This window comes from Amycolatopsis sp. cmx-4-83 (genome assembly GCF_046548815.1).
GTDB classification, from domain to species: domain Bacteria; phylum Actinomycetota; class Actinomycetes; order Mycobacteriales; family Pseudonocardiaceae; genus Amycolatopsis; species Amycolatopsis pretoriensis_A.
Genome location: NZ_JAEBEF010000007.1, coordinates 393853 through 449340, shown reverse-complemented (window position 1 = coordinate 449340; position 55488 = coordinate 393853). Strand labels below are relative to the sequence as shown.

Genomic DNA, 55488 nt, shown 5'->3' with positions numbered 1-55488 from the left:
GTGGTCTGCAGGAAGGTCCACGTCAGCCCGGCCTTCTCGATCTGCTGCTCGAGGTAGGCGTGGCAGTTGTTGTCCACCGGCTCCAGTCCGATGTGGACACCGATCGAGGAGACGAAGACGACCCGCCCGGTGTACCGGCTGATCACCTCCAGCACGGCGGGCGCGGTGCTGACGTCGAGGGTGAAGAACGGCCACATGAGGAACACGCCGGTGACGCCGTCGAGCGCGGGCACCAGGCTTTCGGGGTCCGCCAGGTCGCCTTCGAAGACCTCGGTGCCGGTGGGGATCCGGGCCACGGCCGGGTCACCGGGCGGCACCAGCGCGCGGGCCGCCACCCCGGCTTCGAGGAGCTGGGCCAGCGCGTGCGGCCCGACGTTGCCGGTGGGCCCGACGACCAGGACGGTCTGGGGTTTCACGGACACGGCTTTTCCTTTCCCTGAAGGGGTTTCCGGGGGCTTCACCGCGGCACCGCCCGCGCGCGCAGCACCGCGAGCCACCGCACCAGCACCCGCCGGGTCTGGGCGGGCTGGATCACTTCGTCGGCCGCCGGGCGCGGTCCGTCGTGCCGCCAGGCCAGGCAGACGTCGGCGCCGAGCGGGCGGGAGTCCAGCGTCAGGCCGGTGCCTGCTTCCGCCGGTCGCAGCAGCAGCGAGATGCGGGGCGTGGTCGCCGCGCAGTACGCCGCCAGCAGCGCCGGGTGCGGCCGGACCGGCGGCACGTCCGCGACCGTGACGAGGGGGATGCCGAAGGTGTCGCAGAACCCGACGAACCGCGCGGCGTCGCCGGCGCCCGCCGCGCGGTCGCACGCCGCCACCAGGCCGACCGCGTGGCCGCCGATCCGGGCCAGCGCGCACCGGGTGCCCGGCCCGGTCCCGATGGTCACGCAGTCGCCGTCGTCCACGACCTCCGCGATGAGGTCGCCGACGTCGAGGGCGGACCAGTGGCGCACCAGGCGTTCCGGCGGGTCTTCGGACGGCTCGGTGCGGGGCGGTTCGTTCCGGTTGGGCGGCAGCAGGGTCAGCAGCCGCCGGACGTCCTCCAGGCACGTCGGCTCGTCGTCGTGCACGAACTGCGCCGTGGCCGGGGCCGCGGCGCCGCGGACGGCGAAGACGAAGTCGGCCAGTGCCGCGCCGTAGGACGTGCCGCCCGGGCAGGGCCCGAGCAGGACGGTGATCTGCGGGACGGTGCCCGCCAGGGCGGCCGCCCGGCGCAGCGTGCCGCCGTAGCCGTCCGGCGCGGCGACGTCCTCCCGCACCCCGGCGCAGTCGTCGAGCGCCACGACGGGGGTGCCTTCGGCCAGCGCGGTGTCCAGCAGCCGCTGGATCCCCGCGGCGGACGCCTCCCCCAGCGCGCCACCGGCGAAGCGCAGGTCGTGCGCCCACAGGTGCACCGGGCGGCCCTCGACCTCGCCGCGCCCGGTGAGCACGCCGTCGCCGCGGTCGAGCTCGGTGAACGAGCCAGGGTCCAGCAGCAGGGAGATCCGTTCCCGGGCCGTGAGCAGGCACCGGTCGTGCCGGCGCGCCGGTGCGCCGGGGTGGTCGAGCGTGTTCAGGCTCATCTGCTTCCTCCTCGAGACTCCGCGGACGCGCGCCGCCACCCGGCGAGCGCGACGGCCGCGCCCGCGCCCCCCACCGCCGTGACGACCGTCCACACCGGACCGTCCAGGCCGGCCACCGCCACGCCCGCGAGCACCACGGCCACCGCGCCGAACTGCACGCAGCTCTGGTAGACCGGGACCGCCCTGGCCCGGGCCGCGGCCGGCAGCGCGGCCACCGCCTGGACGTTGAGCGCGCCGAAGGCGAAGACGAACCCGAGACCGGCCAGCACCAGCGTCGGTGCCAGCCGCGGGTAGCCGTCCCCCGGCAGCGGCAGCAGCTGCCAGGCGTAGCCCGCCGCGGCCGCCACCGCGCCGGCGGCGATCAGCCGGGCGGTGCCGATCGCCGCGACCAGCCGCGCGGTGACCGGCGAGGTCAGCGCGACCGGCAGGCACGCGGGCAGGCAGCCGGCGGCGACGGCGAGCGGGCTCCAGCCGCGTTCGTGCAGCGCGTAGGTCGTGACCAGCAGGGTCGTCAGGTACGTGCCGTTGAGCGCCGCCGCGCCGAACGCCGACCGCGCGAACGGGCCGTTGCGCGCCAGTCCCCGCGGGAACGCCGCGACCGGCGCCCGCGGCGCGTCCGGGGGCACCACCGCGGCGGCGAGCCCGGCGAGGACCAGCGCGACCGGCGCCGGGAACAGCAGCACCCACCGCAGTCCGGCGCCGGCGAGCGCACCCGACACCAGCAGGCCCGTGGTGAAGCCCGCCGCGCCGAACGCCGCGTACAGCGCCACCGCCCGCCGCTGCCGGTCGCCCTCGGGGACCGCGGCGGTGAGCACGGCCAGCCCGCCGGGCGCGGTGAGCGCGGCGCACGCGCCCTTGACCAGCCGGGCCGCCACGAGCACCGCGAAGTCCCCGGTCACGCCGGCGAGCACGGACGCGGCCGCGAAGGCGAGCAACGCCGCCAGGTAGACCCGCCGCGTGCCGAACCGGGCCGCGAGCCACGGGCCCGCGGGCAGCACCGCACCGAACCCGGCGGCGAACGCGGTCAGCAGCCACTGCGCCTGCCCCGGCCCGGCGCCGAACGCCCCGGCCAGCGCCGGGAGCACGGGCACGAGCACCGACACCTCGAGCGCGTCGAGCAGCATCGTCCCGGCGAGCACGAAGACCAGCGGCCGCGGGGCCGCGCGGACCGGACCTGCCGTCTGCGCCACGGTCCTCAGCCGCCCAGCAGGGTACCGCCGCTGGCGTCCACGTAGGACCCGGTGATCCAGCGGGCGCCGGGGCCGGCGAGGAACTCGACGACCGCGGCGACGTCGTCGGTCTCCCCGACCCGGCCGAACGCCGAGAGCGACGCCATCTGCGCGACGACTTCGGCGTTGCGGAAGACCGGCGAGCCGTTGTCGGTGATGCCCGGCCCGACGCTGTTCACGGTGATCCCGCGCGGGCCGAGGTGCTTGGCGAAGTGCAGGGTGAGCTGGTCGACCGCGCCCTTGGTCATCGCGTACGCGACCTCCTGCGGGTTCGCGAACCGGGTCAGGCCCGAGGAGATGTTCACGATCCGGCCGCCGTCGGGCAGGTTCGGCAGGGCGCGCTGGACGAGGAAGAACGGCGCCTTGGCGTTGACCGCGTAGAGCCGGTCGAACTGCTCGGGCGTGATGTCCTCCGGGGCCACCCCGCCCATCACGCCGGCGTTGTTGACCAGGATGTCGAGGTCGGTGCTCCCGGTGCGCTCCTTGAGCCCGAGTTCGAGGGCGAGGAACAGCTCGTGGACGCCGCCGGGTGCGGCCAGGTCGGCGCGCACCGCGAACGCCCGTCCGCCGTCGCCCTCGATGGTGGCCACGACCTCGGCGGCCGCGTCCTCGTTTTCCGCGTAGTGCACGGCGACGAGCGCGCCGGCGCGGGCGAGCCGCTCGGCGGTCGCGCGGCCGATGCCGCGGCTCGACCCGGTGACCAGCGCGGTCTTTCCGCTCAGCTGAGCCATTTCCGTCCTCCTGGGGGTGGTGGGGCCGGCGCCGGGGCGCGCGGCCGGGCGTGGGGTGTCGAGCGAGCTGATCGCCGCGGCGAGGTGCCGGCGCACCGGCCCGAGCTCGAGCAGCTCCCCGACCACTTCGCGCAGCGCCTCGACCTCCGGGCCGCCGAGCAGCAGGTTCGCCTGGGCTTCGATGCCGGCGAGCGCGCGCCGCCCGACCGCGTGCCGGACGTCGTGGTAACCCGCCAGCAGCGCCTCGTCGGGCCCGCCGGTGAACTGGGCCGCCAGCCGCGGGGCGAGCTCCGCGGCGTCCTGGAGGCCGAGGTTGATCGCCTGGCCGCCGACCGGGAGCTGCGCGTGGGCCGCGTCGCCGGCCAGCACGATCCGGCCCGCGCGGTACCGCTCCGCCTGCCGCCGGACGTCCCCGAAGGCGTTGACCCACAAGGCTTCGCCGTGCGAGACGTCCTCGCCGGTGACGCGGCGCCACACCTCGGCGAACTCGGCGAACCCGGGCTCCCCCGGCGAAGTGCGCGGGGCGCGGCCGTATTCGTGGACCATGAGCCGGGTCGTCCCGTCCGGCCCGCGTGAGGCGATCGCGAGTCCGGCGGGCCGCCGTTCGAACCGCCGGTCCGGCACGTCGATCCCGCGGACGTCGGCCCGCAGCAGCTCCCGATTCGCGTCGTGGCCCGGGAAGCCGATGCCGGCCAGCCGGCGCACGGTGCTGTCCTCGCCGTCGCAGCCGGCGACGAAGGCGGCCCGCCACCGGGCCGGGCCGGCCGGTCCGGTCGCGGTCACCTCGACGTGGGGCCCGTGCTCGGTCAGCGCGGTGACCCGGTGCCCGCGGCGCAGGTCCGCGCCGCGCGCCACCGCCCGCCGGGCGAGCACGGCTTCGACCTCCGTCTGCGGCGCTTTCCACTGCCCCGCATAGGGGTGTTCCGGATCGGCCTCGGTCAGGTCGAGCCCGAGCCCGCCGAAGTGGCCCGCCCCGCCGCGTGGCGGGGGTCCCAGCTCGTCGAGCAGCCCGCGTTCGGCGAACAGCTCCATCGTGCGGGCGTGCAGCGTCGACGCGCGGGACTCGGTGTGCGGCGCGGTCCGCTGCTCCAGCACGGTCACGGCGACGCCGGCGGCGCTCAGGTCGTGCGCCAGCAGCAAACCGGCCGGGCCGGCGCCGACGACGAGCACGTCGGCGGCCTCGGGGCGGGTCACGGCCGCGCTTCCGCGTGGTCCTTCGCGAAACCGAGCGTGGCCCGGCTGTTGGTGCTCAGCGCGGTCCGGACGAACTCGCGGGCCTCGGCGACCCCGGCGTCGGCCCCGAGCACCTTCGCGATGTTCGCGGTGTTGAGCACGACGGTGTGCTCCGACGACGCCGTCGTGCCGCCGCCGGGCTCCTCGGCGAAGTCCCAGCGGCCGGTGTGCAGCGTCATCAGCGCGGGCAGCGTGGTCTGCTTGTAGACGATCCGGTGGTGCGGGAAGCACACCCGGACCGACTCGGTGGTGTGCACCGAACCGTCCTTCGCGCGGGTGTCCATCCGCAGCACCTGCAATCCGGGGCTCGGCTCGCGCAGGTCGACCGAGGAGACGTGCGGCAGCCGCTCGGCCCACAGCCCGGCCTGGTCGACGAAGTCGTACACGTCCTTGGCCGGGGCGTCGATCCGGACGGTGTCGGTGAACGAGAACGTCAGCTCGGGGTTGGTCACCAGCTCGACGTTGTGCTTGAGCGCGGCCAGTTCCGACCGGCTGTTCGTGTCGACCGCCCGGTCGATCCACGCCAGGCCGCCCGGGTCGTCGCCGACCGCGCGGTAGGCGTGCAGGAGCCGCACCTTCGCCGTGGCCGCCGACACCGGTTCGACGATCCAGGTGCCGCTCATCTCGGCGACGGGCGGCGTGGAAACCTCCTGGTGGAAGGAAATCCGCCGGGCCGCGGGGTCGAGTTCGCGGCGCGAGGTCCAGTTCTTGGGCTCGCCGTTGGCGGTCGCCCAGATCCGGATCCGCTCGGTGCTCTCGCCCCGCTCGACGTGGTCGACGAAGACCGTCGGCGGGAAGATCCGCGGCCAGTTCGCCACTTCCGCGACGAGCCGGTAGACCTCGTCCGCCGGCGCGTCGACGAGGATGTCGTGTTCCGCTTCGCGCATGGTCGTCCTCCAGTCCTGCTCGCCGGATCAGAAGTTGCCGAGCCCGCCGCAGACGTTGAGCGCCTGCGCGGTGATCGAGCCCGCGGTGTCGGTCACCAGGTAGCCGACGAGGCCCGCGACCTCGTCCGGCGTCGAGTAGCGGCCGAGCGGGATCTTGGCCTGGAACTTCTTCAGCACCTCGTCCTCGGACGTCCCGTACGCGGCCGCGTAACCCTGCCGGACCCGTTCGGCCATCGGGGTTTCCACGTAGCCGGGGCAGACCGCGTTGACGGTGATGCCGGCCGGGGCCAGCTCGTTGCCGAGCGCCTTGGTGAACCCGACGACCCCGTGCTTGGACGCCGAGTACGGCGCGCCCAGCACGACGCCTTGTTTTCCCGCGGTGGAGGCGATGTTGACGATCCGGCCGTGGCCGGCCGCCACCATGCCGCCGGTGGTGAGGACCTCGCGGGTCACCCGGAACACGCTGGTGAGGTTGGTTTCGATGACGTCGAGCCACAGCTCGTCGGCGATCTCCGCCGTGACACCGCCACCGGGGCGGCCGGCGTTGTTGACGAGCACGCCGACCGGGCCGTACCGGTCGACGGCGGCGCGCACGAACGCGGTCACGTCCTCGCCGGACCGCACGTCGCACGCGGCCCCGTCGGCTTCGAAGCCGGCGTCGCGCAGCTCCTTCACGGTGGTGGCGACGTTCTCGGCGGTGCGTGCGCCGAGGAAAACGCGCAGGCCCCGGCGGGCCAGCAGCTTGCTCACGGCGAGCCCGATCCCGCTCGTGGCGCCGGTGACGACCGCGGTGCGGCCTTCCTGGTCGGTCATTCCTGCTCCCGTCGTCGTGGGGGTGGCCGGGTCAGGCGCGGACCCGCGCCAGGTGCTCGTTCACCAGCTCGACCAGCGCCCGCGGCGTCGTGGCCTCCGCCAGTGCGGATTCGTCGAGGGTCAGGCCGTACTCGCGCTCGATCCGGCCGGCGGTTTCCAGCAGCGCCAGCGAGTCGTAGCCCAGGTCGGCGAACTCGACGCCGGCGGGATCGCCGGCCGGTTCTTCGGTCTCCCCCGAGCCCTCGCGCAGGATCCGCATCAGGTCGTCGAGGGTGAATGCCGTGTCGGACATGCCTAGCCTTTCTTTCCACTGTGGACGGTGCGGACGAGCATCGCCGAGTTGAACCCGTTGCCCCGGGCGAGGACCAGCGCCGACCGCAGCGGGCGCGGGCGGGCCTCGGTGACCAGGTCGAGTTCGAGCCCGGCGGCCGGGCGGACCCCGGTGGCCGGCGGGAGGACGCCGTGGCGCAGGGAAAGCAGCGCCGTGGCGAGGTCGAGCGCGGCCGCCCCGGAGCAGAGCCGCCCGGTCAGCGTCTTCGGCGCGGTCACCGGGACGCCGTGCGGGCCGAACACCGCGCGGATCGCCGCCGCCTCGGCGCGGTCGAGCGCGGGAACGGCGGCCGCGTCGGCAAACACGACGTCGACCTCGGCCGCGGTGGTGCCGGCGTCGGCCAGCGCGAGCTCGATCGCCCGCCTCAGCCCGGGTTCCCCGCCGCTGCCGGGCGGCGGGTCGAAGGTCGCCGCGTGCCCGGCGATCTCGCCGTAGACCTCGGCTCCGCGGGCCTCGGCGGCCGCGAGCGGCTCCAGGACCAGCAGCGCCCCGCCCTCGCCGGGCACGTGCCCGGCCGCCGCGGTGTCGAAGGGCAGGTAGGCCCGCCGCGGGTCGTCGCTCGTGCTCAGCGTCCCCGCGGCCAGCTGCGCCGCCCAGCCCCACGGGCAGATCGACGCGTCCATCCCGCCGGAGACCACCAGGCCGGTGCCCTTGCGGATCTGGCGGCGGGCCTGCGCGACGGCGTCGAGGCCGCCCGCCTGGTCGCTCACCACCACGCCGCTGGGCCCGCGCATCCCGTGCCGGATGGAGATCTGCCCGCTGTTGACGGCGTAGAACCACGCGAACGACTGGTAGGCGCTGACGTACTTGCCACCGCGGGACCACAGGTTGCGCAGCTCGTTCTGCCCGAACTCGAAGCCGCCGGACGAGCTCGCGGTGACCACGCCCATGCTGAACGACGGCAGCTCGTCCGGGTTCACGCCGGCGTCGGCCAGCGCCTCGTCGGCGGCCACCAGCGCGAGCTGGGTCATCAGGTCGGTCTGCGGCAGCAGCCGGCCCGGCAGGTGCGCGGCCGGGTCGAACCCGGTGACCTGACCGGCCAGCCGCGCCGGGTAGCGGGCGGGGTCGAAGCGGGTGATCCGGCGGATCGCGGACTCGCCGGCGCGGGTGGCGCTCCAGTGCCGTCCCGCGCCCAGCCCGGTCGGGGCCGTGACGCCGATCCCGGTCACCACGACCGGCCCGGTGCCCGCGTGCTCCGCCGCGCCGGGCGCCGGCCGCGCCTCGACCGCGGTCACGCCGCCGCCCCGGGCCGGGTCAGCACGATCGCGCTCTGGAAGCCGCCGAAGCCGCTGCCGACGGAGAGCACGGTGTCGGTCCGGTGCTCACGCGCGGTCACCGGGACGTAGTCGAGGTCGCACTCGGGGTCGGCGGTGTGCAGGTTCGCCGTCGGCGGCACGACGTTCTCGCGCATCGCCAGCACCGAGGCGGCGACCTCGATCGAGCCGATCGCGCCGAGCGAGTGGCCGACCATCGACTTCACGGAGCTGATCGGGACCCGGTGCGCGTGCTCCCCCAGGCTCAGCTTGAACGCGGCCGTTTCGTGCCGGTCGTTCTGGCGGGTGCCCGAGCCGTGCGCGTTGACGTAGTCGACCGCGTCGGGGGCCAGCCGGGCTTCGCCGAGCGCCACCCGGATCGCTTCGGCCATTTCGCGGCCGTCCGGGCGCAGGCCGGTCATGTGGTAGGCGTTGCACCGCGAAGCGAACCCGGCCACCTCGGCGTACACCTGGGCGCCGCGGCGGCGAGCGCTTTCCAGCTCCTCCAGCACGAACATCGCGGAGCCCTCACCGAGCACGAACCCGTTGCGGGTGCCGTCGAACGGCCGTGAGGCGTGCTCCGGGTCGTCGTTGCGCGGGGTGGTCGCCTTGATCGCGTCGAAGCAGGCGACCGTGATCGGGCTGATCGGCGCGTCGGTGGCGCCGGCCAGCACGACGTCGGCGCTGCCTTCGCGGATCAGCTCGGTGGCGTGGCCGACGGCGTCGAGCCCGGACGTGCAGCCGGTGGACACCACCGAGACCGGGCCGCCCGCCCCGACCGTCCAAGCCACTTCCGCGGCGAAGGAGCTGGGAACGAAGTAGTTGTACAGGTGCGGCACGGCGTACTCGTGGTCGACGAGCTCCAGCCGGCCGCCGTCGGACACGGTCCGGTACTCCTGGTCCAGCCCGGTGGTCGCGCCGACCGCGCTGCCGACCGTCACGCCGACCCGGTGCGGGGGCAGGCCGGCGAACTCCAGCCCGCTGTCGGCCGCCGCTTCCCGCGCGGTGACCACCGCGAGCTGCGCCGCGCGGTCCATCCGCCGGATTTCCTGCGGGCCCAGCCCGAGCAGCTCCGCGTCGAAGTCGATCTCCGCGGCCACCTGGGACCGGAACGGCGACGGGTCGAAGAAGCTGATCCGCCGCGTCGCGGTCCGCCCTTCGGAGAGCAGGCTCCAGAAGTCCTTGGCGCCGACGCCGCCGGGTGCGGTGACCCCGACGCCGGTGACGACCACCCGCCGGGCCGTCACTCGGCGCTCCAGCGGTAGAAGCACTCCGCCATGGCGTCCTTGGGCGAGCGCCAGGTGTCCGGGTCGTAGGCGGCGATGTGCGGCTTGAGGTCCTCGCTGATCCGGACGAACCGGGGATCGCCCTTCGCTGTCTCGATCCGTTCGCCGCCGTCCTCGGCGTCGAAGTCCTGCAGGTGGAAGTAGAGCCCCCGGTAGCTGAACAGCTGGCGTCGCCGGGTCCCCATCCGGTGGGGCATCTCGCCGGCGTCGAACTCGCCGAACAGCTCGGCGACCGCCTGGTCCGCGTCCGGGCGCATGCGGGCCACGATCAGGGTGCTGTGCATCGTGCGTCTCCTTCTCCGGTTCTCTAGCGGGGCGCCGGCCCGAACCAGCGCTCGAGCGCCATCGGCAGGTCGGCGTGCGTGCCCGGGGCCGCCCAGGCCACGTGGCCGTCCGGGCGGACCAGGACCGCGGTGGTGGCGCCGGGGACCCGCCCGGCGGCCGGACGGGCGGTGACGACGTCGATCCGGCCGGCCCAGGGCGCGGCGCGGTCGCGCAACGCCGCGTTGCCGGCGAAGTCGAGCAGCAGGCCGCGCGCGGGGCGCAGCAGCTCCGCCGTGGACGAGGGGCGGCCGCCGCGGTCGAGCTCCAGCCGCGGCAGCCGGCGCCCGAGCCACGGGTGGCTCCCCCCGCCGACGTCGTAGGCGATCTCCAGGCCGCTGACCATCGCGGCGAGGTGCCGGGCGACGTCGGGGTAGCCGGTCAGCTCGGCGAGGACGTCGCGCAGCGGCTGCATTTCCGCGCCGTTGAGGAACAGCAGGCCCTGGGCCCGGGTGTTCATCAGCAGCCGGACGCCGACCGGGTGCCGTTCGCCGTGGTAGGTGTCCAGCAGGTCCGCTCGCGCGGTGCCGCGCACGACCGCGGCCAGTTTCCAGCCGAGGTTCACCGCGTCCTGGATGCCGGCGTTCATGCCCTGCCCGCCCGCGGGGAGGTGGACGTGCGCGGCGTCGCCGGCGAGCAGGACGCGGCCGCGCCGGTATTCGGTGACCTGCCGGGTCGCGTCGCCGAAGGCGCTGAGCCAGACCGGTTCGGCGGCCGAGATGTCGATGCCGGTGATGCGCTTCCACGCGTCGGCGACCTCGTGGAACGGCGGCGGCCCGGTGCGCCGCCGCGGTGGCGCGTCCCGTTCGCAGACGATGATCCGGGTGACGCCGCCGGGCAGCGGCCCGACCATCACCATCCCGCCCGGCAGGCTTTCCCCGATCATGCGGGGTTCCAGCTCGACGCCGCGCAGGTCGGCGAGGAACATCTCGCGCGTCGCGGCGGTGCCGGGGAAGTCGAAGCCGACGGCCTTCCGCACGGCGCTGCGGCCGCCGTCGCAGCCCACGAGCCAGCCGGCCCGCAGGACGTGCTCGCCGGCCGGGCCGCGCACGGTGACCGCCACGCCGTCGCCGTCGTCGCGGACCCCGGTCAGCTCGTGCCCGCGCCGGATGTCGGCACCGAGCTCGCCGGCCCACGCCTCCAGGACCGCTTCGGTCGCCGACTGCGGGATGGTCTTCGCCGCCTGGTGCGCGCCGTCCAGCAGGCCGAAGTCGACCGGGATGCCGCCGAAGTGCCCCTGGTCACTGGTCTGGACCTCACCGAAGCGGCGGAGCAGGCCTCGCTGGTCGAAGACCTCCATGGTCCGCGCGGTGAAGCCGAGCCCGCGTGATTCCCCGGTGCGCGCGGGCAGCCGTTCGAGCACGACCACGCCGATCCCGGCCAGGCGCAGCTCGCCGGCCAGCATGAGACCGGCGGGGCCGGCCCCGGCGATGACGACAGGCGCGTCCATGTCTCCTCCTCGGGTCGAGCGCGGGAAAATCGAATGTGCGAAAAGGACACCGGAAAGATTTCCATTTCGCGGATCCGGCCATTGGCGGCTGCATTCGAAGTATCGGCGCGCACGACCCGGACAGTCAAGAACGCGACTGACAGGAGAACTACAAGAAAAAGTCAACTCGGACAGCGGGACGGCAATTCACCGGCAACACGGGAGAAATCGGTGCGTAACGCAGGAAAAGGCCATCGCGGACGAGCCGCGACGGCCTTCGGGCGGGAATGCGCTTTCAGTTCCCGGTGAAGCAGAATCCCACGCCGTGAACGGTGCGGATCCACTGGTTCGAGCCCAGCTTCCGGCGCAGCACGCTGATGTGCGTGTCGATCGTGCGGCTGACCTTCGTGTCGGCCGTGTGCGTCATCGGGTCACCCCAGATCTCGGCCATCAGCCGTCGCCGGGAGAACACCACGCCCGGCTCGCTGGCCAGGCGGTACAGCAGGTCGAACTCCTTGCGCGTCATTTCGATGGACGCGCCGCCGAGGCGCACCCGCCGCGTGGTCGCGTCGATCCGCAGCGGGCCGCGCACGACCAGCGACCCGTCCGAACCGGCCCGGCCGCGCACTCTTCTGGTGACCGCTTCGATGCGTGCCATCAGTTCCCAGAAACCGCACGGTTTGTCCAGGCAATCGTCGGCACCGGCCCGGAGCCCGAGCACCCGGTCGGCTTCGGTCCCGCGTTCGGTGAACGCGATGATCGGCGCGTCCCTGGCATTTCTGATCCGGCGGCACACCTCGAATCCGTCGATGTCCGCAATGCCCAGATCGAGCAGGATCAGATCGGCATCCCAATGTTTTTCGAGCGCTTCGGCCCCGCTCGAGACCCCGGTGGCCTCGTGCCCGGAGCGGCGCAGTCCGTCGACCAGGACGGCCGCACCTTTTTCGTCGTCTTCCACCACCAGCACGTGCATGACCAACCCCCCGCAGAAAGGCCGTGGAACCACTCGACCCGGCCGGCATCCGCCGTCCCCAGTCCGCCGGTCGTGGCACCCCGATGTGCACACCCGGCGCCCGAACGTGCACGCACCGCACGCGCAACGCTCGTTGTACCTACTCAGCCTAACAGGCGGACATCTGCTGTCAAGTCGAAGGAAATCCCATCGAACTGACAGTGAAATCCTTTGCGCGCCAAGGATTTCGTCAGTCCGGAGCGCAAATCATGCGCGATCCGAATTTCGATCACCCGACCCCGCGTGACCCGGCCCGGCCGGTCGAAGCAATCGTTTTCCAGCACTGCCACCCCAAGATCGCCGACGATCCCGACCCTACCGAGACCTTCGACGCGTCAAACCGCCGATCAGGTGACGTCGGCACCATCACATTCCACTGAGGACAGTGGAGTAGATTGTCCACAATGGACGCAGAGGTTCCCGCGGTACGGCGCCGATTCCCAGCCTGCGCGGCCCAGCCGCGGTTGTCGCCACCGCGATGCGGCCCGGCCGCGATCGTCGCCATCCACACGCGGCCTCGGCCGCGCGGCACCGATTCCGCGCGGCAGCCGCGGGCCGGCCCGCGCCGGCGCACATTCGTGGCCCGCGCGGGATCCGCCGCGGTCGTGTCCGTCAGATGAGATCGAGGGGGTCCAGCTGGATGCGGATCGGTTCCGTCGCCTTCCGGGCGTCGCGCCGGGCCGCCGCGGCGTGGATCGAGGCCGCGAGCGCCTTTCCCTCGCTGCGGGACACCCGGACCAGCGCCCGTTCCCGCTCCACGTTGCCCTCTTCGTCCACCTCGCCCAGCGGGACCGGGCCCAGCACCTCGCCCGACTCCGGCAGCGGCAGGTCGGCCAGCAGACCGGCCACCGCGTCCGGGGTCCCCTCCACGCTCGCCATCCGCATCGACGGCGGGAAGCCCAGCTCGCGGCGTTCGGCCAGCTCCTGGCCCGCGTGCCAGGCCGGGTCCCAGCGGACCAGCGCCTGGACCACCGGCAAGCCCGCCTCGGCGCCCACGACCACGCGGCCGCCCTCGGCCGACGGGCGGACCAGTGCGGCCGCGGCCATCCAGCGGCGCAGGGTTTCCTCCCCCGCGCGCAGGTCCTGGCGGCCGAGGAGGGCCCAGCCGTCGAGCAGCAGCGCCGCGCCGTAGCCGCCTTCGGCCACCGGTTCCGCTCCCGGCGTGCAGACCACCAAGGCCGGCTTGCCCGGGACCGAGGCCAGCACCTCCGCCGCGCCCGAGGTGCGGACCGGGATGCCCGGGAACGCGCGGCCGAGTTCCTCCGCCGTCCGCTTGGCGCCGACGATCACCGCCCGCAGCCGGACCGAGCCGCACGCCGGGCAGCGGAACGCCGTTTCCGGGACGCCGCACCAGCGGCACGCCGGCGGCTTCGGCTGCCCGTCGATCGAGCCGCCCGGCAGCGACAGGGGACCCGCGCAGCGGCGGCAGTGCGCGGGCGTGCGGCAGTTACCGCAGGCCAGGCCGGGGACGTACCCGCGGCGCGGTACCTGGACCAGCGTCGGGTGGCCCGCCGCGAACGCCTGGCGCGCGGCCTCGAACGCCACCGCCGGCAGGCGCGCGACCCGGGCGGCCTCGTCGCGGGCGACGTCGAAGTCCTCGCCGACCGGCGTGACGCGCGGGGCGGCCGACCGCAGGGTCGCGCGGTCGGCCAGGACCGGCTGCGCCCAGCCGGACTCGACCAGGAGCTGGGCCTCGGCCGTGCGGGCGAAGCCGCCGACCAGCAGGGACGACTTCGTCGTGTGCGCGCGGTCCATCAGCACGTCCCGCACGTGCGGGTACGGCGCGTGCTGGTCGAGGTGCAGGTCGTCGCCGTCGTCCCAGACGACGAACAGGCCGGGGTCGTGGACCGGCGCGAACATCGCCGCGCGCGTGCCGACCACCACCCGCACCGAGCCGCGCAGCACCGCCAGCCAGCGCCGGTAGCGCTCGGCGGGCCCGAGCCCGGCGATCAGCGCCACGACGGCGGCTTCGCCCAGCAGTGCGGCGCACGCGTCGTGCACGCGGGTCAGGTCGCGGTGGTCCGGCACCACCAGCACCGCGCCGCGGCCCCGCGCGGCCACGGAACCGGCGGCTTCGGCCAGCCGCCGCGGCCAGTCTTCGCCCGGCAGGGCCTGCCAGACGGCGTTCGCGGGCTTGCCCTCGGCGAGGGCCTCCAGGAACGCCGGGCCGCGCTGGTAGCGCGCCCAGGCTTCGGTGTCCGGCGCGTCCGGCGGCGCCGCGGGCGCGAGCGGCGGCTCGCCCTCGGCCTTCGCGTGGCGGGGCGGGATCGCGAGCCGCAGGACGTCCGACAGCGTGCCGCCGTAGCGGTCGGCCACCGCCCGGCACAGCGCGTGCAACGACGGCGGCAGCACCGGCTCGGGCGAGGTGACGCGGTCGAGGAAGGCCAGCTTCCGTTCGTACTCGCTGGACTCGCCGCGTTCGATCAGGTAGCCGTCGACCAGCTGGCCGGCGAACCGGACGCGCACCCGGCAGCCCGGCACGGCCGTCTCGTGCAGCTTTTCCGGCACGAGGTAGTCGAAGGTGCGGTCCAGGTGCGCCAGCGGGATGTCGACGACGATCCGCGCGACCGGCTTCTCCGGTGCGGGCTGCTGCGCGCCTTTGGCCTTCGCGCCCGGCTTCGGCGGTTTCCGGGCGCGCGAGGGCGCCGCCTTCGGCGAAGACGGCTTCTCCGGGAGCTCCCAGAGAGCGGCGGGCTCGGAACTACTCACCCCGAGATCTCTACCAGACCCCTCCGACAGCCCCGACCCCGAACGCCGTGAAGGGCACCCTCGTGGCCGTCAAGACCTCGAGGGTGCCCTTCACGGCAACGGGATCAGGCGCCCGCGGCGGCCTTCAGCGCCTCGGCGCGGGCCGTGCTCTCCCAGGGGAGGCCCAGCTCGGGACGGCCGAAGTGGCCGTACGCCGCGGTCGGGGCGTAGATCGGGCGCAGCAGGTCGAGGTCGCGGATGATCGCCGCCGGCCGGAGGTCGAAGACCTCGGTGATGGCCTGCTGGATCTTCGACGGGTCGACCGTCTCGGTCCCGAACGTCTCGACGAACAGGCCGACCGGGGCCGCCTTGCCGATCGCGTACGCGACCTGGACCTCGGTGCGCGACGCCAGCCCGGCGGCGACGACGTTCTTGGCCACCCAGCGCATCGCGTACGCGGCGGAGCGGTCGACCTTGGACGGGTCCTTGCCGGAGAACGCGCCACCACCGTGGCGGGCCATGCCGCCGTAGGTGTCGACGATGATCTTGCGGCCGGTCAGGCCGGCGTCGCCCATCGGGCCGCCGATGACGAACCGGCCGGTCGGGTTGACCAGCAGGCGCGCGCTCGCCGTGTCGATGCCCAGGCCTTCGAGCTCGGGACCGACCACGTGCTCCTTGACGTCGACGCTGAGCATCCGCTCGAGGTCGATGCCGTCGGCGTGCTGCGAGGACACGACGACCGTGTCGAGGCGGACCGGCTGGTCGCCGGCGTACTCGATGGTCACCTGGGTCTTGCCGTCCGGGCGCAGGTACGGCAGCACGCCGTCCTTGCGGACCGCGGTCAGGCGCTTGGAGAGCCGGTGGGCCAGCGCGATCGGCAGCGGCATCAGCTCGGGGGTGTCCGAGCAGGCGTAGCCGAACATCAGGCCCTGGTCGCCGGCGCCCTGGCGGTTGATCTCGTCCTCGTCGGACTCGACCCGCGACTCGTACGCGGTGTCGACGCCCTGGGCGATGTCGGGCGACTGCGAGCCGATCGCGACGTTGACGCCGCAGGAGTTGCCGTCGAACCCCTTGGCGGAGGAGTCGTAGCCGATCTTCAGGATGACGTCGCGGACGATCGTGGGGATGTCGGCGTAGGCCTCGGTCGTCACCTCGCCGGCCACGTGCACCTGGCCGGTGGTGATCAGGGTCTCGACCGCGACGCGGCTGCGCGGGTCCTTCGACAGGAGACCGTCGAGGATCGAGTCGCTGATGGCGTCGCAAATCTTGTCGGGGTGCCCTTCGGTCACCGACTCCGAGGTGAACAATCTGCTGCTAGACGCGGTCACGGTGGCCGTCACTTCCTCACCTAGACGTCGGATGCCCGGAAAGTTAGGCACCCCTTACCAGTGCAAGCGTACTGACTATCGCTCTAGGGACGGTCAACGCTTCATGAAGCTCACAACAGCGTCCCACACCATGGACGCCAGTTCCGCTTTCTGCACAAGAGGTAGGGGTTTTTCAGTGGAATCGGCCCCTAGGAGCCAGCCCGAGTTGTCCTCGGTGCCGAACGCCTTGCCGTCGCCGACCGCGTTGACGACCAGCAGGTCGGCACCCTTGCGCTTGAGCTTCGCACGGGCGTGGTCGAGGACGCTGCCGTGCTCGTCGCCGGTTTCCGCGGCGAACCCGACGACGACCTGGCCGGGACGCCGGTTCTGCACCAGTTCGGCCAGGATGTCCGCGTTGCGGTCCAGCGTGATGACCGGGTCCGGCTGGTCGTCGGACTTCTTGATCTTGACGTCGGCCCGGTTCGCGGGCCGGAAGTCGGCGACCGCGGCGGCCATCACGACGACGTCCGCGGAGTGGGACGCGGCGTGCACCGCCTGCCGCAGCTCCTCGGCGGTCGACACGTGCTGCACGGTCGCGCCCGCCGGGTCCGGCAGCGCGACGGTGTGCGCGGTGACCAGGGTGACGTCGGCGCCGCGCTGGGCGGCGACGCGGGCCAGCGCGTAGCCCTGCTTGCCCGACGAGCGGTTGCCCAGGTAGCGGACCGGGTCGAGCGGCTCGCGCGTGCCGCCCGCGGACACCACGACGCGGACCCCTTCGAGGTCGCGCGGGAGGGCGTCGGGGCGGGCCAGCAGCAGCTTGGCGAGGTCGACGATCTCGGCCGGGTTCGCCAGCCGGCCCTTGCCGGTGTCGACGCCGGTCAGCCGGCCCGCATCGGGCTCGGTGACGATCGTGCCGCGCGAGCGCAGCAGAGCGACGTTGGCGCGGGTCGCGGGGTGCTCCCACATCTCCGTGTGCATCGCCGGGAAGAAGGCGACCGGGCACCGGGCGGTGAGCAGGGTGTTCGTCAGCAGGTCGTCCGCGAGGCCGTGCGCGGCCTTGGCGAGCAGGTTCGCCGTGGCCGGGACGACCAGGACGAGGTCGGCTTCCTTGCCGACGCGGACGTGCTGCACCTCGGGGACCTCGGTGAACACGCCGGTGTGCACCGGGTGCCCCGAGAGGGCCTCGAAGGTCGCCGCGCCGACGAAGTTCAGCGCGGCTTCGGTGGGGACCACGCGGACGTCGTGACCGGATTCGGTCAGCCCGCGCAGCACCTCACAGGCCTTGTAGGCGGCGATGCCGCCGCCCACGCCCAGCACGACGCGGGGTTTACTCACCCTCGGTGTGCTCGAGCAGGCCGCCGTGGATCTCGCGCAGCGCGATCGAGAGCGGCTTCTCGCGCGGGCCCGGCTCGACGAGCGGGCCGACGTACTCGAGGAGACCCTCGCCCAGCTGGGCGTAGTAGTCGTTGATCTGGCGGGCGCGCTTGGCCGAGTAGATCACCAGCGCGTACTTCGAGCTGACCTTTTCGAGCAGGTCGTCGATCGGGGGGTTGGTGATGCCCTCGAGCTCTTCGGTCAAGGCTACCTGGCTGGTCACGCGTGGTGCTCCGCATCTTCGGAAGACTGATCGGTTATCAAGTTTAGCAAGTGCTCCGCGGCCTCCCGCACGTCGGCGTTGACAACGCGGTGGTCGAACTCCCCCGCGGCCGCCAGTTCGCGCTCCGCTTCGGCCAGCCGGGCCTGCACGGCGGCCTCGTTTTCGGTGCCGCGCCCGGTGAGCCTGCCGACCAGTTCTTCCCAGGACGGCGGCATCAGCATCACCAGCCGGGCCTCCGGCATCGCCGCGCGGACCTGCCGGGCGCCCTGAAGCTCGATCTCCAGGATCGCCGGGCGGCCCTCGGCGAGGGCCTTCTCGACCGGTTCGCGGGGGGTTCCGTAGCAGTTGCCGGTGAACTCGGCCCACTCCAGGAGCCTGCCTTCGGCGACCATCGCGTCGAACTCGGCGCGGTCGACGAAGTGGTAGTGCGCGCCCTCGACTTCGCCGGGGCGGGGCTTGCGCGTGGTCACCGAGACGCTGAAGTAGAGATCGGGCTCCAGCTTCCGCAGCTCGCCCACCACACTCGACTTCCCGACCCCCGAAGGCCCCGATACGACGGTGAGCCGGTGCCGGGGGAGGTCCCCCGTCACCGGCTCACTGCCGCGGTCGGCGCCCCGGTTCACCGGGTAGTCACGACCGGCGCCGTTCACTCGCCGCTGAACTCGGCCAGCAGCGCCTTGCGCTGCCGGTCGCCGAGGCCGCGGAGGCGACGGCTGGGGGCGATCTCCAGTCGTTCCATGGTCTGCTGCGCGCGGACCTTGCCGACGCCCGGGAGGGCCTCGAGCAGAGCCGAAACCTTCATCTTGCCGAGGACTTCGTTCTCCTCGGCCTGCTTCAGCACGTCGACCAGAGTGGTACCGCCCCGCTTCAGCCGCTCCTTCAGCTCAGCACGGATCTTGCGAGCAGCGGCGGCCTTCTCCAGCGCCGCAGCGCGCTGTTCCTCTGTCAGCTGGGGAAGTGCCACGTTTTCCTCCGGTAGTTCTCAAATCTGGGTGGGTGACGCGACGGTACCCACCCGTGAGCACCGGCCACAATGCGGGGGTGCCTGGTGGGACCCGGTTCCTGGCCCTGCTATTGGCCGTTTTCCTGCGGGTCGGCCAGCACTTCGGCGACCCGTTCGACCGCTTGGCGCAAAGCCTGTTGCTCCGGACCGTGCTTCAGGATGTCGCGGGACGACGCGGGCAGCACACCCGGCAGCGACGGGCCGAAAAGGGCCTTCAAATCGGCCGCAGTGGCTCCCTGGGCCCCGAAACCGGGTGCCAGCACCGGACCGTTCAGCCGCGAGAGATCGAGTTCCCCCGGCGAAACGGTGGCTCCGACGACCACGCCGACATCGCCGAGCGGTTCCGCTCCGTCGTTGAGCACCGCCACGGAGTCGACGATCGCCTGCGCCACCGTGCGCCCGTCCGGCAGCTTCGCGTTCTGCACCGAAGCCGCTTCGGGGTTCGAAGTTCGCGCAAGCACGAAGATGCCGCGCCCCGCCGAGACCGCCGTGGCGGCGCACTGCTCCAGCGAGCCGAACCCGAGGTACGGCGAAACGGTGATGGCGTCGGCCGCGATCGCGGCGCCGTCGGCCACGTATGCCGCGGTGTACGCCGCCATCGTGGAGCCGATGTCGCCGCGCTTGACGTCCAAGAGCACCAGCGCGCCCGCGTCCCGGGCGGTTTCCACCACCCGTTCCAGTACGCGGACACCCGCGGCCCCGAAACTTTCGAAGAACGCCGACTGCGGCTTCACGATCGCCGTGCGGGCCGCCAGCACCTCCGTGGCGGACAGCGCGAACCGTTCCAGGCCCGAAGCGTCCACCGGGAGCCCCCAGGCCTCGAGGAGGCCCGGGTGGGGGTCGATGCCGGCGCACAGCGGGCCGCGGGCCGCGACGGCCTTGGCCAGCCGCGCCCCGAACCGCTCCCCCGCCGTCACGACTTCGCCTTCAGCGCCGCCTGCAGCTCCTGCAGCGACTTGACCCCGATGTCGCCCCGGATGAGCGCCTCGATGCCGTGCACGGCCGCCGCGGCGCCCTGCACGGTCGTCACGCACGGGATGTCGCGCGACACCGCGGCGGTGCGGATTTCGTAGCCGTCGACGCGCGGACCGCTGTTGCCGTACGGGGTGTTGATCACCATGTCGACTTCGCCCGCGAGGATGACGTCCACGATGTTCGGCTCGGCTTCGGTCGAGCCCTCGTAGTGCTTGCGCACCACGGTGCACGCGACCCCGTTGCGCCGCAGCACTTCCGCGGTGCCGGACGTGGCGAGGATCTCGAACCCGAGGTCCGCCAGCCGCTTCACCGGGAACACCAGCGAGCGCTTGTCGCGGTTGGCGACCGAGACGAACACGCGCCCGGACGTCGGCAGCGAGCCGTACGCGCCGCTCTGCGACTTGGCGAACGCCTTGCCGAAGGAGACGTCGACGCCCATCACCTCGCCGGTGGACTTCATCTCCGGGCCCAGCAAGGAATCCACGCCGTGGCCCTCGGGGGTGCGGAAGCGGTGGAAGGGCAGGACCGCTTCCTTGACCGCGACCGGTGAGTCGGCGGGCATCTGCCCGCCGTCGCCCTCGGCCGGGAGGACCCCGCTGCGGCGCAGGTCCTTGATCGTCGAGCCGGTCATGACGAGCGCGGCCGCCTTCGCCAGCGGCACCGCCGTCGCCTTGGACACGAACGGCACGGTCCGCGACGCGCGCGGGTTGGCCTCCAGGACGTACAGAACGTCGTCCTTGAGCGCGTACTGGACGTTCAGGAGCCCGCGGACGCCGACGCCCCGGGCGATCGCCTCGGTGGAGCGGCGGACGGCCTGCAGGTCGGTGTGCCCGAGCGTGATCGGCGGCAGCGCGCACGAAGAGTCACCGGAGTGGATCCCGGCTTCCTCGATGTGCTCCATGACGCCGCCGAGGTAGAGCTCCTCGCCGTCGAACAGCGCGTCGACGTCGATTTCGATGGCGTCGTCGAGGAAGCGGTCGACGAGCACCGGGTGCTCGGGGGTGATCTCCGTGGCTCGGCCGATGTAGCCGGCCAGGGTCTCCTCGTCGTAGACGATCTCCATGCCGCGCCCGCCGAGGACGTACGACGGCCGGACGAGCACCGGGTAGCCGATCTCGTCGGCGATCCGCTTGGCGCCCTCGAAGGACGTCGCCGTGCCGTAGCGCGGCGCGGGCAGGCCGGCGTCGGTGAGCACCTCGCCGAACGCGCCGCGGTCCTCGGCCAGGTGGATGGCCTCGGGCGGCGTCCCGACCACCGGGACACCGGCGTCGGCGAGCTTCTTCGCCAGCCCCAGCGGGGTCTGCCCGCCGAGCTGGACGATGACGCCGGCGACCGTGCCGGACGCCTGCTCGGCGTGCACGACCTCGAGGACGTCCTCGAAGGACAGCGGCTCGAAGTACAGCCGGTCCGAGGTGTCGTAGTCGGTGGACACGGTTTCCGGGTTGCAGTTGACCATGACGGCCTCGAACCCGGCCTCCCGCAACGCGATCGCCGCGTGCACGCAGGAGTAGTCGAACTCGATGCCCTGGCCGATCCGGTTCGGGCCCGAGCCGAGGATGAGCACCTTCGGCTTGTCGCTCTGCGCGGCCACTTCGGACGGTGCGTCGGGGTCGGACTCGTAGGCCGAGTAGTGGTACGGCGTCTTGGCGGCGAACTCGGCCGCGCAGGTGTCGACGGTCTTGAACACCGGCCGCACGCCGAGGCGGTGCCGCAGCGCGCGGACGCCGTCCTCGCCGGCCAGTTCCGGCCGCAGCGCGGCGATCTGGCGGTCCGACAGCCCGGTGCGCTTGGCGCGGCGCAGCAGGTCGCCGTCGAGGACGGGTGCGTCGCGCACCTCGGCGCCGACCTCGCCGATGAGGGCGATCTGGTCGACGAACCACGGGTCGATGCCGCTCGCTTCGTGCACCTGCTGGACGCTGGCACCCAGCCGCAGCGCGCGTTCCACTTCGTACAGCCGGCCTTCGTGCGGCGTGCGCAGCGAGTCCAAAGTGGACTCCACGGTGGCGCCTTCGGGGTCGGGCAGCGTCCAGAAGCCGGTCGCCTTGGTCTCGATCGACCGCATCGCCTTGCCGAGCGCCTCGGGGAAGCTGCGCCCGAACGACATCGCCTCGCCGACGCTCTTCATCGTGGTGGTCAGCGTCGGGTCCGCGCCCGGGAACTTCTCGAAGGCGAACCGCGGGATCTTCACGACGACGTAGTCCAAAGTGGGCTCGAACGCCGCCGGCGTCTCGCCGGTGATGTCGTTCTGGATCTCGTCGAGGGTGTAGCCGATGGCGAGCTTCGCGGCGATCTTGGCGATCGGGAAGCCGGTGGCCTTGGAGGCGAGGGCGCTGCTCCGCGACACCCGCGGGTTCATCTCGATGACGACCATCCGGCCGTCTTCGGGGTTGATCGCGAACTGGATGTTGCAGCCACCGGTGTCGACGCCGACCTCGCGCAGCACGGCGATGCCGACGTCGCGCATCACCTGGTACTCGCGGTCGGTGAGCGTCATGGTCGGCGCCACGGTGACCGAGTCGCCGGTGTGCACGCCCATCGCGTCGACGTTTTCGATTGAGCAGACGACCACGACGTTGTCGTGCTTGTCGCGCATCAGCTCGAGCTCGTACTCCTTCCAGCCGAGCACGCTCTCCTCGATGAGCACCTCGGTGACCGGGGATTCGGTGAGCCCGGTGGAGGCGAGCCGCTCGAGGTCTTCGGGCGTGTGCGCCATGCCGGACCCGAGCCCGCCCATGGTGAAGCTCGGCCGGATCACCACGGGGAGCCCCAGCTCCTTGACGGTGTCGCGGACCTCGTCCATGTCGTGGCAGACGCGGGAGCGCGGGACCTCGGCGCCGATGGTGCGCACGATGTCCTTGAACTTCTGCCGGTCCTCGCCGCGCTGGATGGCGTCGATGTCGGCGCCGATCAGCTCGACGCCGTACTTGTCGAGCACGCCGCGCTCGTGCAGGGCGACGGCGCAGTTGAGCGCGGTCTGCCCCCCGAGGGTGGCGAGGATCGCGTCGGGCCGTTCGGCGGCGATGACCTTCTCGACGAAGTCCGGCGTGACCGGCTCGATGTAGGTCGCGTCGGCGAACTCGGGGTCGGTCATGATGGTGGCCGGGTTCGAGTTCACCAGGGAAACGCGCAGGCCTTCGCTGCGCAGCACCCGGCAGGCCTGGGTCCCGGAGTAGTCGAACTCCGCGGCCTGCCCGATCACGATCGGCCCGGAGCCGATCACCAGCACGTGCTGGATGTCCGTCCTCTTCGGCATCAGTTTCCTTCTTTCACCAGGCGCCGCAAGCCGTCGCGGAAGACCTGGAAGCTTTTGGATCGGTTGTTCTCGATGTCCATGTGGGGCGCGATCGCTTCGGCCGCTGCCACCTTCGGCAGGCGATCCCGGAGGTATCCCTTGGATCGCAGAAGATCCTCCAGAGCGCGTGACGCCTTACCGGTGTCGTCGGGATCGCGGTAGCGTGCTTGTTTGCCCAGGTCCTTCGGCACTTTGTCGTATGCCGCGCACAGAGCAGGGACGTCGCCGAGGAACCAGGACTCCAGTTCGTCGATCACCACGCGGTGCAGAATGAACTCGGACGGAAGTCCCGCCTCCTCGCCGACCTCGACCAGGTGGCGCTTGAGCTCCCGGCAGTCTTCGGTGTCCCGGTCGACGAGCACGACGACCCGGAGCGCTTCCCAGGAAATCCGGGCCGCGAACCCTCGCAGAATTCCGGGCAACCGCTTGAGCAGGTCCTGCTTGCCCTGAAAGCGCCGGACGGCGAAGGACACGTCCTCACCGACGATCTTCGGAACCAACGTCTTCAACGCTGCTTCCGCCGATTGCTCTTCCACCAGGATCTCGACGTGGATCACCGGGGCCGCCCCGGCCCGTCGAGGGGATCACCGAGGCCGAAGAACCCCTCGGTCCAGAGACTTCCCAGCAGGCCTCCGCTGTCGACCATGGCCATCAGCTGAGGGATGTCCGCCGCTCGCCTGGCCCGGGCGAAGCCGGACTCGTCACGGAACAGCATCCAGACCTCGTCGGGATGCAGAGCATCGACGAACTCGGGGGCGTGCGTGGCGATCATGACCTGACCAGCCGCCTCCGCGCGCCGCGCATCTTCGGCGAGCCGGTAGTGCAGTTTCGGGTGGACCTGCTTCTCCGGCTCCTCGACCAGCAGCACCGAAGTGTCGGACCGGAGCGAGACCAAATAGCCGAGCAGTTGCAGCGTTCCGTCGGAGATGTTGTCCGGTGGGACGAGCTCCTCCGAACCCTGCTCGCGCAGGCGGATGATCCAGGCTCCGTCGCCCTGGCGCTGAGGCTCGATGTCATCGAAACCCGGCACATACCTCCGCAGCGAAGTCCGGGTGTCCGCCCACTTGCGGGGGGACCCGTCGCGGAGGTGGCGGACGACAGCGCCAAGGTTCTGACCATCCGGCTTGAGCCTGGGTGTCTTTTCGTCCTTCGCGCCGTTGCGCATCGCGTCGAGACTCAAATCCGAGAGGCCGATTCCGGTCGCAAATCGGTGGAATCTACGGATTTCGGCGTCACTGGCGAGCTGGCTGACCACACTCACGCCGAGGAGGTCGGAACCCGACAGCTCGATCAGTTCCCACGCGCTAGCACGAGCGACTCCGCCCGCTCCGCGCTGGAAGTGCAGGAGATCGTAAGGAGCCTCGGCGCCCTCTGGCTGCCAAGTCAGCTTCTCCTCCGCCACCACCGGCTCGTCATCATTGTGCTCGATGACAAGCCGGTACACACCAACTGCGTTCACGATGCGACAGGTCAGTTCGATCTCGACCGGCCCGGTCGCACCGTGGGTGACGATGTCAGCCGCTCCCCCGCGCCGGTCCCACGCCGGGCGCAGCCCGATGCGAAGCGACTCAGCGAGGAAGTCCAGCGCGTCGAAAACCGTCGACTTGCCACTCCCGTTCGGCCCGAGCAGCGCCGTCACCGGCGTCAGACCGTGCAGCTCGACGTCCCGGAGCACCCGGTAGTTCCGGATCCGGAGCCGCTCGATGCCGGTCGTGAGGGTCACGACCGCTTCTCCATGAGCGAAACGAAATCGTCGAACAGGGGGGCCGCGTCGTGCGGGCCGGCCGCGGCTTCGGGGTGGTACTGGACCGAGAACGCCGGGACGTCGAACGCCCGCAGGCCCTCGACCGCGCCGTCGTTCGCGCAGTAGTGGCTGACCTGGGCCGCGCCGAAGGGTGACTCGAAGCGCTGCCCCGGCTCGCCTTCGAGGGCGAAGCCGTGGTTCTGCGCCGTGATCGCCACGGACTTCGTGGCGACGTCGATCACCGGGATGTTGATGCCGCGGTGGCCGTAGCGCATCTTGTACGTCCCGAGGCCGAGGGCGCGGCCGAGGACCTGGTTGCCGAAGCAGATGCCGAACAGCGGGATCTCGCGGCCCAGGACCTGCTTGGTCAGCTCGGTGGCGTGCGTCGTCGTGGCCGGGTCGCCCGGGCCGTTGGACAGGAACACGCCGTCCGGCTCGATCGCCAGCAGCTCGTCCAAAGTCGACGTCGAAGGCAGCACGTGCACCTCGATGCCGCGCTTGACCATCTGCCGCGGGGTGTTGGACTTGATGCCCAGGTCCAGCGCGACCACGCGGAAGCGAACATCTCCGGACGGCGAGACCACGTACGGCTTCGGCGTGGTGACCTGGCCGGCCAGGTCGGCGCCCGCCATCTTCGGGCCGGCGAGCACCGAAGCGACCATCTCGTCGACCGTGCCCAGCGCGTCGCCGGAGAAGACCCCGGCGCGCATCGCGCCGGCCTCGCGCAGGTGGCGCGTCAGCGACCGCGTGTCGACCTCGGCGATGCCGACCACGCCCTGACGGACCAGTTCCTCGTCCAGCGTGCGCTTCGAGCGCCAGTTGGACGGCGTGCGGGCCGGGTCGCGCACGACGTAGCCGTTGACCCAGATCTTCGAGGACTCGTCGTCCTCGTCGTTCCAGCCGGTGTTGCCGATCTGCGGCGCGGTCTGCACCACGATCTGCCCGTGGTAGGAGGGGTCGGTCAGCGTCTCCTGGTAGCCGGTCATGCCGGTGCAGAACACCGCCTCGCCGAGGGTCCGCCCCCGCGCGCCGTAGGCAGCGCCGCGGAACACCCGGCCGTCTTCGAGCACCAGTGCGGCCTGAGCGCGCGCGTTCACTGGGCACCTCCCTTGATCTTGAGCTGTTCGATCCACTGTGGATAGTCGTCGAGGTCGTCGCCGCGGAAGCCGGTGTCGACCTCGGTTTCGCCGGCCCGCCAGGTGAGGACGAGCAGCGCGTCCGTGCCCATCACCTTCCCGGCGATCTTCGCGTCGCGCCGGACCCCGGTGACCGCGTCGCGCGGGATCCAGAAGTCGGGCGCGCCGCCGCGTTCGACCGCGACGCCGGCGTCGTGCAGCCGCAGGACCGCGCCGGTGCGCAGGCCCGCGCCGCGGGTGACGACCCGGTTCTGCCACTCCCCCGCGAACGTCGTGGCGACGTAGACGCCGGTGGACTCCAGCAGGACGTCACCCGGCTCGTCGGGAATGACGGGGAACGGCGGCACCTGCACGCTCTGCGCGCGCGCCTTGCGCCGCCAGCCCACGTACATGCCCCACAGGCAGAGCAGGAAGAAGACGGCGATCGCCAGCACCAGCCAAAGGCGTTCCATCAGCAGACCTTCCCGTCCCGCGCCGTCAGCCGCCCGCGCAGCAGCGTCGCGGTCACCACACCGGGGAGCCGCATTCCCTCGTACGGGGTGTTGGCGGCGATGCTGGCCAGCTCCGCGCCCCGGACCGTCCACTCGGCGTCCGGGTCGACCAGCGTCAGGTTCGCCGGCTCGCCGACCTCGATCGGGCGGCCCTGGCCGGCCAGGTTCCCGATCTCGGCGGGCCGCTCGCTCATGACGCGGGCGACGCCGCGCCAGTCGAGCAGCCCGGTGCGGACCATGGTCTCGGCCACGATGGACAGTGCGGTCTGCAGCCCGAGCATGCCCGGCCGGGCCGCGCTCCACTCGGTGTCCTTGTCCTGCACGGCGTGCGGCGCGTGGTCGGTGGCGACGCAGTCGATGGTCCCGTCGGCCAGCGCCGCCCGCAGCCGCGCGGTGTCTGATTGGGTGCGCAGCGGCGGGTTCACCTTGTTGACCGGGTCGTAGGTGGCCAGGCGCTCGTCGGTCAGCAGCAGGTGGTGCGGCGTGACCTCGGCCGACACCTTCGTGCCGCGGTCCTTCGCCCAGCGCAGCACGTCCGCGGTGCCCGAAGTGGACACGTGGCAGACGTGCAGCCGCGCGTTCGCGTGCCGCGCCAGGAGGCAGTCTCGGGCCACGATGGACTCTTCCGCCGCGGCGGGCCAGCCGGTGTAGCCGAGCCGGGCCGCGCGCTCGCCTTCGTGCGCCTGGGCGCCGACGGTCAGCCGCGGCTCTTCGGCGTGCTGCGCGATGACGACGTCGAGCGCGGTCGAGTACTCCAGCGCCCGGCGCATGAGCAGCGGGTCGGCGACGCAGAGGCCGTCGTCGGAGAAGACCTTCACCCGCGCCTGCGAGTTCGCCATCGTGCCCAGCTCGGCGAGCTTCTCGCCCTTGAGCCCGACGGTGACCGCGCCGACCGGGTGGACGTCGACCAGGCCGACCTCCTGCCCGCGCCGCCACACGTGGTCGACGATCACGGCGTTGTCGGCGACCGGGTCGGTGTTGGCCATGGCGAACACGGCGGTGTAGCCGCCGAGCGCCGCCGCGGCCGAGCCGGTCTCGATCGTCTCGGTGTCTTCGCGGCCCGGTTCGCGCAGGTGGGTGTGCAGGTCGACGAAGCCGGGCAGCAGCACCTGCCCGCCCGCTTCGACGATTTCGGCGTCTTCGGGGACGTCGACGACGCCGATCGCGGTGATCACGCCGTCCTCGATCAGGACGTCGACCGGGTCACCCTCCCCGTAGGGGCGGGCGCCCTTGATCAGGGTGCTCACGCGGCGGCTCCTTCACTGGCCAGCAGGTGGTAGAGGACCGCCATGCGCACGTGGACGCCGTTGCGGACCTGTTCGGTGATGGCCGAGGCCGGGGAGTCGGCGACCGCGCTCGCGATCTCCATCCCGCGCAGCATCGGGCCGGGGTGCAGGACGACCGCGTGCCCGGGCAGCAGCTTCTGCCGCTTTTCCGAGAGGCCGTAGGCGATCGAATACTCGCGCGCGCTCGGGAAGAACCCGCCGTGCATCCGTTCCGCCTGGACCCGCAGCATCATGACCGCGTCGACGGCGGGCAACTCGGCGTCCAGATCGTGCGAGACGGCCACCGGAAGGCTTTCCACCCCGTAAGGCAGCAACGTCGGCGGCGCGACGAGCACCACCTCGGCGCCGAGCGCGGAGAGCAGGTGGATGTTCGAGCGGGCGACGCGGCTGTGCAGGACGTCCCCGACGATCGCGATCCGGCGGTCCTTCAGCGAACCCAAGCGCTCCCGCAGGGTCGCCGCGTCGAGCAGCGCCTGCGTCGGGTGCTCGTGGGTGCCGTCACCGGCGTTGACCACCGACGTGCCGGGCTCGGCCAGCCACTCCGAGAGCCGCTGGGCGGCGCCGCTGGCGGGGTGCCGGACGATCACGCAGTCGGCGCCCGCGGCGGCCAGCGTCAACGCCGTGTCCCGCAGGGATTCGCCCTTGTTGACCGAGGAGCTGGACGCGGAGACGTTGATCACGTCGGCGCTCATCCACTTCCCGGCGATCTCGAACGAGACCCGCGTGCGCGTCGAGTTTTCGTAGAACAAGGTGATCACCGTGCGGCCGCGCAGCGTCGGCAGCTTCTTGACCTCGCGGCCGAGCAGCGTGTGCTTCAGCTCGTCGGCGGTGTCGAGCACGGCGGTGGCCAGCGCCGGGTCCAGCCCGTCGGTGGCGAGCAGGTGCTTCAAGACTCTTCTCCCGGTGCTTCCGCCGCGGCGCGGAGCAGCACCGCGTCGCGGCCGTCGATCTCGGCCAGCAGGACGGACACGCCCTCGGTGCGCGCGGTCGGCACGTTCTTGCCCACGTAGTCGGCGCGGATCGGCAGCTCGCGGTGACCGCGGTCGACCAGCACGGCCAGCTGCACCGCGCGGGGGCGGCCGTGATCACGGAGGGCATCGAGCGCGGCGCGGATGGTGCGGCCGGAGAAGAGGACGTCGTCGACCAGGATCACCACCCGGTCGTCGATGCCGTCGGCGGGCAGCTGCGTCTGTTCGAGCGCGCGCGGCGGGCGGCGGCGGAGGTCGTCCCGGTAGAGGGTGACGTCGAGGGCGCCGGTCGGCGGGCGGACCCCGGAGAACTCGCCGATCTTGTCGGCCAGCCGGACGGCGAGCGGGCTGCCGCGGGACGGGATCCCGAGCAACACGGGCGGGGTAGTGCTCTCCGCACCGTTCGCGGTCTTTTCGATGACCTGATGGGCCATTCGGGCGATCGTGCGCGCGACATCGCCGGCCGTCAGGAGCTCGCGCTCCCCGGCCGAACCAGCCGCGCCACGCGGACGTGACGACACTTCGGACTCCTTCCCCGCCTCACCGGACGGGTCCTTAAAGGACGTCTGTTCCCCTGCTGGTCGGGGCTTTCGCACCGACAGTAGCAGGCACTTTGCTCAGTCTTCCGGGTGGTGTGGCGTGATTCGCGGCAAGCTTCTGCTTGACCTGGTGACAACAATGCGTAACCATTACTCTGAGTATTCGACTCAGCGAGTCCCCTGGACCGGTCACCTCGACCGGTCGGGGGGTGAAGAACGGAGAACGACCAGATGGGCGATTACGCCAAGGCGCTCGGGGCCAAGCTCCGCGGGATCCGCCAGCAGCAGGGCCTGTCCCTGCACGGGGTCGAGCAGAAGTCCGGTGGGCGCTGGAAGGCCGTCGTCGTCGGCTCGTACGAGCGTGGCGACCGTGCCGTCACCGTGCAGAAGCTGGCCGAGCTGGCCGACTTCTACGGTGTGCCGGTGGTCGAGCTGCTGCCCGAGGGCCGGGTCCCCTCCGGTGCCGAGCCCGCCACCAAGATCGTGATCAACCTCGAACGCCTGCAGCAGCTGCCGGCCGAAAAGGTCGGCCCGCTGGCCCGCTACGCGGCGACGATCCAGAGCCAGCGCGGCGACTACAACGGCAAGGTGCTTTCGATCCGCACCGAGGACCTGCGGTCCCTGGCGATCATCTACGACATGACCCCGGGCGAGCTCACCGAGCAGCTCATCGACTGGGGCGTGCTCCCGCCGGAGGCGCGTCCCTCCAAGGAAGACTGATCGCAGGTGTCGCTGTGCCGTCAGGGCTCGTTCGGGGACGAGCCCTGCTCGCGGAGAGCGCGAGCCGCATCGCACTCGCCGTGTCTTGCGGGGGCGCGGCCCCCACACCCCGCCCGGGGGCACGCACCCGGACCCCCGGTCCGTGGTCACCTCTGACCGGAACCGCCTGACCGGGGGGCCAGGCGGGGTCTAGAGAACGGCGCGCAGGCGGTCGGCGATGGTGCCGATCCGGCCCAGCACGCCGTTGACGAACCGCGGCGAGTCGTCCGTGGAAAGTTCCTTCGCCAGGCCGACGGCCTCGTCGATCGCGACCGGGTCCGGCACGTCCTCGGCCCAGAGCAGCTCGTAGACACCGACCCGCAGCACCGCGAGGTCGACCTTCGGCATCCGCTCCAGAGTCCAGCCCTGCGCGTGCTCGGCCAGCAGCTCGTCGATCGCCGCCCGGCGGGCGGTGACCCCCTCGACCAGGTCGATCGTGTAGTCCCCGATCGGGTCGACCTCGGTCGCTCCGACGCGGTCGGCCAGCAGCGTCACCGCGTCGGCGTCCCGCTGTGAGGCCTCGTACAGCATTTCCACCGCGCGACGGCGCGCCTGCCTGCGGCTGATCGCGCCGCCGCGGTTCGGGTGGGGTTTCGAAGTCGGCATCAGCTGGAGACGCGGCCCAGGTAACGGCCGTCACGCGTGTCGACCTTGATCTTCTCGCCGGTCGACAGGAACAGCGGGACCTGGATCTCCGCGCCGGTCTCCAGCGTCGCCGGCTTGGTGCCGCCGGTCGAGCGGTCGCCCTGCAGGCCCGGGTCGGTGTGCTGGATGACGATCTCGACCGAGGTCGGGAGCTCGACGTAGAGCGCCTCGTTCTCGTGCACCGCGACCTGGACCTCGGTGTTCTCGAGCATGTAGTTGGCGTTGTCGCCGACGACCGCCGCGAGCACGGTGATCTGGTCGTAGGTGTCGCCGTCCATGAACACGAAGTCCTGGCCGTCCTTGTACAGGTAGGTCATGTTCCGGCGGTCCACCGTGGCCGTCTCGACCTTCGTGCCCGCGTTGAACGTCTTGTCGACCACCTTGCCGGTGAGCACGTGCTTGAGCGTCGTGCGCACGAAGGCGCCGCCCTTGCCCGGCTTGACGTGCTGGAACGCGGTGACGGTCCACAGCTGGCCCTCGAGGTTGAGGACGAGCCCGTTCTTCAGGTCGTTGGTCGTGGCCACGAGCTTGCAGTCTCCTGTGTCTTCGGGTTCGGGGCCGCTGTCAGACGACCACGAGGTTCTTGGTGCTCAGGGTGAGGAGTTCGGGCTCCCCAGCCCGCACGACGAGCGTGTCCTCGATGCGCACGCCACCGCGCCCCGCGAGGTAGACGCCGGGCTCGACGGTGACCGCCATACCGGCGGACAGTGTACCGACGCCCGTCGCGGCGAAGCTCGGTGCCTCGTGGATCTGCAGGCCGACGCCGTGCCCGAGGCCGTGCGCGAAGTGCTCGCCGTGCCCCGCGTCCGCGATCACCCGGCGCGCGGCGGCGTCCACTTCGGACACTTCGGCGCCCGGCACGACGGCGTCGACACCGGCCGCCTGCGCCGCGTGGACGAGGTCGTAGACCTCCCGCTGCCAGTCCGCGGGCTCGCCGAGGACGAACGTGCGGGTCATGTCGGAGTGGTAGCCGTCGACGGTGGCGCCGAAGTCCAGCTTGACGAAGTCACCGCGCTCGAGCTCGGCGTGCGTCGGCTGGTGGTGCGGGATGGCCGAGTGCGCGCCGGCGGCGACGATGGAGGCGAAGCTGAGCGCCTCCGAGCCGTGCTCCAGCATCCGGTTCTCCAGGTCACGGGCGATTTCCAGCTCGGTCCGCCCGGGCCGGAGGCCACCCGCGGCGACCAGGTCGGCCAGCGCCCGGTCGGCGGCGGCGCACGCCTGGCGCAGCGCCTCGATCTCGGCTTCGTCCTTGACCACGCGCAGCTGTTCGACCAGGCCGGGCGTCCGCTGGAGCTCGACGCGCTGCCGGAGCGCCTCGTACTGCTCGACACTGACGTGCTGGCTCTCGAACCCGACCCGCGAGTAGGTCTTGGGGTCCTTCGCCGCCTTCGCGACGAGGGCGGCGGCACTGGCCCGGTCGACGACGGTTTCGAGGTCGGGCACCTCCCCGGCGGCCTGCGTGGTGTAGCGGCCGTCGGTGCAGAAGAGGGTCCGCGCGTCCCCGCCCGCGTGCACCAGCACGGCGGCGTTCGACCCGGTGAACCCGGTCAGGTAGCGGATGTTCAGCAGATCGGTGACCAGCAGGGCGTCCACACCGGCTCCGGTCAGGAGCCCGCGCAGCGCCGCGCGACGTCGTTCATGGGTATCCGGCACGCGTCCCACCCTAGTTGCCCGGCCGTCAGGTGACTGGCCAGTAGGCCGCCTACACTCCGCAGGATGAGCGCCTGGGTGATTCGCGGACTCGGGATGGCGGTGCTGCACGGCGCGGCCATCACCCTCCTCGCCAAGTACGCCGTCTACCACCCGACGGACCAGACGCTGGTGGTCTCCCTCGCCCTGGCGGTCCTGGTCGGCGCGGCGGCGCTGTGGAGCGCGCTGGACGCATGGCGGGGCCTCCCCGACCGCGGCCGGGTGTGGTTCATCGCGGCGCTGGTCACGGGCCCGGTGGCGGGGATCCTGTACGTGATCGGCCGGGCGGTGTTCGTCGACCAGACGGGGGTGTCGGAACTCGGCGGCGCGTTGACCGGCGGGGCGGCGTTTTCGGCGTTGCTGGTGCTGATCCCGGCCGGCCTGGGGCTGTTCGTCGGCGGCCGGATCGGGCGTTCCCAGCCCCCGTCCGAGGACGGCGTGAGCTCCTAGCCCACCAGCGAGCGGCCCTTCGGGTAGCCGTCCCACTCGGCGGCGGTGATTGCGCGCGCGGCCGAGCCGTTGTTGCCGACGATGCCGCCGTCCGGGACCCGCCAGCGCTTCTTGTCGTCGAGCACGAACGCGAAGCCCTTGCCCGGCGCCTGCACGGCCTCCGCCCCCGAGCGCAGCCGCGCGGCGAGGGGAAGCGCCGTCACCGCCGCGGGCGCCTTGTCCAGGACCTCACCGGCCAGCGCCACCGCCACGGCGCGGCGGTCCACCCGGACCCGCACCCCCGCGCGGACCAGGTCCATCGTCCGCTCCGGCGACGGCATCGTGACGCCGTCGAAGGTCGCCGCCGTCCGGCCGGGGTCGCCGCACGCCTGGCTGCCCAGCAGGTCGAGCCCGAAGTGGCGCAGGTCGGTCGGGGCACCGCCGTTGGTGGTCGCGCGGACGACGTCGAACGGCACCCGCTCGCACGGGTCGGCCGACGACAGCGGCGCGTGCCCGTCGGCCCGGCGCACCAGCCCGGGCCCTTCCTTCCACGGCCCGGGGATCAGCACCGGCCGGAAGGGGTTCTCGGTGAAGTCCGGCGTCCAGAACGTGAGGGTCGTGCCGCCGTCGGTCTCGTGCGCGACGACGAACGCGTCCAGCGCGCCCACCCACATCAGGTCCGCGCTGAACCCGTCGACGATCGACCGCCCGCGCGGCGCCGCCGTCGACGTCACCGGCACGAACCCGCCGACGTCCAGCGCCTGCACCCCGGACCCGAACGCCGGATCGGCCGAGCGCAGCACGAACTGCCCGGCCCCGTTCCACCCCGCGGCGCGGCCGGTGGTGTCGGTGAACATCAGGTAGAACCAGCCGTCGAGGTAGACGACGGACGGCTGGCCGGCCCCGTAGACGTTCGCGCGGTGCACGTCGTGCGACGGCCCGAGGATCGGTTTCCCGCCCGCGGCGCGCGTCCAGTGCACGCCGTCGGGGCTGGTCGCGAGGCCGATGGCGTTGCCGAGCGCGTGCTCGCCCGCCGCACCGGTGTAGTAGAGGTAGTAGGTCGAGCCGACGCGCAGCACGGACGGGTCGCAGGTGTGCATGCCGTCGAACTGCCCGGGCGCCCCGGAGAAGACGGCCGCGGGGATCCCGCCACCCGGTCCGGTGAACGGCCCGTCCATGGATTGCGCCTGCGCGTAGAGGATGTCGTCGCCCGCGGGCCCGGCCCCGCCGTACTGGCTGCACCACCACATCCGCGTCTGCCCCCGATCGAGCATCACGGTGGGCCCGTAGTTGTAGACGGCATCCGCGCCCCCGGCGGCGATCACACCCCCGCTTTGCCGCGGTTCCCCGGAAGCGAGCGCGACATCGGCGGGCCGCGGCGCGCTCCGGCCACCCGCGATGGCGGGCTGCTCCCCGGCGGCCTGCGGCTGGGCGTAACCCTCGGTGCAGCCCGCGACCAGCAGCCCGGCCAGCACACTGGCGAGCAAGGCACGAGCGGGTCGCCGACCCCCACGACGAAACGGGCGCACGACATCGGAGTGTAGCGAGAGTGGCCCCGTACGAGTGAGGACGCTCCCGCTCGACGGTCCCCCGATCGCGAGGGGCTGGGGCCCGGAAGAGGCTGGGGTGATCGAGATCCGGCTACTGGGCGTCACCCTCGACGGTGGTCGGTGGCGCTGCCAGCCGCTTCGGGACCTGGGTCCCGCGAACGCGCAGCGAGGGGCCCGCCCCGCGGATAGCCGCCGCCCGGTTACTTCTCCGGTGGGGAGCCCTCCGACGCGACCAGCTCCACCTCGAAGCCGGACTCGTTCTCGAGGTAGGCCGCGTAGTGGGCGGGGCCGCCCGCGTGGGGGTAGCGGTCCGCGAACAGCGGGCGCCAGCCGTGGTCGGGTGCGCGGGTTGTCAGCGCGTCGACCTCGGTGCGGGTGGCCACGTGGAGCGCCAGGTGGTTCAGGCCCGGCCGGGTGCGTTCGTGGTTCGTCGCGCTCAGCGCCGGTGAGGCCTCCACCACCAGGTACGTCCCGCCGAGGCGCCAGCTGACGCCCGCGGGCCAGCGCTGGAACTCCCGCCAGCCCAGCTCGCCCAGCAGCCAGCCCCAGCTTCGCTCCGCTTCGGCGAGGTCCGGGACCCACAGCTCGATGTGGTGCGGCCGTCCGTGGGCGGTGGGCAGGGTGACCAGGACCCGGTGGAGGTCGCCGTAGTGGATGCCGGAGCCGACGTCCAGGAAGCCCAGGCGCGCGGCCACTTTGCGGCTCGCCGCGTTGTTTTCGTGCACCAGTGCCCAGATCGCCGGGAGGCCGAGCACGCCCAGGCCGTGGTCGAGCACCGCCTGGGCGGCCTCGGTCGCCAGGCCCTGGCCGGCGTGGGCGCTCGCCACGTAGTAGCCCAGTTCGGGCACGCCGCCGGGCAGCTCACTCGACGGGCGCAGGTGCGCGACACCGATCACCTCGCCGTCGCGCTCGATCGCCCAGTGGCCCTGGCCGGCCGGGCCGCGGTAGGTCAGGCGGCGGTCGACCATCGCGCTCGCCGACGCCGGGTCCGAGAAGTCCGCCGCGAAGAAGCGGCTCATCTCCGGGTCGGAGAAGACCTTCACGACGGCTTCGCGGTCGGCCTCGACCAGCTGCCGCAGCGTCAGCCGCGACGTGGTCAACGTCGGCAGCGTCATCCCGGGTGGGCGGCGAGCCAGCGCAGGGCGAGCGGGTAGCCGTCGACGCCGAGGCCCGCGATCACCGCGGTCGCGATGTCCGAAAGCACGCTGTGGTGCCGGAACGCCTCCCGCTTGTGCACGTTCGAGATGTGCAGCTCGATCAGCGGGGCGGACAGCTGCGCGGCGGCGTCGCGCACCGCGATCGAGTAGTGCGTCCACGCGCCCGCGTTGAGCACCACCGGATGACCGCCGTCCGCGGCTTCGTGCAGCCAGCCGACCATTTCGCCTTCGTGGTCGGTCTGGCGGACCTCGACCTCGATCCCCAGCTCCTCGCCGGTCGCGACGCACAGCGCGGCGAGGTCGTCGTGGGTGGTCGAGCCGTAGACCGACGGCTCGCGCTTGCCGAGCCGGCCCAGGTTGGGGCCGTTGAACACGAACGCCTTCACAGGAGGATGCTCCCGCCGCTCTTCGGTGCGTCCGCCGCGATCGCCGAGTACGCGGCCGCCAGCAGCGACGGGTCCGGGCCCTCGAGCCGGCCGGGCTTGGCGAGGTCGTCGAGGACGACGAACCGCAGCACCCCGGACCGGGTTTTCTTGTCGCCCTTCATGGTTTCCAGCAGCTGCGGCAGCGCGTCGGCGTCGTACGTCGTCGGCAGGCCGATCAGCTTCAGCACCGACGCGTGGCGCTCGGCCGTCGCGTCGTCGAGGCGCCCGGCCAGGCGCGCCAGCTCGGCGGCGAACACCAGCCCGACGCTCACCGCGGCGCCGTGGCGCCACCGGTACCGCTCGCGGCGCTCGATGGCGTGGCCGAGGGTGTGGCCGTAGTTGAGGATCTCCCGCAGGTCGGACTCGCGCAGGTCCGCCGCGACGACGTCGGCCTTCACCTGGATCGAGCGGCGGACCAGCTCGGCCAGCACGTCGCCGCTCGCGTCGAGCGCCGCGGCCGGGCCGGCCTCGATCAGCTCGAGGATCCGCGGGTCGGCGATGAAGCCGGTCTTCACGACCTCGGCCATGCCGGCGACGAGCTCGTTCGGCGGCAGCGTCTCCAGCGTCGCGAGGTCGACGAACACCGCGCTCGGCTCGTGGAACACCCCGACCAGGTTCTTGCCGGCCTCGGTGTTGATGCCGGTCTTGCCGCCGACCGCCGCGTCGACCATGCCCAGCAGCGTGGTCGGCACGTTGATCAGCCGGACGCCGCGCATCCACGTGCCCGCGACGAACCCGGCGAGGTCGGTGACGGCGCCGCCGCCGAGCCCGACCACGACCCCGCGGCGGTCCAGCCCGATCCGGCCGAGCACCTCCCAGCAGAAGCTCGCGACGGTCAGCGCCTTGCCGTCCTCGGCGTCCGGGATCTCGACGCGGTGCGCGTCCAGGCCCGCCGCGATCAGCTCCTCGCGGATCGCCTCGGCCGTGGTCGTCAGCGTGGGCGGGTGGATCAGCGCGATCTTCGAGGCGTCGGCCAGCTGCGCGGTCAGGTCGCCGAGCAGGCCGCGGCCGACCACGACGTCGTACGGGTGGGCGGTGGCGACGGGGATGCGCACCGGATCGGACACGGGGTGACTCACTCCTTGGCTTCGGCGGGGGCGAGCCGCGCGGCGAGGTCCGCGACGATCTCGGCCGGGGTCCGCTCGTCGGTGACGACCTCGACGGTGGCGACCTCGCGGTACACGGGCACGCGCTCGTCGAGCAGTTTTTTGAACGTGGCGCGGGGGTTCACCCCGGCCAGCAGCGGCCGCGCGTTCGAGAGGCCGGTGCGCTGCACACCCGCGGCGAGGCCGACGTTGAGGAACACGACGGTGTGCTCCGCCAGCCGGCCCCGGGTGCCGGGCGTCAGCGGCGCGCCGCCGCCGAGGGAGAGCACGCCTTCGTGCTCCGCCAGCGCCGTCGCGACTGCTTCTTCTTCCAGTGCGCGGAAAGCGGGTTCGCCGTCCTCCGCGAAGATGTCGGAGATGCTGCGCCCGGTGCGCGCGACGATGTCGTCGTCGCAGTCGCGGAACGGCACGCCGAGCGCGGCCGCCAGCAGCGGTCCGACAGTGCTCTTGCCCGAGCCGGGCGGCCCGACGATCACCGCGCGGGGGCTCACCAGCGCTCCTCGAGGGCCTTCAGGTACGCCTCGGCGTTGCGCTTGCCCTCGACCAGCGAGTCGCCGCCGAACTTCTCCAGCGCGGCGTCGGCGAGGACGAGCGCCACCACGGACTCCAGCACGACGCCGGCCCGTGGCACGGCGCAGACGTCGGACCGCTGGTGGATCGCGACCGCGGGCTCGCCCGTCTTGACGTCCACTGTGGACAGTGCTTTGGGGACGGTCGAGATCGGCTTCATCGCGACGCGCACCCGAAGCGGCTCGCCGTTGGTGATGCCGCCTTCGAGGCCGCCCGCGCGGTTGGACCGGCGGGTGACGCCGACCGGGCCGGTGCCGCGGTCGATCTCGTCGTGCGCCTGGCTGCCCCAGCGGCGCGCGGTGGTGAAGCCGTCGCCGACCTCGACGCCCTTCATCGCCTGGACGCCCATGAGCGCGCCGGCCAGCCGCGCGTCGAGCCGCCGGTCCCAGTGGACGTGGGAGCCGAGGCCCGGCGGGAGGCCGTAGGCGAGGACCTCGATCACGCCGCCAACGGTGTCGCCCGCCTTCCGGACGGCGTCGACCTCGGCGACCATCGCGTCGGTGCCCGCCTGGCTGAACGCGCGGACCGGGCTCTCGTCGATGGCGGCCAGGTCGGCCGCGACCGGCAGCGGGCCCTCGGGCGCGTCCGCGCCGCCGATCGAGACGACGTGGCTGAGGATCTCGACTCCGAGCAGCTGCTTCAGGTAGTTGCGCGCGACGGTGCCGAGCGCGGTCCGCGACGCCGTTTCGCGCGCGCTCGCCCGCTCCAGGACGGGACGGGCCTCGTCGAAGCCGTACTTCTGCATGCCGGGCAGGTCCGCGTGGCCCGGGCGGGGCCGGGTGAGCGGTTCGTTGCGCGCGAGGCCTTCGAGCACCTGCGGGTCGACCGGGTCGGCCGCCATGACCTGCTCCCACTTGGGCCACTCGGCGTTCTCGATCTGCACCGCGACCGGGCCGCCCTGGGTGAGGCCGTGGCGCACGCCGCCGAGGAACTCGATGTGGTCGGTCTCGAAGCCCATCCGCGGGCTGCGGCCGAAGCCGAGACGGCGCCGGGCGAGCTGCTCGGTGACGTCGGCGGTGGTGACGGCGACGCCGGCGGGCATCCCTTCGAGCACGGCGGCCAGCGCGGGTCCGTGCGATTCACCTGCGGTGATCCAGCGCAACATGGGCTCAATCCTGTCACGGGCGCGGGGCGGGCCGGGACGTGCCTCCGGTCATGGCGCCCCCGGGAAGACGGCGCACAGCCAGGTGGCCGCGAGCAGGGCGGGACCGTGCGGGACGCGGGCCCGTTTCCGCGCGGCGGCGACGGCCAGGCTGAGCAGTGCGGCCAGCACCGCGGCGACCGGGAGGGCGGCCCAGCCCACCGCGCCCAGGACCGCGCCGAGGCTGCCGGAGAGCTTGACGTCGCCGGCGCCGAGGGTGCTCGTCCGGTGGGCCAGCGCGTGGGCCGCGCCGAACAGGACGGCGCCGATGGCCGCGCGCAGGGCCAGGGACGGGCCACCGCCACCGAGGGCCGCGGCTCCGATGGCGGCGCCGACGAGGGGGTAGGCGGGGAGGGTCAGCGCGTCGGGCAGGCGGAGGTGACGCAGGTCGGCGAGGGCCAGCGGGACGGCGACGGCGGTGAGGACGAGAGGTACGGGCAGCCACCAGGCCGGCCAGGCACCGGTGAGGCAGCGGGCGGTGACCGCGGTGGTGGTGAGGGCGGTCAGGAGGGCGGCGAGGGCGAGCGGGATGGGGGCGTCGGCGCGGTCGAGGGCTCGTTTGGCGAGGGGCGCGGTGGCCGCTCCGGTGGCGGCCGCGCCGGTGAGGGTGAGGATCGTCGGGGGCATGGGTCCAGAGTGCTGCGGCGGGGTTGAGCTGGGCAAATGCCGAGCGTCGCGAAAGGACCGTTCGTGCCGCCGCGGGCCGGATATCACTCCTGTGGGCGACGGCGAAGGGGCCCGAAGTGCGGCCCGGGAACCCCTGCGAGCGGTGCGGCGACGCGGGCGAACCGCGGCCGGGCTTGAGGTGGGCGAGGCCGAAGGGGCGGGCTCGGACGGCTGGGCATGAAGCGGCAGGGCTCGGAGCGGGCGGGATCGAAGCCGGGCGGCGCTGAAACGGCGGGGCTGGAAGCGCGCGGCTCAGGCGGGCGGACTCGACGCGACGGGCACCGAAGCCGCTCAGGCGGAAGCGAGCGCTCGAAGCAGCCGGGACCGAAGTGGGCGGCACCGAAGCCGCTCAGGCGGAAGCGGGCGCTCGAAGCAGCCGGGACCGAAGTGGGCGGCACTGAAGCAGCCAGGGCGGAAGCAAGCGGGATCGAGGTAAGCGGCACCAGGTGGACGGGGCCGAAGCCGCCACGACTGAAGCCGGCGGGATCGCGGCAGGCGGGACCGAGGCTGGCGCGGGGCCGCAAGCGAGCGGGTGGTTCGTCCGGGTCCCCCTGCGACCCGGGCGAACCACCCCGTCACAACGTCAGCCGCAGCAGCGCACGCCCGCTCCCCCCGCGCACCTCCAACGCCGCCAAATCCGACCGCTGCAACGCCGTCCCGATCACGATGCGGGCGGTGTTGTCCGGGACCGCCTTCCACGTCGCCAGCTGACTCTCCGTGCCCGTCCGGGAGATCGCCACCAGCACGTAGTCGCCACCACTGCGGCCGCCCGTGTAGCTGCACGACATGTCGACCTGCGTGCCCCACTCGAAGGCGTCCAGGCGGGCGTCCGCGCGGACCGGGAACTGGCCCAGCGCCGTCATCGCGATCGACGGCGGGGGCGAAGCCGCCGGCCACGACGCCACCACCGCCAGTGCCACGCACGCCGCCACCGCCAGCGCGGCCGACACCGACGTCACCGCGATGCGGATGCGGCGGCCGCGGCGGACGCGGGCGAGGACCGCGGGCAGCAGGTCGGGCGGTGGCGGGCCGAGTTCGGGCAGGACCGCCGGGGTGTCGACGCGGGCCAGCAGGCCCGGGAGCCCCGCCATGTCGCGGACCGAAGCCGCGCAGTGGTCGCACGTGCGCAGGTGCTCCTCGAAGCGCTGGCGGTCCTCGGGGGACAGCGCCCCCAGCACGTAGGCGGCGTCGAACGCCGCGAACGGGTCTTCGCTCACTGGGTCACCCCCCTCTCCTCGAGCACCAGCCGCAACGCGCGCAACGCGTAGTGGGTGCGGGACTTCACCGTTCCCTCGGCGACGCCCAGCCGCAGCGCCGCGTCCGCTACGGAATAGCCCTGGAAGTAACACATGACCAGGACCTCGCGGTGCCGCTCGGACAGCTCGGCGAGCGCCTCCGCGACCAGCCAGCCCTGAACCGCGCGGTCCGTCCCGTCGGCGACGGCGAGTTCCGGTGGCTCGTCCGTCACCACCTCCGACCGGGACGACGCCGAGCGCCAGCCGTCGATCGCGATGCGCCGCGCCACCGTGAACAGCCACGCGCGGGCCGACCCCTGGGACTGGTCCAGCACCGCCGTCGAGCGCCAGGCGCGCAGCAGCGTCTCCTGGACGACGTCTTCGGCGCGGATCCGGTCGCCGGAGGTCAGGTGGAGCGCGTAGGACCACAACGCGGCCGCGTGTTCCTCGTGCAGCGCGCGCATCAGCGCCTCTTCGGCGACTTCCCCCACGGAACTCAGGCCGCGACTCGGCGCCGGTCCTTCACGAACAGCAGCGCCAGGCCGCCCAGGATGCAGACCGCCTCCGTGATGACGCCCCAGTACTCGGGCTGGCTGGTGAACTGGTCGTGGTTGCCGGCGAAGCCGACGGTCGCGGCCAGCACGTACGCGCCCAGCGTCAGCACGCCGAACCCGAGCGCGCCCAGGGCCGGCAGCCAGTGCCGCCAGGCCAGCACCGCGATTGCGAGGACCAGGCCGCCGATCGCGTCCAGCAGGAACAGCGGGCCGACGATGCCCGGGTAGTCCTCGGTCCACAAGAAGTAGTGCACGCCCGCCGAGCCCAGCAACGCGGCCGCCACGACGATGCGCAGAACCCATCCCACCATGATCGTTCCTCCACTCCACACCCACTCGGCTACATACACGGAACAGGGGCCGATCCGGTTCACCGCGGATTGAACCGATGCGGTGTCGATCTCGTTGGTAAGGGCATGACTGCCGAACTGCACTCCCGCCGCACCGTCCTGACCACCGGTGCCGCCGTCGCCGGTGCCGCCGTCGGCGCCGTCGCGCTCACCGCCTGCTCCTCGGACGACGCCAAGTCCGGCACCGCGCAGGCGCCGATCGCCGCCGGAACACCACTGGTCGCGCTCGCCGACGTCCCCGTCGGGGAGGCGAAGGCGGCCAAGGCCCCGGACGGCTCCGACGTCATCGTGGCCCGGCCGTCCGAGTCGGCCGCCGCCGCGTTCAGCGCGATCTGCACGCACCAGGGCTGCACCGTCGCCCCCAAGGGCGCCGACCTGATCTGCCCCTGCCACGGCTCCGTCTTCAACGCGCTGACCGGGGAAGTCAAGCAGGGACCGGCGAACAAGCCGCTGCCGAGCGTGCCGGTCAAGGTGGAGAACGGGAAGGTCGTCACCGGCTGACGAGCCGGGGACGCCGAAGGGCCCTTGCGGACGAGCACCGTCCACAAGGGCCCTTCGCGTGACAGAAAGTCCTCAGGCGTCCCAGGCGAACAGCTTTTCGCCCGCCGCGACGTCGCGCTCGGCGTCCAAAGCGGACAGCACGTCCGCCGACGCGTCCAGCGCGACCACCGGGACGATCGCCGAGTAGCCCGCCGCGGTCACCGCTTCCGGGTCCCAGCTGACGACCGGCTGGCCGGCCCGCACCTGCTCGCCCTTGACGACGTGCAGCGTGAAGCCCTCGCCCTTCTCCTTGACCGTGTCGATGCCCAGGTGCACCAGCACGGCCTTGCCGTCCTCGGTCGCGATGACGTAGGCGTGCGGGTGCAGCGTGGCGACCGTGCCGTCGACCGGCGCCACCGCGTCCGAACGCCCGCCCGTGGGCTGCACGGCGATGCCCGGGCCCACCATGGCCTGCGCGAACACCGGGTCCGGGACCTCGGTGATCGGCACCACGCGCCCGGCGACCGGGCTGAGGACCTCGAGGCTCACAGCAGGTCCTCGATGTCGCTGGCGATCGTGTCCGCCTCCGGCCCGACGATCACCTGCAGCGCCGAGGACCCCATCTTGACGACGCCCATCGCGCCGGCCTTCTTCAGCGCCGCTTCGTCGACGAGGCTCATGTCCTCGACCTCGCAGCGCAGCCGCGTGATGCACCCCTCGACCTCGGTGAGATTGCCCGCGCCGCCGAGTGCCGCGAGGATCTTTTCGGGCCTGTCATCCGCCATCGCGGTCTCCTTGATCACTGTTTGTTCCCAACCTGACGCGAACCGCGTGTCCACCTGTACTACGCCGTTCGTCGGCATGCACCCCGCCGCGGGCCACGAACGGATAACGGTGGGTTGACACCCGTCCGCGCGGCGGAGCATCCTGCCCCATCAGATCATTGGTCTAGACCGGAACGTACCAATGTTCCGGTCCGGACGCGAGCACCGGTCCCCCGGTGACACGAGAACGAGGAGGGTGACGCCGATGAGCGCGGCCGCGCACGTCCCGCCACCCGACCGGGTCGTCAACGGGCCCACGCCCAAGCACGCCCAGCTGCGGGAAATCCTCCGCCGCACGGTGGAGCGGGAGCTCCCGCCGGGTGCGCCGATCCCGTCGGAACGCGAGCTGGCCCAGCGCTACGGCGTGTCGCGGCTCACGGTCAGATCGGCGATCGGCAAGCTGGTCGAAGAGGGTCTGCTCGCCCGGGTCCGCGGCAAGGGCACCTTCACCGCGGCCCGGCGGATGGAACTGCAGCTCTACCTCATGTCGTTCACCGACGACATGAGGCGGCGGGGGCTGACCCCGACGACCGAGGTGGTCTCGGCCGCCACCGAGGTCCCGCCCACCGCCTCGGCCCACGCCCTCGGCCTGGCCGAGGGCACTCCCGCGCACCACCTGGTGCGTTTGCGCCACGCCGACGGCGTTCCCCTGGCCGTCGAGCGGGGCTGGTACCACGCGGGCCGGGCTCCCGGCCTGCTCGAGCTCGACCTGACCCAGTCGCTCTACGCGCAGCTGGCCGAGACGTACGACGTGCGTCCCGACCAGGCGTGGCAGACGGTCTGGGCCGAAGGAGCGGATCGCGAGACGGCCCGGCTGCTCGGCATGCGCGCCGGCAGCCCGCTGCTCGTGTTCCGCAGGGTCTCCAGCGCGAACGGCGACCCGATCGAAGACATCACTTCCTGGTACCGGGGAGATCACTACCAGGTGACCATGCAGTTGGACCGGAACACCCCGGAACCCGGTCAACCACCCCACTATGGAGGATCCAGATGAGCTCCACCACCGCGGAGGGGGCGAAGAAGAGCGGCAGCGGTCTCGCCGGTCTTCAGCGCTTCGGCCGTAGCCTCATGCTCCCCATCGCCGTGCTCCCGGCGGCGGGCATCCTGCTGCGGTTCGGGCAGGACGACATGCTCGGCAAGGACGGCCTCGGCTGGAACAAGGTCGCCTCGGTGCTGGGCGCCGCGGGCGGCACGCTGTTCAACTGGCTGCCGCTGCTGTTCGCGGTCGGCATCGCGGTCGGCTTCGCCAAGAAGGGCGACGGCTCGACCGCCGTCGCGGCCGTCGTCGGCTTCTTCGTCTTCAGCTCCGTCGTCCAGGTCTTCGCCCCGCTGAGCGACCTGCCCGGCTACAAGGCGGGCGCGACCGAGCTGGCGCCGATCAAGTGGCCGTACTCGGTGCTCGCGGGTGTCGTGGTCGGCATCGTCGCGGCGCTGCTGTGGCAGAAGTACCACCGCATCAAGCTGCCCGCCTACCTGGCGTTCTTCGGCGGCCGCCGGTTCGTCCCGATCATCACCGCGGTGGTCATGGTGATCCTCGGCGTGCTCTTCGGCCTCGTCTTCCACTGGGTCGACCAGGGCATCCAGGCCGCCGGTGACGCGGTCACCGCCTCCCCGATCGTCGGTGGCGGCATCTACGGCGCGCTGAACCGCCTGCTCATCCCGGTCGGTCTGCACCAGCTGCTGAACGTCCCCGTCTGGTTCATCTTCGACGGCGGTGACATCAACAACTTCGTCGCCGGCAAGATGTCGGCCGGTGCGTTCACCACGGGCTTCTTCCCGATCTTCATGTTCGCGCTGCCCGCGGCCGCGCTCGCCATCTGGCAGACGGCCCGCCCGGCGCAGAAGAAGGTCGTCGGCGGTGTGATGATCGCCGGCGCGCTGACCTCGTTCCTGACCGGTGTGACCGAGCCGATCGAGTTCTCGTTCATGTTCGTCGCGTGGCCGCTGTACCTGTTCCACGCGATCATGACCGGCACCTCGCTGGCGATCTGCAACGCGCTGGGCATCCACCAGAGCTTCAACTTCTCGGCCGGCGCGATCGACTACCTGCTCAACTTCGGCGCCCCGGCGGCGCAGAAGCCGTGGCTGCTCATCCCGATCGGCCTCGTCTACGCGGTGATCTACTACTTCGTGTTCCGGTTCGCGATCATCAAGTTCAACCTGCGCACCCCGGGCCGCGAAGACGACTCGATCGAGGCCGACCTCGACCGCACCGCCGCCGCGTAACATCCGTATCGACGTAGTACCCCGTTAGAGAGGACGAACATGCCGGAGAAACGCGTCGCCGTGGCGAGCAAGGTGGGTCTGCACGCCAGGCCGGCCGCGCTGGTGGCGAAGGCGGCCGCGGCGCAACCCGTCGCGGTGCACATCGCCAAGGCCGGCGGGAGCCCGGTGGCCGCCGGCAGCGTGCTCAACCTCATGACGCTCGCCGCCGGGTACGGCGACGAGGTCGTCATCAGCGCCGAGGGCGAAGGCGCCGAGGAGGCCGTCGAAGCGGTCGCCCAGCTCGTCGCCACCGACCTCGACGCCTGAGGCAGCGAAACCCGCGAAGGCCCTCGCACCGGTCCCCGACACCGGTGCGAGGGCCTTCGTTTCGTAGGGTGGGCGCATGGAGAGCCTGCGCCTGATCGACGAGTGGCCGGTGGACAACACCGCGACGGCCGTGGTGTCCGCCGACGGGGCCGTGCAGGGCCGCCACGGCGACACCGCGCGGAAGTTCCCGCTGGCCTCGGTCAGCAAGCCGCTGACCGCCTACGCCGCGCTGATCGCGATCGAAGAGGGCGTCGTCGAGCTCGACACCCCGGCCGGGCCGGAGGGCTCGACCGTGCGGCACCTGCTCGCCCACACCTCCGGGCTCGCGTTCGACACGCACAAGGCGATGGCCGAGCCGGGCACGCGGCGGCTCTACTCCAACGCCGGGTTCGAGCAGCTGGCCGACGCGCTCGCCGAGCACTCCGGCATCCCCTTCGCGCAGTACCAGGCCGAAGCGCTGTTCGCCCCGCTCGGGATGACTTCGACCACCTTGACGGGTTCGCCCGCGTCGGGTGCGGTGTCCACAGTGGACGACCTGGTCGCCTTCGCCGCCGAGTTGCAGGCGCCCGAGCTGCTCGACCCCGCGACCGTCGCCGAGGCCACGAACGTCGTCTTCCCCGGCCTGTCCGGCGTGCTGCCCGGCTTCGGGCACCAGAAGCCGAACGACTGGGGCCTCGGCTTCGAGATCCGTGACCACAAGAGCCCGCACTGGACCGGCGCGAACAGCTCGCCGCGCACCTTCGGGCACTTCGGCCAGTCGGGCACGTTCCTCTGGGTCGACCCGCCCGCGGGCGCGGCCTGCGTCGCCCTCACCGACCGCGCGTTCGGCCCGTGGGCGGCCGAGGTCTGGCCGCGCTACACCGACGCCGTGCTGGCGGAATTGGGCGCGTGAAGCGGGTCCTCCTCGCGGCCGTCCTGCTGGTGGCCGCCTGCAGCGCGCCCCAGGCCGCGCCGGTGCCCGCTCCCTCGCCTTCGCCGCAAACCGCTCCCCCGGCGCTGGGCACGAACGGCGCCGCCGTACCCGCGCTGCGCTGGACGCCGTGCCACGGGCAGTTCCAGTGCGCGGGCGCGGCCGTGCCGCTGAGCTACCGCGAGCCGAAGGGTGCCTCGATCACGCTCTCGGTGATCCGGCTGCCGGCGAGCGACCCCGGACGGCGGCTCGGCTCGCTGTTCTTCAACTTCGGCGGCCCGGGCGCGGACGGCGTCGGCGAGCTGACGCGCTTCGCCGCCCGCTACCCCGACGAGCTGCGCGCCCGCTTCGACCTGGTCAGCTTCGACCCGCGCGGGATCGGCGGCTCGTCACCGGTCAGCTGCCCCGGCGCCGACCACCTGCCGCCCGCCGGGTCGCCGCTGCGGCAGCCGGACGCGTTCTTCGCGGCGAGCGCGGCGACCGGCCGGGCCTGCGCCGCCTCGGGTGCCCTGCTGAGCCATTTGTCGACCGCGAACGTGGCGCGGGACCTGGAGCTGCTGCGCCAGGCCGTGGGCGACCCCGCGCTGAACTTCTACGGCTACTCCTACGGCACGTACCTGGGCGGGACGTACGCGAACCTGTTCCCGGACAAGGTGCGCGCGATGACCCTCGACGGCACGCTCGACCTCGTCGCGAACGCCACCGGGAAACCGGGCCAGGAGCAGCAGCCGGTGGACGTCCGAGCCGACGTCGCCGGGGCTCAGCAGCGGGAGCTGGACGAGTTCTTCGCGGTGTGCGCCGCCGCCGGGCCCCGGTGCGCGTTCTCCGCGGGCGACCCGAAGCAGCGGTTCGCCGGGATCTTCGCCCGCGCGTCCCGCGGCCAGGGCGTCGGCTCGCTGATGCGGACGGTCGACAGCGCGCTCTACCAGTCGGGCCGGTGGAAGCGGCTGGCCCAGACCCTTTCCGCGATGCCGTCGGACCCGGGGCCCGCCGCGCCGGTGCTGGACCCGTACGTGCCGACGCACTCCGCCGGGTTCCTGGCCGTCCAGTGCGTCGACAGCGACAACCCATCTTCGGTCGCCGGCTACACCGCGCTGGCCGCTCGCGAGAGTGCGCGTCAGCCGTACTTCGGGCTGGGGTCGGTGTTTTCGATGGCCCAGTGCGTCGGCTGGCCGGCCCACGACGCCGATCGGTACACCGGGCCGTGGAACCGGGCGCGGAAGAACCCCGTGCTGGTGCTGAACAACCGGTTCGACCCGGCGACGCCGCTGCACAACGCGGAAGCGACGGCGGCGGAGCTGGGTGACGGGCGGGTGCTCGTCGTCGAGGGTTACGGCCACACGTCCCTCGACGCGCCCAGCGCGTGCGCCTCGGCGGCGGTCGTGCGGTACCTGACGGAGCTGAGCGCGCCGGCCGCCGGGACCACCTGCGCTCCGGACGCGGTCCCGTTCTCGTGAGCCGCTGACCGGAGTCCGGTCGAACGCCCCGGGCCGAGGCCGGCCCCGGCCACCACCGTCACGGCGGCGGCCGAGGCACCGGCGACGAGCAGCGGCCCGCGACGACCTCGTGAGTGAGAAACAGTGTTCTAACCCTGTTTCTCACTCACGACCCGGGCGCACGCGTCGTTCAGCCGAACGGACCCGCCGACAGGGTCTTTGGACCCTGCCGGGCGCGCCGCGCGGGTGGTGTCATGGTTCTCGTGCGGGCCCGCCGCCGGGCCGGTGCGGGGACCTCGGGCCCCGGCGGGCCGCACGCCAAAGCTAGTCCATCAGCCGGATCGGTTCCCCCGCCTGGTAAGCCGCGATGTCCTCGACCGCGTCGCCGTAGAAGATCTCGTAGGTCTCGCGCGCGACGAAGCCTAGGTGCGGCGTCAGGACGGCATTGTCGAGTGTCCTCAGTGGATGGTCGGACGGGAACGGCTCGACGTCGTAGACGTCCAGCGCCGCGACCCGGATCTCGTTGCGCCGCAACGCGTCCACGAGCGCGTCCTCGTCGACGATCGGGCCGCGCGAGGTGTTCACCAGCATCGCGCTCGGCTTCATCGCGGCGAGTTCGGGCGCGCCGACGAGCCCGCGGGTGCGGTCGCTGAGCACCAGGTGGATCGACAGCACGTCCGACCGCGCGAACAGCTCCTCTTTCGACACCGCCGTGACGCCGTGCGGCTCCGCCTTCTCCGGCGTCAGGTTCTGGCTCCAGGCAATGGTCTCCATCCCGAACGCCTGCCCGATCTTCGCCGCACCGGCGCCGAGCCTGCCGAGGCCGAGCAGGCCGAGCGTCTTGCCGTGCAGCATGGTGCCGACGGTCGTCTGCCAGCCACCCTCCCGCATGGACCGGAACTCCCGCGGCAGGTTCCGCGCCGCGGCGAGGATCAGCGCCCAGGTGTGCTCGGCGGTCGGCTCCCCCAGGTAGCCGGTCTTGGACACGACGACGCCGTTGCGCCGCGCGGCCGGGACGTCGATGGCCGCGTTGCGCGGGCCGGTGCTGACCAGCAGCTTCAGGTCCGGCAGCCGGTCCAGGACCTCGGCCGGGAACCGGGTGCGCTCACGCATCGCGACGATCACTTCGAAGCCCTGCAGCTGCCCCACGACGTCGGTGAGGGGCTCGGTGAAGACCGTGATGTCGGCCTTCAGCGAGTCCCAGTCACCGAAGGTCAGGGCGACGTCCTGGTAGTCGTCGAGGATCGCGATGCGCATGACCTCACCGTAGTGGGACGACGACGTCCCCGCGGACCAAGCGGTGATCGGCGGCGTCGTTCAGCCGGGCCGGCCAGGTTGCCCGGGGTGACGTCGCCGGAGTCGGCGTGACCCGACTCTCTTGAACGCGTTCAAAAAGCGCGCTACCGTCTTCCTGAACACGTTCAAAACTTGGAGGAACCATGGACCCCGTCGTCCTCGCATACGCGCTCTACCTGCTGATCAGCATCCCGCTGACCGTTCTCGTGGCCCGGACGCTGAGCAAGCACGGCCGCACCTTCCTGGCCGAGGTCTTCGCCGACAGCCCGGGCCTCGCCACCGCCGTCAACCAGCTGCTGGTCGTCGGCTTCTACCTGATCAGCCTCGGGTTCGTGACGCTGTTCCTGACCAGCCGGGCGACCGTGCTCAGCGCGCGCGAGGTGTTCGAGCTGCTCTCGGTGAAGGTCGGCGTGGTCGCGCTGATCCTCGGGGTGATGCACCTGACGAACGTGCTGATCTTCAACGGCATCCGCCGCCGCCACCTGGCCCCGAAGCCCGTGCCGGCGCCCCTCCCCTATCCGGGGATGCCGCCCTTCCCGCAGCACTGACGGAACCGGCGCTAACGTGCAGCCCGTGGCCAAGAGCGAGGAAACGCGGTCCCTGATCGTCACGACCGCGATGCGGCTGTTCACCGAGAACGGCTACGACCGCACGACGATGCGCGCTATCGCCGCCGAAGCGGGCGTCTCGGTCGGCAACGCGTACTACTACTTCTCGTCGAAGGAACAGCTGATCCAGGGCTTCTACGACGAGATCGCCCGGCAGCACCTCGAGACGGCCCGCCCCCTGCTGGCCGGCGAGCAGGCGTTCGCGGCGCGCCTGCGGGCGGTGCTGTTGTGCTGGCTGGACATCGCGGAGCCCTACCACCGCTTCGGCACGCAGTTCTTCGTCAACGCGGCCGACCCCGAGTCGCCGCTGAGCCCGTTCAGCGACGACTCGTCGGCCGCGAGGGAGGCGTCGATCGGCCTGATGCGCGAGGTCATCGACGGCTCGGACGTGAAACTGGACCCGGAACTGCGGGCGCAGCTGCCGGAGTTGCTGTGGCTGTACCAGATGGGCGTGGTGCTGTTCTGGGTCCACGACCGGTCGGCGGGGACGAAGCGGAGCCGGATGCTGGTGGAGCGGAGTGTGCCGCTGCTGGCGCGGGTGGCGGCACTGTCGCGGCTGCGGATCTTCCGGCCGGTGAGCCGGGAGATCGTGGACCTGATCCAGGAACTGTCTAAGCGGGACTGACCGCCCGGAAGTACAGGAACCGGGGTTTCGTGCGCAGGTTCGCCGCCCACTTCGGGTCGGCTTCCTCCGCCTCCGCGGCCGGCATCGGCTCCTCCAGCCGGTCCACCGCAAAACCCGCCTCACGGACCGCGGTGAACGTCCAGCTCAACGGGCGCCGGTAGAAGCGCACCACCTGTCCGGCCGGGAACTCGTCCTCCAGCAGTTCCAGCTCGAAGTAGTTCTCCCGCTCGAACCAGCGCCAGTCCTCGCCCGGGTGGTGCACCGAAAACACCAGAACACCTCCAGGCCGGAGAACCCGCCGGAACTCCGCCAGCATCGGCGCCCAATCCTTCACGTAGTGCAGCACCAGCGAAGCCGTGATCACGTCGAAGGAACCGGACTCGAGAGCAAGCGGCTCGGTCACGTCGGCGACTTCGAACCGCGCCACCGGACCGAACTTCCGCTGGGCGACCGAAACCATCCCCGCGCTCGCGTCCACCCCCAAGACGTCCGCGCCCCGCGCGGCCAGCAGCGCGCTCAAGTGCCCCGCCGCGCAGCCGACGTCCAGTACCCGCCGGCCCGAGACGTCGCCGGCCAGCTCGACGATCGCGGGCCGGTCGTACCACGCGTTCGTCACCGACTTCTCCGCGTGCGTCGCGTAGGACTCGCTGAACGCGTCGTACTGCGCCGCGCGAGCCCGGCTGATGATCTCCTCCACCACCTCGGTCTTCGCGTCCGCGTAGTGGCCGATGTACTTCCACGTCCGAGCGGCCAGTTCCCGCTTGGTCGCCGCGTACAGCTCGAGCTCGGACGGGTGCGAACGCAGGCGGTCGCGAAACAGGCGGTACCTGGGCGTCTGGCCGTTGCCCGGCGAGTACACGTGCAGGTTGACGTTCGTGTCCGGGCCCTTGAAACACCGGTGCTTCTCCCAGTCCGGCTCGCGGATCACCAGCCGGTAGCCCGCCGCCTCCAGGGCCGGGACGTACGTCTCCTCGTCGGCGGAATCCGGGACCTCCAGGAGGATGTCGATGATCGGCTTCACGCACAGGCCGGGTACCGACGTCGAGCCGACGTGCTCCAGCACGAGCACCCGCTCCCCCAGCACCCCCCTGATCCGCGCGGCTTCGCGCTCGAACAGCGCCGGCCACCGCGGGTCGTAGTCGACCAGCGTGACCGTGGAGTTGAGTTCCGGTGGTTCGCCGACCCACGCGGCGTTGATCTCGGCCTCGCTCTGTGCTTCCCGGCTGCTCATCCCGTGCAGACCCCCTTCTTTCGGGCAGTCCACCAGAATAGCGTCAGCCGATCGGCAACGGCAGCAGATTTCCGGTCGCTTCGCGCAGCGCGTCCCGCATCGCCGCGCGGGGGGCCGGCCGGCCGGTGAAGTGCTCGGCCTGGCCGAACGCCTGGTGCAGCAGCATGTCCAGCCCCGTCGCGAGGCGGCCGCCGCGGGCGGCCACCGCTTCGGCCAGCGGGGTCGGCCACGGGTGGTAGATGACGTCGAGGACGTGCGCGATCGCCGCCAGCTCCGCCACGTGCGGGGCCACCGCGGCCGGCGGGACCGTGTTCACCAGGACCGCCGACGACGCCAGCGCGGCGAAGTCCGTTTCGGACCAGCGGAGGACGTCGACGTCGAGGGAAGCCCGCTTCGCCGCGTCGAGAGTTTCCGTCGCCCGGGCCGGTTCGCGCACCACCAGGCGGACCTGCCGGATGCCGAGCTCCGCGAGGCCGACCACCGCCGCCGCCGCGGTGCCGCCCGCGCCGAGGACGACCGCCGTGTCCGCCGGGGACGGCTCGTAGCCGCCCGCCGCGCGGAGGGCACCCGTGACGCCGTCGACGTCCGTGCAGTCCGCGAGCCAGCCTCGGGCCGTGCGGACCAGTGTGTTGGCCGCGCCGACGGCGGCCGCGCGCGGGGTCACCCCGGCCGCGTGGTCCAGGGCCGCGCGCTTGCCCGGCATCGTCACCGACAGCCCCGTCCACTCCGGGCCGAGGCCGTCGACCAACGCCGGGAGCTCGTCGGCGCCGGTCTCGATGCGCTCGTACGTCCAGCCGGTCAGGCCGAGCGCGGCGAACGCGGCGCCGTGCAGCACCGGGGACAGCGAGTGCGCCACCGGTTTCCCGAGGACCGCTGCCTTGCGGGGCTCAGATGACACCGCGTTCCTCGGCCAGGGCGCGGTTCTTGTTGTGCTCGTCGTTGGTGACCGCGAAGCAGGACAGGCCGTTCTTCTCGCACTTGACGAAGTAGACCCAGTCCCCGGCCGGCGGGTGCACCGCGGCCTGGATCGCGTCCGCGCTCGGCACCGAGATCGGCGTCGGCGTCAGCCCGGCGTTCTTGTACGTGTTGTACGCGCCGGACTTCACGCGGTCGCCCTCGTTGGTCAGCAGTGTCGGGCGGTCCAGCACGTAGTTGACCGTGGAGTCCATCTGCAGCCGCATGTTGATCGCCAGCCGGTTGTAGATCACCCGCGACAGCTTGCCGAAGTCGGCCTTCACCGCCTCGCGCTCGATGATCGACGCGATGATCAGCGTCTGGTACGGCGTCACGCCCGGCCCGGTCGACTGCGGGCTCAGCCCGGCGTTCTGGATCGCGTCGGTCGAGCTCTTCACCAGCTGCCCGAGGATCTCCTGCGCGTTCGCCCCCGGCTTGACGTCGTAGAGGCCCGGCGCGATCAGGCCTTCCAGCCTGCGGTCCTTGCGGTCGGCCTTGTTCGCCGGCTCGATCGCCCAGTCCGGCACGCCGAGCGTCTTCAGGTCCGCCGCGTCGACGGCCTTGCGGAAGTCGTCGGCGGACACGCAGGTGCTCTTGCCGTCCAGCTGCGCGCACGACGCCTTCGCCAGCAGGCTGTACACGCCGGGCGTGACCTTGCCGTCGGGCTGGGTGATGTCGTCGAACTGCGTGTACGGCCGGACTTCCAGCTGGCCGACGCGCGAGGTCGGCGCGGTGATCCGGTCGACCGCGCTCGCCCCGGACATGTGCGTCTTCATCACGTAGAAGCCGTGCTGGATCCGGGCGAGCTTCGGGTTGTCCTCGCCCGCCTTCACGAACGCCTTGCTGCTGGCGACGATGCCCGCCGTGGTGAGCTTCGCGCCGATCGCGGACGTCGAGTCGCCGTCGTCGACCTGGAACAGCACGTCGCCGTCGCCGGCGCCGTCGAAGTCCTCGTAGCCGAAGAACTTGGTGAAGCCGTAGTAGGCGCCGCCGGCGAGCAGCGCGATCACCGCGATCGCGGCGACCCAGCCCAGGAAGCGCTTGCCCTTCTTCTTGCGCGGCTTGGCCGGCTCGTCCTCGTAGTCGTCGTACTCCGCGTATTCGTCGCCCTCGGCGAAGAACTCTTCGGGCTCTTCGGCGGCCGGCTCGGCCGGGGGCTGCGCGGGGATGATGTCGGTCGGCGGGTCGTCGCGCACCGGCGGGGGCGGCGGACGGCGGCGCCGCGGCGGCTCGGCCCCGGGTTCGGGCACGCCGACAGAGCGGTCACCCGGCTGGCGGGGCCGCCGCGGGGGTTCGCGGCGGGGGTCGAACTCGACTTCGGGGTCGAGGGCCGCCTGGCGGCGGCGCGACTCGGCTTCGGGCTCGGCGGCCCGGCGGCGGCGTGGCTGCGACACCTCGGCTTCGGCCGGGTCGGGCACCGGACCGCGGCGCGGGGCCTGCCCGGCCTCGGGCTCACCACGACGGCGGCGCCGCGGCGGCTCGGCGTCGGGCACCCCGCGCAGCCGCGCGACCTCGGCGCCCTCGTCGACCGGGCCACCGCGCAGGCGGGCGGCCTGCGCTTCGGCGGCTTCTTCGAGGTCGAGCATCGCCTGGTGACGGCGGGCAGCGTCGGCTTCGGCCAGCTCTTCCGGGCTGGGCCGGCGACGGCGCGCCGGTTCGTCGTCCGCTTCCGGGTCGAGCATCGCCTGGCGGCGGCGGGCGACCTCGGCTTCGGCCAGCTCATCCGGGCTCGGCCGGCGACGACGAAGCTGCGACACCTCGGCCGGCTCTTCGGGGGCCGGCCGGCGACGGCGAGGCTGCGACACCTCGGCTTCGGCCGGCTCTTCGGGGCCGGGACGGCGACGCCGCGGGGGCACCTCGTCCTCCGGCGCCGGAGGACGGCCTGGGGCACGGCGCCGGGGCTCCTCGCCGGGTTCGGGGGCCGCGCGACGGCGGCGTGGGGGCGGGCCGTCGGCGCCCGCGTCGAGGCCGTGGCGGGCACGGGCGGGGCCGGCGCGCTCGGCGTCACGGGGGTCGTAGTCGGCTTCGGCCGGGGGCAGTTGCGCCGGGGGCTCCAGGCGGCGGCGACGGCCGGCCGGCGGGGCGTCCTGGCCGCGGCGGGACGGCTGGGGCAGGTCGTACTCGCCGCTGTGCCGCGAAGCCTGCGGCAGCTCGTGGTACCCGCTCGCGCGCGGGTCTTCGCGGCGAGGTGCGGGACGGGACGGCGGCGGGGTGGCCGGTCCCGGTTCGCGCAGTCGCCTGCGTCCGCGGGGCAGCTCGGGGTGCTGCTCGTTCATCGGTCTCCCTCCCGGGCGCGGTGCGCAGCGGCGGCGTCGATCCAGGCCTGCAGGATCTCGACGGCGGCGGCCTGGTCGACCACCGCACGCTGCTTGCGGCCTTTGACCCCGCGCTGGGAGAGGATGCGGGATGCGGTGACCGTGGTCAGCCGCTCGTCGCCCAGCCGGACCGGCACGGGCGCTATCCGCCCGGCCAGGCGTTCAGAATACGCGATCGCCAGCTCGGCCGCCGGACCCTGCCGGTTGGCGAGCGTCCGCGGCAACCCCACGATCACCTCGACCACCTCGTGCTCGGTGACGAGGGCGGCCAGCTGGTCCAGATCACTGTCGTCGGTCGCATCGCGGGAGAGGGTAACCAATGGCGAAGCGAGCACGGGGGCCGGATCGCTCAGCGCCACCCCGACCCGGACGGATCCGACATCCACTCCGAGCCGACGGCCGCGCCCCGGATCGTCCTTACCCGGCCGATCCGGGCCGCGGTTTCCGCGGTTAACCAATGCCGGCAATCGCCGAGCGGAGGGCCGTGACCGCCTCGGCCGCGCCGGCCGGGTTCGTGCCACCGCCCTGGGCCATGTCGGGCTTGCCGCCGCCCCGGCCGCCGATCTTCCCGGCGAACGACGGGACGAGCTTGCCCGCGGCGATGCCCTTGTCCTGGGCCGCCTTGGTCGTCGCGACGACGAAGCTCAGCTTCTCGCCGGCCGGCGAGAACAGCGCCACCACGCCGGGCCGCGCGCCGAGCCGGCCGCGGATGTCGGAGGCGAGCGCGCGCAGGCCGTTGCCGTCGACGTCGGGGACGACCTCGGCGACGACCGTGACGCCGCCGATCTCCTGCGCCTTGTCGACCAGCGCGCCCGCCGAGCCCAGCACCTGCTGGGTCTTGAGCTGCGCGATCTCCTTCTCGGCGTTCTTCAGCCGGGTCAGGACGTCGTCG

59 protein-coding genes (2 of these 59 cut by a window edge) are annotated in these 55488 nt (G+C 72.5%); 11 read left to right on the top strand and 48 right to left on the bottom strand.

Features of this window, described 5'->3' with window-relative positions; all coding sequences use genetic code 11:
• From ACLJQM_RS23720 to ACLJQM_RS23665, 12 genes are all read right to left on the bottom strand, one after another.
• Positions 1 to 422: the 5' end (the start) of an SDR family oxidoreductase gene (locus ACLJQM_RS23720; protein WP_410632796.1), read on the bottom strand. 457 nt of this gene lie to the left of the window's left edge; the window shows 422 of its 879 coding nt (coding positions 1–422); its start codon is at positions 420 to 422; the stop codon falls past the left edge of the window.
• Positions 423 to 457: 35 nt separating this feature from the next.
• On the bottom strand, positions 458 to 1558 hold the full coding sequence (locus ACLJQM_RS23715; protein ID WP_410632794.1) for a carboxyl transferase domain-containing protein: 1101 nt from the start codon (positions 1556 to 1558) through the stop codon (positions 458 to 460).
• Complete coding sequence (locus ACLJQM_RS23710; RefSeq protein WP_410632793.1) at positions 1555 to 2748, bottom strand: MFS transporter; 1194 nt, start codon at positions 2746 to 2748, stop codon at positions 1555 to 1557. Before ACLJQM_RS23710 ends, ACLJQM_RS23715 begins: the two co-directional genes overlap by 4 nt.
• Positions 2749 to 2753: 5 nt before the next feature.
• On the bottom strand, positions 2754 to 4712 hold the full coding sequence (locus ACLJQM_RS23705; RefSeq protein WP_410632792.1) for an SDR family oxidoreductase: 1959 nt from the start codon (positions 4710 to 4712) through the stop codon (positions 2754 to 2756).
• On the bottom strand, positions 4709 to 5638 hold the full coding sequence (locus ACLJQM_RS23700; RefSeq protein WP_360773484.1) for an aromatase/cyclase: 930 nt from the start codon (positions 5636 to 5638) through the stop codon (positions 4709 to 4711). The genes ACLJQM_RS23705 and ACLJQM_RS23700 overlap by 4 nt, the downstream gene beginning before the upstream one ends.
• Positions 5639 to 5665: 27 nt before the next feature.
• A complete protein-coding gene (locus tag ACLJQM_RS23695) occupies positions 5666 to 6451 on the bottom strand; it encodes an SDR family NAD(P)-dependent oxidoreductase (protein ID WP_247011619.1) in 786 nt (261 codons plus the stop codon).
• Positions 6452 to 6482: 31 nt separating this feature from the next.
• Positions 6483 to 6743 carry an acyl carrier protein gene (locus tag ACLJQM_RS23690; protein ID WP_410632791.1) on the bottom strand — a complete coding sequence of 87 codons (261 nt, stop codon included), beginning with the start codon at positions 6741 to 6743 and terminating at the stop codon, positions 6483 to 6485.
• 2 nt (positions 6744 to 6745) lie between these two features.
• Positions 6746 to 8017: a ketosynthase chain-length factor gene (locus tag ACLJQM_RS23685; protein ID WP_410632790.1), complete on the bottom strand. Its 1272-nt coding sequence runs from the start codon at positions 8015 to 8017 to the stop codon at positions 6746 to 6748.
• The gene (locus ACLJQM_RS23680) at positions 8014 to 9282 is read right to left on the bottom strand and encodes a beta-ketoacyl-[acyl-carrier-protein] synthase family protein (protein WP_360773490.1); all 1269 of its coding nucleotides are present in this window, start codon (positions 9280 to 9282) and stop codon (positions 8014 to 8016) included. Before ACLJQM_RS23680 ends, ACLJQM_RS23685 begins: the two co-directional genes overlap by 4 nt.
• Positions 9279 to 9605: a TcmI family type II polyketide cyclase gene (locus ACLJQM_RS23675; RefSeq protein ID WP_247011622.1), complete on the bottom strand. Its 327-nt coding sequence runs from the start codon at positions 9603 to 9605 to the stop codon at positions 9279 to 9281. The genes ACLJQM_RS23680 and ACLJQM_RS23675 overlap by 4 nt, the downstream gene beginning before the upstream one ends.
• A gap of 23 nt (positions 9606 to 9628) precedes the next feature.
• On the bottom strand, positions 9629 to 11092 hold the full coding sequence (locus ACLJQM_RS23670; RefSeq protein WP_360773494.1) for an FAD-dependent monooxygenase: 1464 nt from the start codon (positions 11090 to 11092) through the stop codon (positions 9629 to 9631).
• A gap of 274 nt (positions 11093 to 11366) precedes the next feature.
• A complete protein-coding gene (locus ACLJQM_RS23665; protein ID WP_410632789.1) occupies positions 11367 to 12137 on the bottom strand; it encodes a response regulator transcription factor in 771 nt (256 codons plus the stop codon).
• 155 nt (positions 12138 to 12292) lie between these two features.
• Between ACLJQM_RS23665 and ACLJQM_RS23660 the strand changes: the two genes are divergently transcribed.
• Positions 12293 to 12463, top strand: coding sequence for a hypothetical protein (locus ACLJQM_RS23660; RefSeq protein WP_410632788.1), 171 nt, complete (start codon positions 12293 to 12295; stop codon positions 12461 to 12463).
• Between the two features lie 232 nt (positions 12464 to 12695).
• On the opposite strand, the gene ACLJQM_RS23655 is transcribed toward ACLJQM_RS23660, so the two are convergent.
• From ACLJQM_RS23655 to pyrR, 15 genes are all read right to left on the bottom strand, one after another.
• Complete coding sequence (locus ACLJQM_RS23655; RefSeq protein WP_410632787.1) at positions 12696 to 14792, bottom strand: primosomal protein N'; 2097 nt, start codon at positions 14790 to 14792, stop codon at positions 12696 to 12698.
• Positions 14793 to 14896: 104 nt separating this feature from the next.
• The gene (metK, locus tag ACLJQM_RS23650; RefSeq protein ID WP_247025206.1) at positions 14897 to 16099 is read right to left on the bottom strand and encodes a methionine adenosyltransferase; all 1203 of its coding nucleotides are present in this window, start codon (positions 16097 to 16099) and stop codon (positions 14897 to 14899) included.
• A gap of 93 nt (positions 16100 to 16192) precedes the next feature.
• Entirely contained in the window at positions 16193 to 17413 is a 1221-nt protein-coding gene (coaBC, locus tag ACLJQM_RS23645; protein ID WP_247011631.1) for a bifunctional phosphopantothenoylcysteine decarboxylase/phosphopantothenate--cysteine ligase CoaBC, read from the bottom strand.
• Positions 17406 to 17675 carry a DNA-directed RNA polymerase subunit omega gene (rpoZ, locus tag ACLJQM_RS23640; protein WP_072480291.1) on the bottom strand — a complete coding sequence of 90 codons (270 nt, stop codon included), beginning with the start codon at positions 17673 to 17675 and terminating at the stop codon, positions 17406 to 17408. Before rpoZ ends, coaBC begins: the two co-directional genes overlap by 8 nt.
• Positions 17672 to 18325 (bottom strand): guanylate kinase, encoded by a 654-nt coding sequence (gene gmk, locus ACLJQM_RS23635; RefSeq protein WP_247011633.1) that lies wholly within the window; start codon positions 18323 to 18325, stop codon positions 17672 to 17674. The genes rpoZ and gmk overlap by 4 nt, the downstream gene beginning before the upstream one ends.
• Positions 18322 to 18639, bottom strand: coding sequence for an integration host factor, actinobacterial type (mihF, locus tag ACLJQM_RS23630; protein ID WP_013224622.1), 318 nt, complete (start codon positions 18637 to 18639; stop codon positions 18322 to 18324). The genes gmk and mihF overlap by 4 nt, the downstream gene beginning before the upstream one ends.
• Positions 18640 to 18746: 107 nt before the next feature.
• Complete coding sequence (gene pyrF, locus ACLJQM_RS23625; protein WP_360773508.1) at positions 18747 to 19595, bottom strand: orotidine-5'-phosphate decarboxylase; 849 nt, start codon at positions 19593 to 19595, stop codon at positions 18747 to 18749.
• Positions 19592 to 22906 carry a carbamoyl-phosphate synthase large subunit gene (gene carB, locus ACLJQM_RS23620; protein ID WP_360773511.1) on the bottom strand — a complete coding sequence of 1105 codons (3315 nt, stop codon included), beginning with the start codon at positions 22904 to 22906 and terminating at the stop codon, positions 19592 to 19594. Before carB ends, pyrF begins: the two co-directional genes overlap by 4 nt.
• Positions 22906 to 23502 (bottom strand): DUF4276 family protein, encoded by a 597-nt coding sequence (locus ACLJQM_RS23615; RefSeq protein WP_360773513.1) that lies wholly within the window; start codon positions 23500 to 23502, stop codon positions 22906 to 22908. Before ACLJQM_RS23615 ends, carB begins: the two co-directional genes overlap by 1 nt.
• The gene (locus ACLJQM_RS23610) at positions 23499 to 24668 is read right to left on the bottom strand and encodes an AAA family ATPase (protein WP_410632786.1); all 1170 of its coding nucleotides are present in this window, start codon (positions 24666 to 24668) and stop codon (positions 23499 to 23501) included. The genes ACLJQM_RS23615 and ACLJQM_RS23610 overlap by 4 nt, the downstream gene beginning before the upstream one ends.
• Positions 24665 to 25786, bottom strand: coding sequence for a glutamine-hydrolyzing carbamoyl-phosphate synthase small subunit (carA, locus tag ACLJQM_RS23605; RefSeq protein WP_247011644.1), 1122 nt, complete (start codon positions 25784 to 25786; stop codon positions 24665 to 24667). The genes ACLJQM_RS23610 and carA overlap by 4 nt, the downstream gene beginning before the upstream one ends.
• Positions 25783 to 26277, bottom strand: coding sequence for a transporter (locus ACLJQM_RS23600; protein ID WP_410632785.1), 495 nt, complete (start codon positions 26275 to 26277; stop codon positions 25783 to 25785). Before ACLJQM_RS23600 ends, carA begins: the two co-directional genes overlap by 4 nt.
• On the bottom strand, positions 26277 to 27563 hold the full coding sequence (locus ACLJQM_RS23595; RefSeq protein ID WP_410632784.1) for a dihydroorotase: 1287 nt from the start codon (positions 27561 to 27563) through the stop codon (positions 26277 to 26279). Before ACLJQM_RS23595 ends, ACLJQM_RS23600 begins: the two co-directional genes overlap by 1 nt.
• Complete coding sequence (locus ACLJQM_RS23590; protein ID WP_410632783.1) at positions 27560 to 28492, bottom strand: aspartate carbamoyltransferase catalytic subunit; 933 nt, start codon at positions 28490 to 28492, stop codon at positions 27560 to 27562. The genes ACLJQM_RS23595 and ACLJQM_RS23590 overlap by 4 nt, the downstream gene beginning before the upstream one ends.
• The gene (pyrR, locus tag ACLJQM_RS23585) at positions 28489 to 29091 is read right to left on the bottom strand and encodes a bifunctional pyr operon transcriptional regulator/uracil phosphoribosyltransferase PyrR (protein ID WP_247011650.1); all 603 of its coding nucleotides are present in this window, start codon (positions 29089 to 29091) and stop codon (positions 28489 to 28491) included. Before pyrR ends, ACLJQM_RS23590 begins: the two co-directional genes overlap by 4 nt.
• A 249-nt stretch (positions 29092 to 29340) precedes the next feature.
• Here pyrR and ACLJQM_RS23580 point away from each other — a divergent pair, with 249 nt between their 5' ends.
• Positions 29341 to 29829, top strand: coding sequence for a transcriptional regulator (locus ACLJQM_RS23580; RefSeq protein ID WP_003096372.1), 489 nt, complete (start codon positions 29341 to 29343; stop codon positions 29827 to 29829).
• Between the two features lie 189 nt (positions 29830 to 30018).
• Here ACLJQM_RS23580 and nusB read toward each other — a convergent pair whose 3' ends face one another.
• From nusB to ACLJQM_RS23565, 3 genes are read right to left on the bottom strand one after another with little or no spacing between them, the layout of a single operon-like run.
• Positions 30019 to 30474: a transcription antitermination factor NusB gene (gene nusB, locus ACLJQM_RS23575; protein ID WP_247011652.1), complete on the bottom strand. Its 456-nt coding sequence runs from the start codon at positions 30472 to 30474 to the stop codon at positions 30019 to 30021.
• Positions 30474 to 31037: an elongation factor P gene (gene efp, locus ACLJQM_RS23570; protein ID WP_155542394.1), complete on the bottom strand. Its 564-nt coding sequence runs from the start codon at positions 31035 to 31037 to the stop codon at positions 30474 to 30476. Before efp ends, nusB begins: the two co-directional genes overlap by 1 nt.
• A gap of 40 nt (positions 31038 to 31077) precedes the next feature.
• Positions 31078 to 32166 (bottom strand): M24 family metallopeptidase, encoded by a 1089-nt coding sequence (locus ACLJQM_RS23565; RefSeq protein WP_360767401.1) that lies wholly within the window; start codon positions 32164 to 32166, stop codon positions 31078 to 31080.
• Between the two features lie 63 nt (positions 32167 to 32229).
• Between ACLJQM_RS23565 and ACLJQM_RS23560 the strand changes: the two genes are divergently transcribed.
• Complete coding sequence (locus ACLJQM_RS23560; protein WP_360767398.1) at positions 32230 to 32652, top strand: B-4DMT family transporter; 423 nt, start codon at positions 32230 to 32232, stop codon at positions 32650 to 32652.
• Here the strand turns inward: ACLJQM_RS23560 and ACLJQM_RS23555 are convergent.
• The 10 genes from ACLJQM_RS23555 to ACLJQM_RS23510 form a co-directional block, all read right to left on the bottom strand.
• Positions 32649 to 34118, bottom strand: a complete 1470-nt coding sequence (locus ACLJQM_RS23555) for a beta-xylosidase (RefSeq protein WP_360767395.1) — start codon at positions 34116 to 34118, stop codon at positions 32649 to 32651. The genes ACLJQM_RS23560 and ACLJQM_RS23555 overlap by 4 nt on opposite strands.
• A gap of 263 nt (positions 34119 to 34381) precedes the next feature.
• Complete coding sequence (locus ACLJQM_RS23550) at positions 34382 to 35296, bottom strand: GNAT family N-acetyltransferase (protein WP_410632782.1); 915 nt, start codon at positions 35294 to 35296, stop codon at positions 34382 to 34384.
• Positions 35293 to 35724 (bottom strand): type II 3-dehydroquinate dehydratase, encoded by a 432-nt coding sequence (aroQ, locus tag ACLJQM_RS23545; protein ID WP_247011660.1) that lies wholly within the window; start codon positions 35722 to 35724, stop codon positions 35293 to 35295. Before aroQ ends, ACLJQM_RS23550 begins: the two co-directional genes overlap by 4 nt.
• Positions 35721 to 36830: a 3-dehydroquinate synthase gene (gene aroB / locus ACLJQM_RS23540; RefSeq protein WP_410632781.1), complete on the bottom strand. Its 1110-nt coding sequence runs from the start codon at positions 36828 to 36830 to the stop codon at positions 35721 to 35723. The genes aroQ and aroB overlap by 4 nt, the downstream gene beginning before the upstream one ends.
• Before the next feature lie 8 nt (positions 36831 to 36838).
• Positions 36839 to 37360, bottom strand: a complete 522-nt coding sequence (locus ACLJQM_RS23535) for a shikimate kinase (protein ID WP_247011663.1) — start codon at positions 37358 to 37360, stop codon at positions 36839 to 36841.
• Positions 37357 to 38544: a chorismate synthase gene (aroC, locus tag ACLJQM_RS23530; RefSeq protein ID WP_247011665.1), complete on the bottom strand. Its 1188-nt coding sequence runs from the start codon at positions 38542 to 38544 to the stop codon at positions 37357 to 37359. Before aroC ends, ACLJQM_RS23535 begins: the two co-directional genes overlap by 4 nt.
• A 48-nt stretch (positions 38545 to 38592) precedes the next feature.
• Positions 38593 to 39207, bottom strand: a complete 615-nt coding sequence (locus ACLJQM_RS23525) for a prepilin peptidase (protein ID WP_410632780.1) — start codon at positions 39205 to 39207, stop codon at positions 38593 to 38595.
• Positions 39208 to 39821: 614 nt separating this feature from the next.
• On the bottom strand, positions 39822 to 40463 hold the full coding sequence (locus ACLJQM_RS23520) for a zf-HC2 domain-containing protein (protein WP_410632778.1): 642 nt from the start codon (positions 40461 to 40463) through the stop codon (positions 39822 to 39824).
• The gene (locus ACLJQM_RS23515; protein ID WP_410632776.1) at positions 40460 to 40972 is read right to left on the bottom strand and encodes a sigma-70 family RNA polymerase sigma factor; all 513 of its coding nucleotides are present in this window, start codon (positions 40970 to 40972) and stop codon (positions 40460 to 40462) included. Before ACLJQM_RS23515 ends, ACLJQM_RS23520 begins: the two co-directional genes overlap by 4 nt.
• A gap of 5 nt (positions 40973 to 40977) precedes the next feature.
• Positions 40978 to 41346, bottom strand: a complete 369-nt coding sequence (locus ACLJQM_RS23510; RefSeq protein ID WP_410632775.1) for a hypothetical protein — start codon at positions 41344 to 41346, stop codon at positions 40978 to 40980.
• A gap of 105 nt (positions 41347 to 41451) precedes the next feature.
• Between ACLJQM_RS23510 and ACLJQM_RS23505 the strand changes: the two genes are divergently transcribed.
• The gene (locus tag ACLJQM_RS23505) at positions 41452 to 41886 is read left to right on the top strand and encodes a ubiquinol-cytochrome c reductase iron-sulfur subunit (RefSeq protein ID WP_247011671.1); all 435 of its coding nucleotides are present in this window, start codon (positions 41452 to 41454) and stop codon (positions 41884 to 41886) included.
• A gap of 72 nt (positions 41887 to 41958) precedes the next feature.
• Here ACLJQM_RS23505 and ACLJQM_RS23500 read toward each other — a convergent pair whose 3' ends face one another.
• Together ACLJQM_RS23500 and ACLJQM_RS23495 are read right to left on the bottom strand one after the other, a co-directional pair.
• Entirely contained in the window at positions 41959 to 42414 is a 456-nt protein-coding gene (locus ACLJQM_RS23500) for a PTS glucose transporter subunit IIA (RefSeq protein WP_360767373.1), read from the bottom strand.
• Positions 42411 to 42650: a glucose PTS transporter subunit EIIB gene (locus ACLJQM_RS23495; RefSeq protein ID WP_247011672.1), complete on the bottom strand. Its 240-nt coding sequence runs from the start codon at positions 42648 to 42650 to the stop codon at positions 42411 to 42413. The genes ACLJQM_RS23500 and ACLJQM_RS23495 overlap by 4 nt, the downstream gene beginning before the upstream one ends.
• Before the next feature lie 244 nt (positions 42651 to 42894).
• Between ACLJQM_RS23495 and ACLJQM_RS23490 the strand changes: the two genes are divergently transcribed.
• The 5 genes from ACLJQM_RS23490 to ACLJQM_RS23470 all read left to right on the top strand — a co-directional run bounded on the left by ACLJQM_RS23490 (position 42895) and on the right by ACLJQM_RS23470 (position 47588).
• Positions 42895 to 43683: a GntR family transcriptional regulator gene (locus ACLJQM_RS23490; protein WP_247011673.1), complete on the top strand. Its 789-nt coding sequence runs from the start codon at positions 42895 to 42897 to the stop codon at positions 43681 to 43683.
• Complete coding sequence (locus ACLJQM_RS23485; RefSeq protein ID WP_360767368.1) at positions 43680 to 44915, top strand: PTS transporter subunit EIIC; 1236 nt, start codon at positions 43680 to 43682, stop codon at positions 44913 to 44915. The genes ACLJQM_RS23490 and ACLJQM_RS23485 overlap by 4 nt, the downstream gene beginning before the upstream one ends.
• 39 nt (positions 44916 to 44954) lie before the next feature.
• Complete coding sequence (locus tag ACLJQM_RS23480; RefSeq protein WP_410632774.1) at positions 44955 to 45221, top strand: HPr family phosphocarrier protein; 267 nt, start codon at positions 44955 to 44957, stop codon at positions 45219 to 45221.
• A gap of 76 nt (positions 45222 to 45297) precedes the next feature.
• Positions 45298 to 46113: a serine hydrolase domain-containing protein gene (locus ACLJQM_RS23475; RefSeq protein ID WP_410632773.1), complete on the top strand. Its 816-nt coding sequence runs from the start codon at positions 45298 to 45300 to the stop codon at positions 46111 to 46113.
• Entirely contained in the window at positions 46110 to 47588 is a 1479-nt protein-coding gene (locus ACLJQM_RS23470) for an alpha/beta hydrolase (RefSeq protein ID WP_410632772.1), read from the top strand. The genes ACLJQM_RS23475 and ACLJQM_RS23470 overlap by 4 nt, the downstream gene beginning before the upstream one ends.
• Positions 47589 to 47891: 303 nt before the next feature.
• Here the strand turns inward: ACLJQM_RS23470 and ACLJQM_RS23465 are convergent, their stop codons facing one another.
• Positions 47892 to 48824, bottom strand: a complete 933-nt coding sequence (locus ACLJQM_RS23465; protein ID WP_410632771.1) for a D-2-hydroxyacid dehydrogenase family protein — start codon at positions 48822 to 48824, stop codon at positions 47892 to 47894.
• A gap of 182 nt (positions 48825 to 49006) precedes the next feature.
• On the opposite strand from ACLJQM_RS23465, the gene ACLJQM_RS23460 reads away from it, so the two are divergent.
• Positions 49007 to 49411 carry a hypothetical protein gene (locus tag ACLJQM_RS23460; RefSeq protein WP_410632770.1) on the top strand — a complete coding sequence of 135 codons (405 nt, stop codon included), beginning with the start codon at positions 49007 to 49009 and terminating at the stop codon, positions 49409 to 49411.
• Positions 49412 to 49436: 25 nt separating this feature from the next.
• Positions 49437 to 50096: a TetR family transcriptional regulator gene (locus ACLJQM_RS23455; RefSeq protein ID WP_410632769.1), complete on the top strand. Its 660-nt coding sequence runs from the start codon at positions 49437 to 49439 to the stop codon at positions 50094 to 50096.
• Here the strand turns inward: ACLJQM_RS23455 and ACLJQM_RS23450 are convergent.
• From ACLJQM_RS23450 to alaS, 5 genes are all read right to left on the bottom strand, one after another.
• Positions 50083 to 51327, bottom strand: a complete 1245-nt coding sequence (locus ACLJQM_RS23450) for a GrpB family protein (RefSeq protein ID WP_410632768.1) — start codon at positions 51325 to 51327, stop codon at positions 50083 to 50085. The two genes, ACLJQM_RS23455 and ACLJQM_RS23450, sit on opposite strands and share 14 nt — an antisense overlap.
• Positions 51328 to 51370: 43 nt before the next feature.
• Positions 51371 to 52225: a shikimate dehydrogenase gene (locus tag ACLJQM_RS23445; protein WP_410632767.1), complete on the bottom strand. Its 855-nt coding sequence runs from the start codon at positions 52223 to 52225 to the stop codon at positions 51371 to 51373.
• Positions 52215 to 54557, bottom strand: coding sequence for an endolytic transglycosylase MltG (gene mltG / locus ACLJQM_RS23440; RefSeq protein ID WP_410632766.1), 2343 nt, complete (start codon positions 54555 to 54557; stop codon positions 52215 to 52217). The genes ACLJQM_RS23445 and mltG overlap by 11 nt, the downstream gene beginning before the upstream one ends.
• A complete protein-coding gene (gene ruvX, locus ACLJQM_RS23435; RefSeq protein WP_315863291.1) occupies positions 54554 to 54982 on the bottom strand; it encodes a Holliday junction resolvase RuvX in 429 nt (142 codons plus the stop codon). Before ruvX ends, mltG begins: the two co-directional genes overlap by 4 nt.
• 64 nt (positions 54983 to 55046) lie before the next feature.
• Positions 55047 to 55488, bottom strand: the end of a protein-coding gene (gene alaS, locus ACLJQM_RS23430) for an alanine--tRNA ligase (protein ID WP_410632765.1). Its footprint extends 2219 nt past the window's final position; only the last 442 of its 2661 coding nucleotides appear in the window; its start codon lies off the right edge, out of view; it ends in the stop codon at positions 55047 to 55049.

Bases quoted from the DNA above. Each gene is read 5' to 3' on its own strand.
- ACLJQM_RS23600 (WP_410632785.1), bottom strand. From the start codon at position 26,277: ATGGAACGCCTTTGGCTGGTGCTGGCGATCGCCGTCTTCTTCCTGCTC.
- ACLJQM_RS23580 (WP_003096372.1), top strand. From the start codon at position 29,341: ATGGGCGATTACGCCAAGGCGCTCGGGGCCAAGCTCCGCGGGATCCGC.
- aroC (WP_247011665.1), bottom strand. From the start codon at position 38,544: ATGTTGCGCTGGATCACCGCAGGTGAATCGCACGGACCCGCGCTGGCC.
- ACLJQM_RS23495 (WP_247011672.1), bottom strand. From the start codon at position 42,650: ATGGCGGATGACAGGCCCGAAAAGATCCTCGCGGCACTCGGCGGCGCG.
- ACLJQM_RS23480 (WP_410632774.1), top strand. From the start codon at position 44,955: ATGCCGGAGAAACGCGTCGCCGTGGCGAGCAAGGTGGGTCTGCACGCC.
- ACLJQM_RS23465 (WP_410632771.1), bottom strand. From the start codon at position 48,824: ATGCGCATCGCGATCCTCGACGACTACCAGGACGTCGCCCTGACCTTC.
- ACLJQM_RS23475 (WP_410632773.1), top strand. From the start codon at position 45,298: ATGGAGAGCCTGCGCCTGATCGACGAGTGGCCGGTGGACAACACCGCG.
- ACLJQM_RS23660 (WP_410632788.1), top strand. From the start codon at position 12,293: ATGCGCGATCCGAATTTCGATCACCCGACCCCGCGTGACCCGGCCCGG.
- ACLJQM_RS23525 (WP_410632780.1), bottom strand. From the start codon at position 39,207: ATGCCCCCGACGATCCTCACCCTCACCGGCGCGGCCGCCACCGGAGCG.
- ACLJQM_RS23695 (WP_247011619.1), bottom strand. From the start codon at position 6,451: ATGACCGACCAGGAAGGCCGCACCGCGGTCGTCACCGGCGCCACGAGC.
- ACLJQM_RS23490 (WP_247011673.1), top strand. From the start codon at position 42,895: ATGAGCGCGGCCGCGCACGTCCCGCCACCCGACCGGGTCGTCAACGGG.
- ACLJQM_RS23675 (WP_247011622.1), bottom strand. From the start codon at position 9,605: ATGCACAGCACCCTGATCGTGGCCCGCATGCGCCCGGACGCGGACCAG.
- ACLJQM_RS23460 (WP_410632770.1), top strand. From the start codon at position 49,007: ATGGACCCCGTCGTCCTCGCATACGCGCTCTACCTGCTGATCAGCATC.
- ACLJQM_RS23690 (WP_410632791.1), bottom strand. From the start codon at position 6,743: ATGTCCGACACGGCATTCACCCTCGACGACCTGATGCGGATCCTGCGC.
- ACLJQM_RS23700 (WP_360773484.1), bottom strand. From the start codon at position 5,638: ATGCGCGAAGCGGAACACGACATCCTCGTCGACGCGCCGGCGGACGAG.
- ACLJQM_RS23450 (WP_410632768.1), bottom strand. From the start codon at position 51,327: ATGAGCAGCCGGGAAGCACAGAGCGAGGCCGAGATCAACGCCGCGTGG.
- carB (WP_360773511.1), bottom strand. From the start codon at position 22,906: ATGCCGAAGAGGACGGACATCCAGCACGTGCTGGTGATCGGCTCCGGG.
- ACLJQM_RS23560 (WP_360767398.1), top strand. From the start codon at position 32,230: ATGAGCGCCTGGGTGATTCGCGGACTCGGGATGGCGGTGCTGCACGGC.
- ACLJQM_RS23485 (WP_360767368.1), top strand. From the start codon at position 43,680: ATGAGCTCCACCACCGCGGAGGGGGCGAAGAAGAGCGGCAGCGGTCTC.
- ACLJQM_RS23715 (WP_410632794.1), bottom strand. From the start codon at position 1,558: ATGAGCCTGAACACGCTCGACCACCCCGGCGCACCGGCGCGCCGGCAC.
- mltG (WP_410632766.1), bottom strand. From the start codon at position 54,557: ATGAACGAGCAGCACCCCGAGCTGCCCCGCGGACGCAGGCGACTGCGC.
- ACLJQM_RS23510 (WP_410632775.1), bottom strand. From the start codon at position 41,346: ATGGTGGGATGGGTTCTGCGCATCGTCGTGGCGGCCGCGTTGCTGGGC.
- nusB (WP_247011652.1), bottom strand. From the start codon at position 30,474: ATGCCGACTTCGAAACCCCACCCGAACCGCGGCGGCGCGATCAGCCGC.
- ACLJQM_RS23670 (WP_360773494.1), bottom strand. From the start codon at position 11,092: ATGGACGCGCCTGTCGTCATCGCCGGGGCCGGCCCCGCCGGTCTCATG.
- ACLJQM_RS23505 (WP_247011671.1), top strand. From the start codon at position 41,452: ATGACTGCCGAACTGCACTCCCGCCGCACCGTCCTGACCACCGGTGCC.
- ACLJQM_RS23550 (WP_410632782.1), bottom strand. From the start codon at position 35,296: ATGACGCTGCCGACGTTGACCACGTCGCGGCTGACGCTGCGGCAGCTG.